We start from the raw sequence: 57,671 nt of genomic DNA on the forward strand, positions 1-57,671 counted from the left end.
TTTGCATTAGGCATTAGGCATTAGGCATTAGGCATTAGGCATTAGGCATTAGGCATTAGGCATTAGGCATTAGGCATTAGGCATTAGGCATTAGGCATTAGGCATTAGGCATTAGGCATTAGGCATTAGTAATTAGTAATTACCCTTTTTGTGGTATTGGAATATGTCAGATTAGACTTCATCTTTGTTATTTAGAATTATTCTACATAGTATGAATCTGTATCTTGATAGCCGAAACCAATTAATTAGCCTTGGGTTCAAGGAGTTAGTCCGGACCATTTTCGGAGACCTGCATGTGGAATGGCACTCTGGAATTCCTCAAATTGCCCAGGGACTTTCCGCTAAAGACCAGGTGGTAGTCTACAATTTCACAGACAATTTCCAGGAACTGGAAAGCAACCTGAAACGCACTCCGGAAGATACTTTCATTAAAGTTGTACTGATTTTGAACGGAGATGTAGGACATCTCCCGAAACTGGTTTCCTATGGAGTTTCCGGATTCATCGATGTAAACTGCACGATCCCGGATTTGAAAGAAGCATTTCAAAAAATCCTGCACAACCAGAATTACTATTGCGAAGTGGTTTGGAGTAAAATCCTGAACCAGGACGACGAAGCGGCTTCTCCAACCAATTTCAGTTTGACCAAACGGGAGATTGAAATTGTGGATCGTTTGCTGCTCGGGAAATCAACGATGGAGATCAGCAAGGAACTCGGATTAAGTCCGCACACAGTACAAACGCACCGGAAAAATTGCTTTAAGAAATTAAAAGTGAAATCCTTGTCAGAATTGCTCCTTTTTGAAATGGAGAACCAGGTATTCAAAAAGCAGTAGATAGATACCCTGGTAAAGGTAGTTTTTTCCGCTGATTGTAGTGATTGCCCCAAAAAGTGAAATGGACTACATTTGCGGAGTTAATTTAGACTTAATATAAATAAAGTAAATAAATCAAACATGAAAAAAGGATTACTTCTATCATTCTTGGCTCTGGCTGGATTTTCAAACGCGCAGCTGGTGAGCGATTCAGTGACTATGGGTGCTGGATATGCAAACAATATTTGGTACAGTTTGGCAAACGATGAGCAAGGTACTGCTCAGCCTGCAAACAACTGGGATATCGGTATGGCTACAACGATCAGCCCGTCTAATCCGCTTGCTGCATCTATCATTTTCAACAATAAAATCGGTACAGTATACGCAGTTCCTGGATCAAACGGAACAGATTTGGCTACTGCAGATACAGCAGGTATTGCAGGGTGGACAACACTTTACAATTCTGAAATCACATGGACTGAAGGAGCTTTGAACGCAGCAAGTGCAGGTGGAGTAGATTACGGTTGGGGAAATTACGATGCTGTAAACCACACTGGAATCGTTGCTAACCGTGTTTTTGCTATTAAATACACCAACGGATCTTGCAAATTGTTTACAGTTTCTCTTCCGTTCAGCTCAATGGCTTACGAAATCAACTACTCTGATGCAGATCATTCAAACTCAGGAACAATCTCTGTTCCGTTTGCTGCAAGTGCAGCTAAAAACTACATCTACTACAGCTTCACAAGTGCTGCTATCGTAGATCGTGAGCCTGCTTCTGCAAGCTGGGATTTGTATTTCACTCAGTACTGTGCAAACATCGGAGCACCATACCCTTATAACCTGGTAACAGGAGTATTGCACAATGTTGGAGTAGAAGTTGCTGAAGTTCACCCGGTAAACAACCCTGAAACGGATATGTCTTTCGAAACAGCTGCATACTCTGAGGATATCAACACAATCGGTTATGACTGGAAAACATACGCAGGAACATACACGATCGAAGATTCTACTGTTTACTTCGTGAAAGATAAATCAGGAGATTACTGGAGATTGGTAATGACTGCATTCTCAGGATCTGCATTGGGTAAGACCGTTTTCAAAAAAGAGAAAGTAGCTACATTGAGCGTATCTGAAAACAACGAATTGATTTCAGGAATTTTCCCGAACCCTGCTTCTGATAAAGTAACTGTAATGGTGGATTCCAAAGCAGGTGCAACATTGAAAGTAGTGAGCCTGACAGGAGCTGTAGTATACGAATCAGCTGCTTCAAACGGATTGGAAGCAATGAGCATTTCAACAGCAGATTTCACAAACGGAATTTACCTGGTTCAGGTATCTAACGGTTCTGCAACTACAACACAACGTTTGGTTGTTCAGCACTAATCTTTGATTCAAAGAAAGATGAAAAAAATTGGTTTTTTGTTTCTGGGACTTGTATTTGCAATTGCTTCATGTAATTCAGGTGCAAAATCAGAAGAGAAAAAAGAAGAAGTTGCAGAGAAACGTATCGTTTCTTTAAACGGATCAATAACAGAAATCATCTACGCAGTGGGTTCCCAAAAGGAACTCATTGGCGTTGATGTGACCAGCACTTATCCTGCGGCGACTGAGAAGCTTTCGAACCTGGGACATGTGCGCAAACTGGCGGTAGAAAGCTTACTGGCTTTGAACCCGACACACGTATTGATGCTGGAAGATGAAGTGTCTCCGGACCTGAAATCGAAATTGAAGCAAGCGAAAATCGAGTTGGTAACATTCAAACACCCGAACAGCGCTGATGAAGCGAAAGGATTGGTGAAAGACGTTGCAAACTGGTTGGGTAAAGCAGCTGCTTCAAAAGAAATTACGGCGAAGATTGACACAGAGATGAAGAATCTCCCGAAATTGGCTAAAAAGCCGAAAGTATTGTTTGTGTATGCACGCGGTGCCGGAACACTGATGGTAGCCGGAGAAAATACCCCGCTGGAAAAAATGATCGTTTTGGCAGGTGGTGAAAATGCAGGAAAAGGATTCACGGATTTCAAACCTTTGACGAGTGAATCAGTGATTGCTGCAAATCCGGATGTGATTCTGATGTTTACATCAGGAGCGCAAAGCCTCGGGCCTGACGGAATCTTCCATGTTCCGGGGGTAGCTGCAACCAATGCAGGTAAAAACAAAGCTTTGATTCAAATGGACGGTCAGTTACTCAGTGGATTCGGTCCGCGTGTAGCTGAAGCGCTTGTTGAATTGAATCACGAGTTTGCAAAAATAAAATAGTTCGAAAAGCTCAAGGTTCAAAAGTTGAACCTTGAGCTTTTTCAGAAGAAAAAGTGATATGTCGAGACAGGGGATTATAGGTCTTTTATTGGTGGTTTTATTGTTAGTTTGCTTCGTTGTCAATCTATCAGTAGGAAATGTACACGTTCCGGTTTCCCACGTCTTTGGCAGTATCTTTGAAAAAATTGGTTTCCATACCGATTTGAAAATAACGGAAATCGAATACAATGTTGTTTACAACATCCGGTTTCCGCGGGCGGTTTATTCTTGTCTTATTGGTGCGGGGTTAGCCGTCTCGGGTGCAGCACTGCAAGGCATTTTCAGAAATCCGCTGGTTGATTCCGCCTTAATCGGGATCTCTACGGGAGCCTCGCTGTTTGCATCCTTATTCATTTTGTTCAATGGTTTAGTCCCTTGGTTGATCTTTTTCAACGAGGGACTTTCCCTTTCTATCGTAGCCTTCTTCGGGGCAACATGCATTGCATTTATTGTTTACCGTTTGTCGCTGAGTAACGGTGAGATCAATTCATTGACATTGATCCTTGCAGGAATTGCACTGAATGCCTTAACGGCTTCGCTGACAGGGCTTCTGAGCTTTTTGGCCACAGACGACCAGTTGCGGGATTTAACTTTCTGGACACTGGGAAGTTTGGGGTCCGCAAACAACGATTCGCTCTTGCTGCTCCTGGTATTTACCGTAATTCCGCTCGTGGTGATCCTGCGTCAGGCAAAAAGTCTGAACGTACTTTCGCTCGGTGAAAGCAATGCGCAATACATGGGCTACAAGGTAAAGACCATCAAAATTGTTGTGATCGTGTGTTCAACCTGTATGGTTGGAGCAGCCGTATCCATGTCAGGTGTAATTGGCTTTATCGGCTTGGTTGTACCTCACATTATCCGCATTCTGTCTGGACCCGATCACCGTTTGTTGCTTCCTTTCAGTGCTTTTTTCGGCGCAATTCTTCTTTCGTGTGCAGATATGATCTCCCGAACGATTTTGCCTCCGACAGAAGTTCCGATCGGAATTATTACCGCCTTGATGGGAACTCCGGTATTTATAGCCATTATTTTTAAACATAAGCGTAAATTCTCGGTGTGATTGAAGCGAAAAACATATCATTTGCAGTAAAAGGAAGACACATCCTTCATCCGGTTGATTTCAAAACGGACAAGGAAGAGTTTATCGTGATTCTCGGCCCGAACGGAGCCGGAAAAAGTACGCTGGTAAAAATGCTTTCAAGCGGAGCAAACCGGAGTTCAGGAAGCATTTCCTATTACGGAAAAGAGCTGAAAGACTGGACGCTGGAGGGGTTGTCGCGTTACAGGGCATACATGCACCAGGAAAGTATGATCGCGTCCAATTTTACGGTGCGTGAAGTACTGGAAATGGCACGTTACCGCCATCCGGAATCCAAAGCGGGTTTCAATCAGCAAGTGATTGAACGGATTGTTTCCGAATTGAATTTGGAAAACCTGCTGGATCAGGAATTCAATTTTCTTTCCGGTGGAGAAAAGCAGCGCGTTCAATTCGGGCGTGTGTTGCTGCAATTGGAAAGCGAGGGGGAAATTCAGCCGATCAAATACCTGTTCCTGGACGAACCGCTGAATAACCTGGATGTCCGTTACCAGATCGAACTGCTGAGATATGCACGTAAATTTGTAGATGACAAGCGTGGAAGCGTGATAATAGTGATGCACGACATCAACCTGTGTTACCAATATGCAGACCGCGTGCTGTTAATGCAGAAGGGAAAACTCATCCTGGACGGAACGGTGGATGAAGTGATGACTCCGCAAGTATTGAGTGAAACCTACCAGATTGAACTGGAGCAGGTGCGCTCGCTCGACGGAGAAATATTTTACAGACACTTATCCTACTCATCGAGCTTGTTAGATAAGAGTCCGCACGGCGGATAATATAGAATCTGAATGAACAGATCAATAAAGAATTAAATAGAAATAAAAATGGAAACAACTTTGTCCCTAAAAGAGGCATTCGCTCAGTTGAAAGAAAGCGAACCGAAATTGAGAATCAGAGAGTACGCGAAGCGTTTGAATGCTTCCGAAGCTGAATTGGTTGCTTTGGGTGTAGGAACAACTGCTGTTCGTCTGCGTCCGGAGTTTGTAGCTATTCTTGGAGAAATTGAGTCGCTGGGTTATGTGATGGCCCTGACACGAAACGATGAGGTTGTGCACGAGCGCAAAGGAGTTTACGAAAACTTCAGTACCACTCCGCATGCTTCCCTGTTTGTAGGAAAAGACATCGACCTGCGTATTTTTCCGGGCTCCTGGGCTTCTGTATTTGCAGTAACCGAAGGAGGTGAGAAACCACGTCACAGCTTGCAGTTCTTCACAACAGATGGTGTTGCAACACACAAAATCTATCTGGAGTCGAAAAGCAACATGGAAGCATACGAAGCATTGGTAGCGAAATACAAAGATGAGAATCAGTCTTCTGAACTGGAAATCGGAGCATTGCTGCCGTTGGAAGGGGAAGAGTTACCGGATAGCGAAATCGATGTGAAAGCATTCCAAGAATCCTGGGTAAACCTGAAAGACACGCACGAATTCTTTGGATTGCTGAAGCGTCACAAATTGACACGTACGCAGGCCTTGCGCATGGCTCCGGATGAGACTTACGCCAAACAGATCGACAACAAAGCATTGAGAAGAGCATTGGAACTGGCTGCGAAAGACCAGGTTTCCATCATGGTATTCGTTGGAAATGCGGGAATGATTCAAATCCACACCGGAGAGGTGAAAAACATTGTAGAGCACGGTCCGTGGATCAATGTGTTAGACCCGATGTTCAACCTGCACGCAAAAGAAGACGGAATTGCTCAATCCTGGATCGTTCGAAAACCGACAGAAGACGGAATCGTGACTTCCCTGGAGTTATTCAACGAGAAAAAAGAATTGATTTGTACGCTTTTCGGAGCACGCAAACCGGGAATTCCTGAATTGGAATCCTGGAGAACATTGGTAGAACAATTGTAATATCATGATACAAAAAGCATATTTGCTTCTGATGATGAGTGTACTGGGCGGGGTTGCTTCCGCCCAGGATACGCTTTACATCAGTGATGAAACAGGGGTTGCTGTGCCTTTCGCACAAATAGCTTTGCAAGACATCAGCGCAAAAAAAACAAGCTATGTTCAGTCAAATGACATGGGAATCCTGGTTGTTCCCACAGCATTGTACCAGGACGGACAACAACTGATCGTAAAGATCAATACGAATGGCTTTCACCAGGAAATCGATACCATTTCGAAAGGAGCAAGCCACCGCATTCAGTTGAAAGCGAATGCCAAAGACATTGAAGAAGTTGTCATTACCGGACAGCTCGGTGCAGGATCCGTTTCGGGTTCCACCAACAAGGTAAAACTGATCGATCGTGCTACGATTGATGCCAAAGGAGCAGTAAACCTGCGCGATTTACTTCAGAATGAAATGAATATCCGCGTGAGCCAGGACCAAATTCTCGGAAGCGGGATGTCGATGCTGGGAATCAGCGGAGAAGGAGTGAAGATTCTGATTGATGGTGTGCCGATCATCGGACGCCAAAACGGAAACATTGATTTGAGCCAGATCAATCTCGCGAACATCGAGCGCGTGGAGATTGTGGAAGGACCTTTAAGTACGAACTATGGGAGCAATGCCATGGCCGGAACCATTAACCTGATTACCAAGAAGCCGAAGAACAAAGGCTACGATATAAACCTGGGAACGTATTACGAAACGGTAGGAAACTACAACCTGAACCTCGGAATCACTTCCCGCATCAAGAACCATTCGATTTCGGCTTATGGAGCACGGAATTTCTTTGATGGCTGGAATCCGGGCGATAAATGGATTCAATTCCCGAAAGTGGAAGTAGCCGATTCGGGTCGCTACCAGCAATGGAAAGCGAAAGAACAGTACATGGGAGGAGTAAAGTATTCCTACAAATTGAAAAAGATCGAGTTCATTCCTTCGGTAGACTTGTTCCGCGAAAAGATCGTCAACCGCGGTTACCCGAGAGCTCCATTCCAGATTTCTGCTTTCGATGATGAGTACATCACGAGCCGCCAGAACGGAGGGTTGGAAGTGATCGGCTGGTTGAAATCGAACCTGAAACTGGATGTACAACTGAATTACTCGAACTACAAACGCACCAAGAATTCGTATATTACGGATTTAACAACGTTGGATCGCAAACTGCTGGCAAATACCGAACAGGATACTTCCCGCTTTGTATTGTACTTCAACCGCGTAACACTGACGAGAAACAGCATGGACAAGAAATTCAATTACGAAGTCGGTTACGACATCAATTATGAATTGGGTTACGGTCCGCGTATCGAGAACCGTAAAAAAGAAATCGGGGATTACGCTGTTTTCGGAACCTTTAACTGGGCTCCGTGGAACTGGCTGAATGTGAAGCCGGGATTGCGTTTTACCTACAATACCTTGTACAAAGAAGCATTGATGCCGGCTTTGAATGTGAAAGTAGGGAAGAAGAAACACATTTTCCGGGGAAGTGTTGCCTCCGGATTCCGCTCTCCTTCCATCAAGGAATTGTACATGGAATTTGTGGATATCAACCACAACATTCACGGAAACCCGGATTTGAAGCCCGAAGTGGCCAATCATGTTCAGGGGTGGTACAATTTCAACTGGGAGCCGAAAAAATGGAACCTTGGTTTTGAATTATCTGCTTATTACCAGGACATTCACAACCGGATCAGTTTGGCGCAGTCTCCAAATGGAGTTGACTACAGCTATTTCAACATCGATCAGTTCTATGCAAAAGGAATTCAGTCTTTGGTGAAAGCAGGCAGAAAGCAGTGGAACGCCACTATCGGATTCAACTATATCGGTACGGCATCCAATTATTCGGACAACCGTTTTGCGTATTCTCCTGAATTGGTTTCAAACGTTTCCTGCCAGTTGAAAAACGGGACAACGAAGTTCAGTGCATTTTACAAATACACGGGGAGAGTAGTGACGTACTTTGTTGGAGAAGATGCTTCGATTACGCAGCAGTTCATCGCTGATTACCAGTTGCTGGATCTCCAGGTGCAGCAGTGGTTCCTGAAGAAAACCCTGAGTGTTTCCCTGGGAGGTAAAAACTTGTTGAACGTAACGAATATCACTGCCGGAAGCGGTACAACCGGCGGAGCGCACACTTCCAGTTCAGGAACCGCTCCGATTGCATGGGGAAGAAGCTTCTACCTCACGATTACTTACCTGATAAAATCAAAACAATGAGAAAGTGGATGTTTTTAGCCTTACTTCCGTTGGTAAGTGCCTGCTTTAAAAAAGAACTTCCGGTTCAAAAACCTGTTTCGGATGCAACGACTTCCCAGGTCGAAATGGGAGGAAACTACGCAAACCAGATTTACTATGATTTGGAAACGAATACGATTATCCGCCAAAACAACCGCGAAGTATGGGATTTGGCATTTGAAGCCGGAGAAACCGGTTTTCATGTGCTTTTGAACGAATCGCGCCTGATGGCAGCGGCCGTTTCTTCCGAAACGGATATTACAGCATTGACTTCGGATGCTGGATTGACATATACCTGGGATTACCAGACCGGGAACCTCGATTCAACGGCAATCGGTGACTGGCAGAGTTTAGGAAAAGTGTATGCCATCGATTTGGGAGCCAATCTTTCGGGGACGAATATGGGGAAGAAAAAACTCAAAATCGTTTCTGTTAATAACACCGAATACCAAATCCAGTTTGGCGATTTGGCGAGTAGTTCGATTCAGACATACACCGTTCCGAAATCAGCTACTGCCGGATTCACCTATGTTTCCCTGACGGGAAGCGGTTCGCTCCTGGATATCGAGCCCAATAAAGAAACCTGGGATTTGCTGTTCACCAGCTACTGCCACGTGTTTGATGCACACACACCATATTCCGTTGTAGGAGTTTTATCCAACCGCTACGGTGTGAAAGTGCAGGAAGTGAGTATTCCGTTTGCAGATTTGAAGTATTCGGATATCCAGGATGCTAATTTCCCGACCCGGATCAATGTGATCGGTTACGACTGGAAAACCTATGATTTCGATAATGGAAATTACACCGTAAACAGCAACCGCACCTTTGTTGTCAAAACAGTCAATGGGCGCTATTTCAAAATGCGGTTCATCGATTTCTATGACGACGGTGGCATCAAAGGAGCTCCGAAATTCGAATTGCAGGAGTTGATTCCGTAAAATGGAAAAATAAAAATTGAGCATTGAAAAGGTAGAAGGATATTTCTACCTTTTTAGTTCCGCACGTTTTTAGCGTTGATAGTGGTAATGCTTTTGATTTTATGATTGGCTATCTCGATGATGGAACAGCCTTTTTTCAGATTCAGTTTTTGAAACTCATTTTTGGGGTCGAGAATCAGGTTGGGTGAGCTTTTATCCACATAAGCTGAAATATCAACCATTGTTCCATAGCCTGAAACAATAAATAGCACAGAATCTTTAGACAGGTTTTCAGCCTGGTTTCGGGCAAAGAGGTTATTGCAGTTAATACAAGTTCCTTCTTCGTTGATGACAATAATCCGGCTGAAGCGTTCAAAATTTCCTTCTTTGAACCGATGATAAAACGACTCGATTTGCTCATAGGTACTCAGCTGAGGTTCAGAGCAACTGTTGAGTAATAAAAGCAGCAGCAAAATAACACTAGTTTTCATACGTCAATAAGTCAAATGATTTTTGATTGGGAGTTTTGTCGTAATTCCGGAGCAGATACAATCCTTTTTTGCCGATAAATCCGTTTGGATGATGCTGGGTTCCGTCAAACTGGAATTCATCTCGTTTTTTGAAGGCCTGATCGTAAACCAATACGTTGAAAGGAAAGTGTTCGCCTACCTGCGGCTTTCGTACCAATACGTAAATCAGGTTTCTCCTATTGTCAAACAATAAAGACGTGATAAATGCCTGTTTGAGATAAGCCTCGTTGATACAATTGGTGTTTTTCACGTATTCTGAACGGGTCGAAGGTTTCAGAAAGATTTTTCCGATTTCGGATTGAACCTTGAACAGGGGGCGAATCTGGTCTTTTGTAATGGAATAAATGGTATCGGAGTAAGCCGAGTGATAATATATTTTCGACTGGTTCAGGTAGAAATGAACACCATCAGCAAGAATTTCGTTGCGTTTTATAAAACGGTTGAAGAGGTTTTGTCCGATGTATTCCGGAGTTTGGGATTCATCTTTCAGACTAGTTTGGGCGATGCAGTTTTTTCCGAAGGATTCCAGTTCCCAATTTAGTTGTTCTTCTTGCGTTGTGAGTTGTTTCACAGGGTAATTATTGAACGCATGAAAAACGGTGTTTCCCTGAACATAAATGGGAGGAACAAACTCAATTCCTTCCATCAGGAGCCGGGAGTAATCCAGTTTTTTCAAAACCTCCGCTTTTTGATTGATGAGGTAAATCCGGTTACTGTATTTGGAGAGCAGTAAAATAGAATCCGGTGAAACAACGTGATAATAAATAAATTTCTCTTTTTCTGAATCCATCAATTGTTTCAGGTCGATAGACCATTTTTGTTTCCCATCTATTGTATGGAAATGAATCTTTTTTGCAGTGACGAAATCTGCAAAGGAGATGAACTCGTTTTTAAGCGAATCTGTGAAATAATTCAGGTTGTATGCCGTAAAATCATTCCTGAAATGAAGTGCTTTCTGTTGCAGGTTCGGGACCTTCTTACTTTGATTCTCTTGACAGCCAGTCTGGGAAACGAAGAATACGATAGAAAAGAAAAGGATGTGTTTCATAAAGGGAAAAGAAGCGGGGGCAACGCCCCCGCCGGATTTTAATTTGTTTTAAATGGATATACAGCTTTTATGTCCTGATTATGAGCTGTAAAAGTCAAATATCCCGGAGCTGTAGCCGTGATACTTCCTCTGATAGAAACGACCAGTTCTCCACCGATTACACCATCCAAAACACTTGTACTGATAACAGATGATAATGTTGAATAATTAGCGCTCGCATACCCGGCCTGACTGGAACTGAATGCAAAAGCAGTCAGACTTTGAGACAGTTTTGGAGTAACAATCACATCCGGAAGACAATTTCCACCTGTACTCCAGCAACCGTAATCGACACCGTCAACACCTGGCTGTTTACCGTTATCATGCCATACACGCAGGTTGTTTACCTGAGCTTTGGTTGTAAACGAATGGTTTGATGAGGCAGAAGGAGTGATGTTTTCTTTTTGACACCCAACTGCGATCAATAACAAAAGAGCGGGACTTAAACCCAACAGAATTGATTTTTTCATGATTCAATGTTTAAATGTGGTATTTACGCTTAACGCGGTAAATGAATAGCGGTGTTAATTTCATTCAGGCCTGATTTCATCTTAACGCTTCAAAACAACTAAAAAAAAATTGAAAAAACAAATGAATGAAACAGAGAGTGTTAGAAGTAAGAAGGATTAGTTAGATACCCCTTGATTCAAATCAGATACCTCTTTTCATTCAGGGAGTTATCAGAACTCAATTTTCAATTTTTACTGCTCACTTCTCACTTTCTGTTAACTTTGTTCCAAATTCAGATTTCATGGCACAAAAACCGGCAATTCCAAAAGGAACAAGAGATTTTTTACCCAGTGAGGTAGCCCGCCGTACGTATATTTTTGACACAATCAGATCCGTTTTCAAAACCTACGGATTTGCACCGATAGAAACGCCTTCTTTCGAACTTTCCACCACCTTGCTGGGGAAATATGGGGAAGAGGGAGACCGTTTGATTTTCCGGATTTTGAATTCGGGAGAGAAAATGAAAAAAGCAGATATTGACGCGTTACAAGCAGATAACCTGCCGCGTTTTGCTAATTCATTGGCGGAGAAAGCATTGCGTTACGACTTGACAGTGCCGTTTGCGCGTTTTGTGGTGCAACATCAGAATGAATTATCCTTTCCGTTCAAACGCTACCAGATTCAGCCGGTTTGGAGAGCGGATCGTCCGCAGCATGGTCGTTACCAGGAGTTTTACCAGTGTGATGCCGATGTGGTAGGTTCGGATTCCCTGTTATACGAAGTAGATTTCGTGCAGATTTTCGACCAGGTATTGACGAAATTGCAGATTCCCGGATTTACCATTAAGATCAACAACCGTAAAATTCTTTCCGGAATCGCGGAAGTTTCCGGTGAATCGGAGCGCCTGGTGGATATCACTGTGGCAATCGATAAACTCGACAAGATCGGGGAAGAAGGTGTGATCAAGGAATTGAAAGAAAAAGGCGTTTCCGATCAGGCAATCGAAATCATTTCTCCGTTGTTTGCTGTTTCGGGTAGTAATGATGAGCGCCTGGATCAAATGAAAGCATTTTTGAGTACTTCGACAACCGGATTGAAGGGAATCGAAGAACTGGAATACGTGTTGAACCAGACCAAAGCACTTGGTTTGGAGCGTGCGGAGGTGGAATTTGATGTGACGCTTGCCCGTGGATTGAACTATTATACCGGAGCTATTTTCGAAGTGAAAGTACACGATGTAAAAATGGGATCGATTTGTGGTGGTGGCCGTTACGATGATTTGACCGGTTTATTCGGACTTTCAGGACTTTCAGGAGTTGGAATTTCGTTTGGAGCAGACCGCATTTACGACGTACTGAACGAACTGAACCTGTACCCGGCTGATACCGATGCAGCGCTGACAATCCTGTTTGCCAATTTCGGAGAGAATGAAGCAGCATACTGTATGAAGTTGTCGAAGGAACTGCGCCAGGCCGGAGTAGATTGTGAAGTGTATCCGGCTGCTGCCAAAATGCAGAAACAGTTTAAATATGCCGACAACCGGAATGTGAAATTCGTTGCCATTATTGGCGAAAGCGAATTGGAAAAAGGAACGATACAATTAAAAAATATGGAAAGCGGAGAACAGGAAGAGCTGACAGCCTCAGCCTTGCTTCAACGCTTTACGAAATAAGCCCACATACACCCCATGAATACTTTTACGATTACGAATGAATGGGTTTCTCTGGAAAAACTGGACGAAATCCTGGCTTCAGATACGAAACTGGCTCTGAGCGAAGAAGCCAAAAATGCCATTTTGAAATGCCGCGCCTACCTCGATGAAAAGGTGGCAACAAGCAACAGTTTGATTTACGGAATCAATACCGGTTTCGGAAGTTTGTGCGACACGGCGATTTCTCCGGAGGATTTGGAACAGTTGCAGCGCAACCTGGTACTTTCTCATGCTTGTGGTATGGGAGAGCGCGTTCCGGAAGAGATCGTGAGACGTTTGCTGATTTTGAAAATCATGGGACTTTCTCACGGGGCATCCGGAGTACAGCTGGAAACGGTAGAGCGCCTGGTATTCTTCTTCAATCATCACATTCACCCGGTGGTTTTCCAGCAGGGAAGTCTGGGAGCATCCGGAGATTTGGCTCCGTTGGCCCACCTGGTATTGCCGCTGTTGGGCGAAGGAACAGTCTTATTTGAAGGAAAAGAATACGCAAGCCGTGAAATCAACCAGCGCTTCGGACTGGAACCGATTGTTTTGCGCTCCAAAGAAGGATTGGCATTGCTGAACGGAACGCAGTTCATGTCGGGATATGCTTCCTATGCCATTTCACATGCACGCAAATTGTGGAACCAATTCAACGAAATTGCTGCAATTTCCCTGGACGGTTACGACGGACGAAAAGAGCCATTCGGCGTTCAGGTAAACGGAATCCGCAACCAGGTCGGGCAGATCAAAACAGCTGAAGTATTCCGCGTTTTATTAGCAGACAGCGAACTGGCGAACCGTGAAAAAGCACACGTTCAGGATCCGTATTCCTTCCGTTGCATTCCGCAGGTTCATGGAGCATCATACGATACCATTGAACATTGTGCAATGATCGTAGAACGTGAAATCAATGCCGTAACAGATAACCCGACGGTTTTCCCGGACGATGATATCGTGGTTTCGGCAGGAAATTTCCACGGACAGCCTTTGGCACTGGCAATGGACTTTTTGGCAATTGCTCTGGCGGAACTGGGAAGTATCAGCGAACGCAGAATCTATAAATCCATTTCCGGAACACGAAGCCTGCCGGCATTCCTGGTGGCCAAGCCTGGGCTGAATTCCGGGTTCATGATTACGCAGTATACTTGTGCATCCATCGTGAGTCAGAACAAGCAGTTGTGTACGCCGGCAAGTATCGATACGATTGATTCCAGCAACGGGCAGGAAGACCACGTATCGATGGGAGCAAATGCTGCAACAAAACTCTTCCGTGTGATCGACAACTGTTATTCCATCCAGGGAATTGAGTTGCTGCACGCTTGTCAGTCGCTCGAATTCAGAAGACCGGCAAAATCAAGCCCGAGACTGGAAGGAATTTTCGAAGCATTCCGGAAACAAGTGCCTTTCGTAACGGAAGACAGATACATGCATCCGTTGATGCAGACCAGTAAAGAATTTGTAAAAACAGGAATATAATATGAGCGACTACTTTTCACCCGTAAACGAAACCCCGGAAAAACCAGTTAAAAGACCGGTTTTACTGACCGTTTTGTGTATTTTATCATTCATTGTTGTCGGATTTGGCGTTTTGGGCGTCTTGTTCTCCCTGATCGGTGGACAACCGGGCGCGGAAGATATTGAAAAAGCCTACAACCTGACGATGCAGATGGCTTCCGACTACCGGGACCAGAATGTAATCTTCCTGGCAGAATTATTCGAACAGGTTGCTGAAATGAGTGCCTACCAGCAGCACCATTACTGGTCTGTATTGCTGGTGAATGCAGTAACCATGGGAACCGGCCTCGCAGGAGTACTCATGATGTTCAAAGGAAAAAAACTGGGATTCCATTTGTATATTATTTACAACCTGCTGAGTGTCGGTGGAAGTTTCCTCATTATTCCATCGCACATGATCCCGATGGTTTCAGTGATCATGAACCTGATTCTTGCGGGAGTTTTCGTTTTCCTGTACAGTTTGAACCTGAAATGGATGAATAAATAAAGTATTATCAACGATAAAAGGAATGGTCAGGGAGGAAACTCTTTGACCATTTTTGTTTGTATGTAAAACCACCTGTCAGATTACTTTTAAATAAAGCATCTGGTTAATAATTAGTTGGAATGAATAGTTCACTACCATTCACCGTTTTTCAGAACACGTTTAATCGTCATCAGGTACACACAGCTAAATAGATTTGCATCCGCTAACATGTTCAAACAACATCATTTACATTTGCTTCATGTGAGTTTTGAGACCGTTGGAGCGCGTCATTGATCCGGATTAAAACATGTAATACTACTGCTCTCCGATTCGAACGAATCACATAACCAATAGATGTTAAATCTTAAAACTATTCAACATGCGCAAAAGATTACTTTTAAATGTATTTTCGGTGATGACGATGGTTTCCGTCGGAAATTCCTTCGCACAGCAAACGCCTTATTCGTGCGGGAACGATGAGCAGCTTCGGAAAATGTATGCGGAAAACCCCGGATTGGAAGAAGACTATAAAAAACTGGTGAACCGGTACAAGGAAAACCGCCTGATTCGCGGAAAATCAACTACCGTTCGCGTGATCCCGATTGTGTTTCATATTGTTCACGAGTATGGAGAAGAGAACGTGAGTGATGAGCAAATCCAGGATCAAATGCGGATTCTGAATGAAGATTTCCTGAAAATGAATGCGGATACGGCTATTGTAGTGCCTCCTTTCGACAGCATTATCGGAGATGCATTTATCGAATACCGGCTGGCAACGCTGGATCCTTACGGGAACTGCACCAACGGAATCGAACACATTTACAATCACAACACCAACATGGCGGACGATTATTCGAAACTCCATCAGTGGGACAGAGACAAATACCTGAATATCTGGCTGGTGAAAACCATCGGTTCCGGTGCGGCAGGATATGCGTATCATCCCACAGATGTCACCGGAACCTTCTTCTGGAGTGACGGTGTGGTGATTCTGCACGATTACGTAGGAAGTATCGGAACAAGTAGCGTGCTGCACTCGCGTGCATTGACGCATGAGATCGGGCACTACCTCGGATTGGCTCATACCTGGGGAAATACGAATACTCCGGATCTGCCCGGTAACTGTAATCTCGATGACGGGATTGAAGATACACCGAATTGTATCGGGATGAAAAGCTGTAAACTGACCCAAAACTCATGTGTCGACGGAGCAACTCCTGATAATTATTGGTACCCGAATGATGTGATTGACAATGCTCAGAACTTCATGGATTATTCCTATTGTTCGACCATGTTTACGGTAGGTCAGGCCGATTTCATGAACAATGTACTGGATCAGGAAACCAGCGGACGAAACAACTTGTATACCGACGGTAACCTGGTGGAAACGGGAACCAATTCATTGACCCCGGTAACCTGTATCCCGGTGGCGGATTTCTATATGGATGCAAACGGAAGTCAGCCGAATACCGGGCCGAATGCCAACGTCATGACCGCTTGTGTGGGCGATCCGATTGCTTTCAGGGACGCTTCCTGGAAAGCTGGTGTCACTTCCTGGTCGTGGAGTTTTCCGGGCGGATCTCCGGCAGCGTCAACTTCTCAGAATCCAAGTGTCACGTACAATGCACCCGGCTGGTACAATGTCACGCTGACGGTAGCAAATAGTGCCGGAACGGATGTGAAAACAGTGAATAATATGATTTACATCCAGGGAGACTGGGCAGAGTACACAGGTCCGCGAACCGAAGATTTCAATCAGCATGCAAACTTCTGGATTTCATTCAACCCCGAAGACAATGAATCCTCATTCAACCGTGTGGCAACCGGGGGGAGAGGAAACACCGGCTGTTTTAAGCTGAACAACTACAAAGATGTGGGAGCGGCAATGGCCTTTACGGAAGATTGGTACTACAACAACCGTCTGGGGTATGCCAAAGACTATTTAACTTCTCCGGCGATTGATTTGAGAAGTACTTCTAACGTAAGCATCTCTTTTGACTATGCGTACGGCACCAAAGCAACTACAAGTGCTGATATTACGGAGAAATTGGTCGTGTATTCTTCTAGAGATTGCGGAAAAACGTGGATTCAACGGCTTTCTTTGACCGGAGCAGATTTGGTAACCGCAGGATATGTCGGAAATACGGATTTTACTCCGAATAATGATCTTCAGTGGAAAACAGCCAGCTTCAGTTATGTTTCGAATGCTTCGGACAACAAAACCAAATTCCGTTTTGAATACACTTCTTCGGATTTCTCTTCCAACCTGTACATCGACAACTTCAATATTTCGGGAACATTGGGAATCGAAGACAATGGTCTGGCTTCTGCCGTATCGATTGCTCCGAACCCGGTTTCTTCCGGATCGGATCTGACCATTGAGGTTCCGAACAGTGAAAAAGGCATGCAGCTGATCGTGATGGACTTGAAAGGAGCGGTTATTTCCACAACGGAAGTTCCGGCTTCTCCGGGAACGCAAACCATCCTTATCCCAATGAACGTGGCGAAGGGATGCTACATTTTGAATGCTGTTCAGGGTGCTGCGAAATCTACGCACCGGGTGGTGGTTTACTAAATTATCAATGATGAATTATCAAGGGTGGTGAGCCCTTGATAATTACCTCATTTATCCTTGATAATTAAATATTTATGATGGAATTCGGAGTTTTCGCTTTTTAAAAGCTTGAATTAGTGTTATCTTTGCGCCAAAATTCCAAGTATTTCTCATGATTTCAGTAAATAATTTATCTCTTCAATTCGGTAAGCGCGTTCTTTTCGATGATGTCAATCTCAAATTCGCCCAGGGAAACTGTTACGGGGTGATTGGTGCCAATGGTGCCGGTAAATCCACGTTTTTGAAGATTTTGACTGGTGAACAGGATCCGACTTCCGGACGTGTTGAATTGGAGCCGGGTAAACGAATGGCCGTATTGAGCCAGAACCACTTTGCATTCGATGAATTCGAAGTGTTGCAGACTGTGATCATGGGGCATAAGCGTTTGTTCCAAATCATGACTGAGAAAGACGCGTTGTACGCAAAACCGGATTTTTCGGATGAAGACGGAATGAAAGCATCGGAACTGGAAGGAGAATTTGCAGACCTGGAAGGATGGAATGCTGAAACGGATGCTGCGTCTTTGCTGAGCAACCTCGGAATCGATGAGAGCAAGCACTACCTGAAAATGGCAGATGTTCCTTCCGAATACAAAGTACGCATCTTGTTGGCTCAGGCTTTGTTCGGAAACCCGGATGTACTGGTACTCGATGAGCCTACCAACGACCTGGATTTGAAAACGATTAACTGGCTGGAAGATTTCTTGCTGGATTTCAAAAACACGGTAATCGTTGTATCTCACGACCGTCACTTCCTCGATACGGTTTGTACGCACATTTGCGATATTGATTTCAGCAAAATCAACCTGTTTACAGGAAACTATACCTTCTGGTACCAATCTTCACAGTTGGCGGCTCGTCAGCGTGCAGACAAGAACAAGAAAGCAGAAGACAAGAAAAAAGAATTGCAGGACTTCATTGCGCGTTTCTCTGCAAACGCTTCGAAATCCAAGCAGGCAACCAGCCGTCGCAAATTGATCGATAAACTGGATCTGGAAGAAATTCAGCCGTCATCCCGCCGTTACCCGGGAATTACATTCCATCAGGAACGCGAAGCCGGAAACCAGATTTTGACTGTGAGTGGTTTGACAAAAATGCACGAAGGTGAATACCTGTTCAAAGACCTTTCTTTTACTCTGAATAAAGGAGACAAAGTGGCTGTTATTTCCAAAAATTCCCTGGCAATGACACATTTCTTCGAAGTATTGAACGGAAATGTACAACCTGACAAAGGAGAGTTTTCCTATGGAACAACCATCACAACGGCTTACCTGCCGAATGATAACTCCGAATTCTTCCAGGATAAACTGTCTTTGATCGACTGGCTGCGTCAGTATGCACAAACAGACGAAGAAAAAGAAGAAGTGAACCTGCGCGGATTCCTCGGACGTATGTTGTTCTCCGGAGAAGAAGCTTTGAAAAGTGCTACGGTACTTTCCGGAGGTGAAAAAGTACGTTGTATGTTATCCCGTATGATGTTGGCGAAAGCAAACTTCCTGATGATGGACGAACCGACAAACCACCTCGATTTGGAGTCTATTACGGCTTTGAACAACGGAATGTCCGACTTCCAGGGAACGATGATGTTTACTTCTCATGACCACGAGTTGGTCTCTACAGTTGCAAACCGCATTATCGAAATCACTCCGAACGGTTTCATCGACAAGATGATGCCTTACGATGAGTACCTGCAGGATGCGAAAATTGCAAGCTTGCAAGATGAGCTTTACGCGTAATTTCGAGACAAATTGATCATATTGTACTGAAAAAAGGCATTTGTCGGTTGACAGGTGCCTTTTTTATTGAACCAAAAGCCATTCGATCTTATTTAAATCCGGTTCAACTCCTGGCTTAAAGTAGTAGGCATGTGTATTACCGAAAAAATCACCTTCCAGAAAGCCTGTTTTTACTAATACCTGCAGATGTTGATGTACCGTTGCTTCCGATAATGAAAGAATAGGAAGCAGTTCTTTATTGGTTGTTGCTGTATGCCTGTAAACATGTTGTAGAATTGCAATTCGCGCGGCAGAGGCGATGGCTTTTCCGATTCTTGCAGAATCCAGTTGACTTTCTGAAAATTGCTGTTTTTTAGAAGCACCCATAATGGATTGAAATTTGATGTTTCTTCTTTAATTTAATAAAAAAGATCATTTCTTTCAACTAGTTTGAGCACTTTTTTATGAAGCTTCAAATTCGTCAATTCGTAATATGGCGAAATTCAAATGTCTAGTTACTTATTTGGTAATGAGATTGTTGTGTTTATTTTGACTTCGTGTGATTTTGCCAATTCGTAATATTGCGAATTGCCAATTTGTAAAAAAAGGAATTTGACTGATGTAAATTCCGGGTATTCTCTTTCCAAAATCTCCTTACATTCGTGCATGAGCATTCCCGAACGATCATATGCCTTCAGACACAAACTCATTTCCGCACTCCGCGATTGGGATATCAAAGGAATTCGCAGGTTGTCGGTGAGTTTACCAAAAATGCTGCTTCCCGCTCCGGAATCGGTGGGAAAACATGTGTTGAAAACCATTCATGGAGTAAAAATGCTCATCGACCCCTCTATAGATCAGGGAGTCGAATTGTCGCTTTTTGAGACGGGAACCTATGAAAAAGGAACGATCCAGCTGCTGCGAAAACACCTCAGTAAAGGAAGCGCTTTCCTCGACATTGGTGCCAATATCGGGTTGATGTCTGTGATCGCTTCGGAATATGTCGGAGAAAAGGGAGTGGTGTATGCCGTGGAAGCAAACCCGAATACGGTACCGATTCTGCAGGCAAATATCGATTTGAATGACCGTAAAAACGTCGAAGTGATTCCCGTAGCACTTTCAGATACTTCCGGAACAGCCGTTTTATTCGAAAACTGGGAAGTAAACCGCGGAGGAGCATCGCTGATTTCCCAGGGAACCGAAGAAAAAGGAATTGAAGTGAAAGTAGAACGCCTCGACGATCTGTTTGATGAAAACACACCAATTCGCCTGGTGAAAATCGACGTGGAGGGCTTCGAACCACAAGTGATTCGCGGGGGAATGAACTGGTTTCGCAAACAACAGCCGGTTTTTATCATTGAAGTTTCTGAAAAGCGTGAAAAAGAAACCGGGCCGAGTCCGGCAGAAGTGATGGCGCTTGTTCAGACAATCGGTGAATACCGTTTTTACAAGCAAAAAGGGAGCAAAGAGCGTCGCGGGAAATTGATTGAGATCAAAACACCTGCAGACCTTCCACATCACGACAATATGATCTGTATTCCGCAGAAAGAGGCGGATCAGAAATAATACCCGATTGACAAAAAAGCCGTAGGCTTGCTGAAGCTGCTTACCTTGGAGACATTGAGGTTGATTGGTCCGAGGATCGTTTTGAAGCGGATGTTAATCCCATAACCGATCGAATTGGTATAGCCCGGTGTTGCATTCGGATCCTTCTTCGAAAAGTCAAAAGCATGTTTGATGTTGTTCCCGAAATCAACTACCTCGTCTCCGCTGTATAGCATATTCAGGTAAGGCGTCACAAACAATTTGCGGACACATTCCCACTGAATCCCGATCCGCACAGAATAAAAAGCCTTCGTACTGATTTCTCCGTTCCGGTAGCCCCACAAATCAACTGCTCCGTTGCGGGAAGTGGTATTGATGCCTCCCACACTGAAATATTCCGCAAAGGACGTGCTACTTTCCAGAACCGGGTATTTCTCCGTACTGATAATATGATACAGGTTGTTGAATACGAAACCGGTTTTGAAAGAGATTGGAATGCTGATCTTCCGGTGTAACTTGAAATACTTGTCATAAGTCAGCGCAACCCGGTAACTCGGATTAAACTTGTATTTCCCGCGAATGGTCAGTGTTGAAATACCGCTCGAGCTGGTAGAGTCTTCAAAAGAAGTTTCTCCGCTCAGATCTTCGTAGGTGAACAAAGCAAAGCGGTTCTCGAAGAAAAGATTGCTTCCTTTGACCGGGTAAAAGAGGTTGTTCAGGTTATTTCGCTGGTAGTTCATGAAAATGCTGAATACATTTCCAACGACCTTTTTAATCTTCAGCTGGTTGAGTGATAAATCTTCAAACATCGGCTTGAGTGAGGAAACCTCGTACATTACACCCAGGTAGGCGGAAGACTGCACATTGATGTTGTAAGACAAAGCGGTGGAGAGCATGTTGTATTTGTTCCGGTACGTGTCCTGCAGCCCGCCGTTGGAGGTGAAATAATTCTGCTTGATGCTTTCGTTGTAGAACGAAGTAAAGGTACTGAAGCGCGATGCGCGGATGTATTTCCGGTAGTTCGCCCGGAACTTAAGCGATTCCGCCAGGTCGATAGACACAACTACACGCGAGTTTTTCCCGAGTAAATTTCGCGCGGTAAAATTCAGAAAGATCCCGGCTCCGTATTCATTGTCGTAGTGAATAGAACCTTTGAACGCGATCTTGAAATCTTCGATCACCTGTAGTTTCACATCCGCATGATTGGTGGAATCTTGCAGAACCGTGTAATATACCTTGGAAAAATAGCGGTTGGAATACGCATCGATCACCGACTTGTCGATCTCTTCAAACGTCGTGGTATCGCCGGGTTTGAGCCGTAAACGCTTGAGGATGAATTCTTCGGTTTCATAGGAGGAAACACCTTCGATGAAAATCGATTTGACAATGAACTTCGGATTCGTATCAATCAGATCCGGTTTTCGGTACTTGCCGTAATACGCATGGAACTGACCGGCCAGTTTGGTCAGCTGAGGTCGTACCAGTTTGGCGACGTCAACTCCTTTATCGATAATCCGCTGGGCATATTTGAAATCCCCGGCACCGTATTCCAACATGTTTTTGGTGAGGTTGTTAAAGATATTACAAGCTTCGATGTCGTCTTTAGCCTCTTTAATGCCGTAAAAACTACTCGATTGGATCAGTAATTTGTTGATCGTGTTTAATTCGTCTTCTTCCATCAAACGCCCGCCGGTATAACTCCCGATGATGAAATCTGCCCCCATTGCCTTGAGTTGTTTAACGGGGAAGTTCACCATGATTCCGCCGTCGACCAGTAAATAGTCGTTCCATTTGATTGGCCTGAAAACCGTCGGAATGGCCATACTTGAACGCATAGCAAGTGCCAGGTTCCCGGAATCCAGTTCAATTGGTTTCATTGTGAGAATATCCACCGCCATACACTTGTATGGAATCGGGAGTTTGTTGAAATCCGTAATGTGATTGACATGCCGGGTGAGACGTGTAAACAATTCCTGCAAACTTTGTCCATCGATTACACCGGTAAAATTGAACTTTCCGTTGGAAAAAGGGATTTCTGCAATGTATTTGGAATACTCGTCCTTTTCATCCATGTTAATATTGTCTGCCGGAACGTATTGATTGAGAATCAGCTCCCAGTCAGCAGTGCGCGCCAGGCTGTCGATTTGTTTTCCGGTGTAGCCTGCAGCATACAATCCGCCGATCACGCTTCCCATACTGGTTCCGGTAATGTAGTCGATTTTGATTCCAAGCGAATCGATCAGCTTTAGAATCCCGATGTGAGCCAGTCCTTTTGCGCCGCCTCCGCTCAAACACAATCCAATTTTGTCACCGGGTTTGAAATTGGTTTCTTTTTGTCCATAAGTGAAAAATGAACAGCATAGAAGGAAAGCGATGACGAGCGTTTTCACGGTTGGAATTATTGGTTATACTAAAAATAAAATCTGCCTGCGGGTAGAGTAAATATACGTTTTGTTCCTGAATATGCGTGATTCGGACGTTTTTTGATTCAAAAGTTCAACATTGAAATTAAACACCTTGAATCGTTTCAACTTTTTCTCCTTTTTTGACTACTCTTTCGCAAGGCATGGTTCAAACGGCTGTCATTTTGTCACAAAAAAGTGCTTGGCACAAAGCTTGCCGGAGTGAAGCAAATTTCAAATAAGTATGAAAACAGGACAAATTCATGTATCAACGGAAAATATCTTTCCGATCATCAAAAAATTCTTGTATTCCGATCACGAGATTTTCTTGCGGGAATTGGTTTCAAATGCCGTAGATGCCAGTCAGAAGCTGAAAGTACTTTCCTCAACAGGAGAATACAAAGGCGAACTGGGCGATTTGAAAGTAGAAGTACTGTTGGATAAAGAGGCTAAAACACTGACCATCCGTGACAATGGAATCGGGATGACTGCTGAGGAAATTGATAAATACATCAACCAGATTGCCTTTTCCGGAGCAGAAGAGTTCGTGAAGCAGTATGAAGGAAAAGACGGTGCGGAAAATATCATCGGGCATTTTGGATTGGGATTCTATTCCGCGTTCATGGTTGCTGAGAAAGTACAGATCAGAACCTTATCACGCCACGAAGGATCACAAGCTGTTCAGTGGGAAAGCAACGGTTCTCCGGAGTTTACCCTGACAGAAATTGACAAAGAAACACGCGGAACGGATATCGTTTTGTTCATCAACGACGAATCACTGGAGTTTTTAGAGAAACCGCGCATTCAGGGAATCCTGGATAAATACTGTAAATTCCTTCCGATCCCGGTATTTTTCGGAACAAAAGTAGAATACGTTGATTCACCGGAAGGCGAAACGGACGAAGACGGAAAAGTAAAACGCGTTTCCATCGATGTGCCGAACCAGGTGAACAACCCGAAACCGGCATGGACAGTTGCTCCGGTTGATTTGAAAGACGAAGATTATGCGTCATTCTACCGCGAGTTATACCCGATGTCGTTCGAAGATCCCTTGTTCCACATCCACTTGAATGTAGATTACCCGTTCAACCTGACAGGAATTCTGTACTTCCCGAAAATCAAGGAAAACGTAGAAGTACAACGCAATAAAATCAACTTGTATTCAAACCAGGTGTTCATTACGGATTCCGTTGCGGAAATCGTTCCTGAATTCCTGACCTTGCTTCACGGGGTGATTGATTCTCCGGACATTCCACTGAACGTTTCCAGATCGTATCTGCAAAGCGACGGAAATGTGAAGAAAATTTCGGCTCACATTACTAAAAAAGTAGCGGATAAACTGGCTGAAATGTTCAAAAAAGACCGTGCGGATTTTGAAGCGAAATGGGATGACCTGAAAATCTTCGTGGAATACGGAATGCTTTCGGATGACAAATTTGCAGAGAAAGCGAAAAACTTCGCCCTGATCAAAAATACAGACGGGAAGTATTATACCATTGAAGAAATGAAAGAGCAGATTGCTCCGCTTCAAACAGATAAGAATGACAAGGTGGTAGCGCTTTACACGCACAGCAAAGAAGAACATTTCTCTTTCGTGAAGCAGGCAAAAGACCGCGGTTACCAGGTTGCGTTGATCGACGGACCGCTTGCATCGCACTGGATTTCGAAAATCGAACAAACTTTTGAAAATCTTTCCTTTGCACGTGTAGATGCCGATGCCTTGGATCAACTGATTCAGAAAGAAGGAGAACTTCCTTCCAAACTGACAGAAGAACAGCAAACAGCTTTGAAACCATTGTTCGAATCGGCAGTAGACAACCAAAAATTCAAAGTGGAATTCAAGTCTATGAGCGAAACGGATGCTCCAATCATCGTTACACAGCCGGAGTTTATCCGTCGAATGATGGAACAGCAGAAATACGGGGGCGGCGGTTTCTTTGGAGCTTTCCCGGAAACGTATAACCTGGTTGTGAACGCGAACCACCAAAAAGTAGAATCCTTGTTAAACCTCGGGGAAACGGAGAAATCCGGTAAGGTGAAACAGCTCACAGACCTGGCACTGCTTGCCCAGGGAATGTTGAAGGGAGAAGAATTGAACCAGTTTATTGAGAGAAGCATCTCATTTATTTAATCATCGCAGTTCCGTTCGCCCGGCGGACGGAACTTTATTTTTTTAGGCGTGTACAGTATCATTTTGGCAGTAGTTGCATTTGCGATTTCCGGTGGGAAGATTTTACCGACAGTAATTGCATTGGTAGTAGGAGGGATTATCGACCAGGCAGCCCGGGCGAGAAGAAATCCGGGGGCTGAAAACGGGGGAGGTTCCCGTCAGTCGTTCCAGGACATTTTCGATTATTACACCCAGCAGACTCAGCGCTACGATTTCCCGACTCAATTACTGGCACTTTCTGCCTACATGATGAAAAGCGACGGAAAAGTCGTGAAATCTGAGTTGAATTTTGTGAAGGCTTTCCTGGCACAACAATTCGGAAATCAGTTCAATACATCGCATTTACAAACGTTGAAACACTTTTTGGATGCGCCATCCATTCCGATCGATCAGATTTGTGCGGATATCCGCATGCGTGCACAGGTTGAAATCCGCATTCAGTTGTTGCATTATCTGTTCGGTATTGCACAGTCCGACGGACAGGTTTCGGATCAGGAAATCAGGACTTTGCAGCAACTGGCAAATTTACTCCAGGTTCCGCCGATGGATTTCCGTTCCGTTCAGGGAATGTTCAAACAAAACCTCAATGCCGATTACGAAATCCTGGGAATCGATGAATCCGCTTCAGATGAAGAGGTGAAAAAAGCTTATCGCCAGATGGCTGTGCGTTACCATCCTGATAAAGTGGCTTCTTTGGGAGAAGAATACCAAAAAGGAGCAAAGGAAAAATTCCAGCGCATCCAGGAAGCATATGATAACGTCAAAAAGGCGAGAGGACTTTAACAAAAGCAGTGTATGTAAATCGTATAAAGAGTGGAAAAGTTCAAATGGAACCTTTTAAACTTTTGAACGCATCCAATTCATTTGAAAGAACGAAAACCTCAATGACCAGAATTCTCCTGACGACATCAAAAAGTTCCAGCTATAACGTTGTAGTTTTGTTGAACTTATGGATATATTAATTCAGTATTAAAAAAAATAAAAACCTGCGCCACCATGTGAGATTATTTACGTCTATTTGTATATAGCGTTAAATAATTTTAGGTTCATGCTAACAACAAACTACTCCGGAAACCGTGTTTTCTTACTCTTATTTTTTGTAATGGGTATTACCCCTCTATTTGGCCAGGAGAAACAAGCCCGGGCCGGTATGGTTGCAAAAGAAAAGAATCTGACTACCTTTCCCGTTTCTGAAATAAATCACGTGGACGAATGGAAAAAATACAATCGTCCGGAGAATTACAATCACCCTGAATTCGGAATGCTTCCTGATAATGCTCCATGCACCAATTGCATCGAAGTATTGGATAAACGAACCATCGATGAGCGTTATTTTATCAATCTTTCCAACACCAGTGAATTTTACACCCAGAAAGCACTCGGAGATTTACACCAACAGGTAAACGGACAATGGCTTTCCATCAAACACGAACTGCATCCGGTTTCGGGAACGCGCTATGAATCCGGTTATTTGCTGGATCAGCCGGCGATCGATTTTGCCGTGAAACGAACAGAACTGAAGACCTTGAATGGAACGTTGCAATTCAACAACTGGAAACTGATCGTGGTTCAAAACGGTGCGGAATCCCAGGTTCTGTCAGCAGACTGGTCTGATTATACCGTAGGAGCAGACGGAACTTTGATCCACAACATTTTCCCGGGAATTGATGCCGAAATGATCGTTTTGCGCGGAGCCATTAAAACAAGTTTTGTGATTAAAACCAATGCATTCGGGATATTTGACCGCTTGTTGTTTCGCGAAGAGCTGGAAGGACTCAGCGGGCTTCATGCGGCATTTGAGAATGGAAGCCAAACACAGGGAGTGGGAAGTTTGAAACTACTTTCCGGGTCGACAGAATTGGCATTGATGGACGAAGGAAGACTGTATGCAAAAAATGGACCGAAAAGCCTGGCGCATTCGGCAGTTTATGCAATCCAGGCGAATAAAATCGATCTGATAGTGGAGTATGCATGGATCAGTCAAAATATTGGTTCCTACCAATTGGTTGTAGACCCGCTTGTAACGGGAACAGCCACCCTGGCTCAGGCGTCGATTACCGGTTCCAGATACAATGCAAGTTGTAACTTCACCAATTCCTGCGATTATAACTTGTCTGTTCCTTGTCCGGCAGGAGCTACATTTACAGATGCAACATTCTCATTTACATATACTGCTACCGGAAGTTGCTGGCTCCAGGATGGAGCAATGCGCATCGCAACAGGTTCTTGCGTGAGTCCGTCAGCAACAGGATATTACTGGTTCTGCAATGGAATCGGAACCGGAAACTGCTCGGCAACAAACCAATCGGTTTATTCGGATCTGGCTTCGTGTATGCCGAGTCCGAGTTGTGCTGTTCAAAACGTGACATTTACCTTGAAATTCTATCGTTCCTGCTGGGGAACAACCGGTACAACGTGTTCCAATACCTGTATTGGGGCGGGGGCTCCGTGGATCATGAACGTGACGGGAAGAACGCTGGAATATACGAACCAGACTACACCGATTACGCTTTCCGGAACAACGGTTTGTCAGGGAGGAACGCTCACGGCGTCGACTTCTGCCGTATACGGAGCACCGGGATATACTTATAACTGGAGTTTCAGTCCGACCGGAACGCCGAGTGTGGGAACTGGAACAAGTGCCAGTATTTCATTTCCGACTTCCGGAACTGTGACGCTTTATTCCATCGTAACCGATATCTGTGGAAACCAGGTTACCAGTAACCGAACTGTAACGGTTACTCCGGGAACTCCACCAACGATTACGGCGGGTGGTCCAACGACATTTTGTGCAGGAAGTAATGTGGTTTTAACGTCTTCATCCGCGAGTGGGAACACCTGGTCAACAGGAGCAACGACGCAATCGATTACCGTAACAGCAAGTGGTTCGTATACCGTAACAGCTGTATCGGGTAGTTGTTCTGCCACTTCTGCAGCTACGGTGGTGACAGTGAACCCGATTCCTGCTACACCGACGATTACAGCGGGTGGCCCAACGACATTTTGTGCAGGAGGTTCTGTAACATTGACTTCGTCTTCGGCAACCGGGAATACCTGGTCGACCGGAGCGACAACCCAATCTATTACGGTTTCAGCGAGTGGAACGTATTCCGTGACAGTTACTGCCAATGGGTGTACTTCTGCAGCAGCGTCAACTACGGTAATTGTGAACCCGCTTCCTGCAACGCCAACGATTACAGCGGGTGGCCCGACGACATTTTGCAGCGGAGGTGCTGTTACTTTGACGTCATCTTCAGCAACCGGAAACGTTTGGTCTACCGGAGCAACCACCCAATCCATCACCGTTTCAACCGGTGGATCATACAGTGTTACGGTTACGGATGGAAACGGCTGTTCTTCAGCATCTGCTGCTACGACAGTAACGGTGAATCCGCTTCCGGCTGCGCCAACCATTACAGCTGGCGGATCGACAACATTTTGTAGTGGAGGTTCCGTTACATTGACTTCATCTGCTGCAACCGGAAATGTTTGGTCGACCGGAGCAACCACACAAGCGATCACGGTTTCGGCAAGTGGATCCTATACCGTTACGTTTACAGATGGAAACGGGTGTTCTTCAACATCTGCCGCAACGACCGTTACGGTGAACCCGCTTCCGACGACGCCGACCATTACAGCAGGAGGTCCAACGACTTTCTGTGCCGGAAATAATGTGGTTTTAACTTCGTCTTCTACGACTGGAAATACCTGGTCAACCGGAGCGACGACACAGTCGATTACTGTTTCAGCCAGCGGATCATACTCGGTAACGGTGACGAACGGAAACAATTGTTCTGCAACTTCAGCAGCGACTGCGGTTACGGTGAATCCACTTCCGGCCACACCAACGATTACAGCCGGCGGCCCGACTACCTTTTGTTCCGGAGGTTCCGTTATTCTGACTTCGTCTTCCACAACGGGAAATGCCTGGTCAACGGGAGCAACTACGCAGTCCATTACGGTTTCTACCAGTGGGTCTTATACAGTAACCGTTACGAACGGAAACGGTTGTTCGGCAACTTCTGCAGCGACTACAGTAACGGTAAATACCACTCCGACTGCACCGACAATTACAGCCGGTGGCCCAACGACATTTTGTGCCGGGGGAAATGTGGTTTTGACTTCATCTTCGACAGCAGGAAATACCTGGTCTACGGGAGCAACTACAGCATCTATTACGGTTTCTGCCAGTGGTTCTTATACCGTAACGGTAGTAGGAACAGGAGGTTGTACATCCACTTCTGCGGCAACAACCGTGACTGTGAATCCACTTCCGGCTACACCGACGATTACTGCTTCCAGTCCGACTACTTTCTGCGCGGGAGGTTCGGTAACGCTTACTTCGTCTTCTGCAACCGGGAATACCTGGTCGACCGGAGCAACGACGCAATCGATTACGGTTTTAGCAAGTGGATCTTATACTGTAACAGTAACTAATGGATCAGGTTGTTCAGCAACATCTGCCGCAACGACTGTCACCGTGAATCCACTTCCAACTGCGCCGACTATTACAGCCGGTGGCCCAACGACATTTTGTGCAGGAGGAAATGTGACTTTAACGTCCTCTTCTGCCAGTGGAAACCTGTGGTCAACAGGAGCAACCACGCAATCGATTACACTTACAACAGCAGGTTCCTATACGGTAACGGTTACCAACGGCTCCGGTTGTTCTGCTACTTCTGCAGGAACAACGGTTACGGTCAATCCGCTTCCAACTGTTTCTGCATCGAATAACGGACCTTTGTGCGTGGGAGATGCACTGAATTTAACGGCTACCGGAACCGGAGGAGGAAACTATAGCTGGACGGGGCCTAATAGTTTCAGTTCGACGCTTCAAAATCCAAGTATCGCTTCGGTAACGTCTGCTGACTTTGGAACCTATACTGTCACACTGACTGTGAATTCCTGTTCGTCTTCAGCAACCACTACTGTGACTGTAAATCCGGGTAATTCTACAGCGATCAATGCATCCGGCCCATACTGTGTAAACGGAACGGCGGTTTTGCTGACGCCTGTTACACCGGGTGGAAACTGGTCGGGAACGGGGATTACGAATACCACTACCGGATTATTCGATCCTGCTGTAGCGGGAGTAGGATCACATGTGATTACGTATGATATTCCGGGCTCGTGTGCCGGGCCTTCTACCACAACGATTGTGGTAAATGCTGCCCCGGTTGTTGATTTTTTACCGAGCGTGGCGCAGGGATGTCCGCCATTAAGTGTCACTTTTACCAATATCACTCCCGGAGTAAGTGCTTCGTGGAATTTTGGTAATGGGCAAACATCCGGTGCACAAAACGGAACTGCGAATTTCCTCTCGCAAGGTTGTTATGATATTTCGCTTACAGTGACAGATAATAATGGCTGTTCAACATCCAGAACAAAAACAGGTTTGGTATGCGTAAATCCACAGGCAACGGCTGCATTTACTGCATCTCCGCAAGATGCTACGGTGACCAGTCCGGAAATTCAGTTTATCAATCATTCGACCAATGCGACTTCTTATATTTGGATGTTTGGTGACGGAGGAACCTCTGCTGCTTTCTCACCGGTGCATGCATATGACCCGGTAGTAGGGAATTACCTGGTGAAGCTGATTGCCACGAATTCATTCGGTTGTTCGGATACGAGCAGCGTGATTGTGCGTATTTTGGACGAACTGGTGTATTATGTTCCGAATTGTTTTACTCCGAACGGTGATGAGCATAACAATACCTTCCAGCCGGTGTTTACCTCCGGGTTTGATGCATATAGCTTCACGATGAACATCTTTAACCGCTGGGGAGAATTGATCTGGGAAAGCCATGATCCGAAAGCTTCCTGGGACGGAACCTACAACGGCGTGATTGTTCCGGAAGGGACCTATACCTGGACGGTTAAATTCAGAGCTTCCGATAACGATAAGAAGTATGCTGCACAGGGAAGCCTTACGGTGATAAGGTAAGCCGTTTTGTGGAAAGCGGTGGCGAGAATATAGCTGTGGTGCATTTTATTTACACAGAGCTGGAATGAAAGTCTGGGGATTGAAAAAGTTTCAAGGGTTCAAAAGTTCAATTGCATGTCCTTGAAACTTTTGAACTTTTCACTTTTTGAACTTATGTGGAATCATCAACAAGTCCATATTTCCTGAATACCCGTATAAGACCTTTTTGAGTATATCTGCCCAAACGGAACAAATACGATGATTAGAGTTTTCCGACAGCGAACATCACAGGCTGTTTGCTGATGTCATATGCGTTTTCTCTCCAATCGGCAATGGTACGGGTCTGAATGCGTTCATTATGAAGTGTCAGGTTGGATGCAACACATAATAAGGTGTCATCTGCCAGTTCATTCAGCAAATCTTCGAAAACGTGCATTGTTCTGAACGGAGTGTCCATAAACAATTGCGTTTCGCCGGATCTCTTAACGCGCTGTTCGAGGTCTTTCAGCCTGCGGATACGTTCTTTCTGATCTTTTGGTAAATAGCCGTGAAAAGCAAAGTTCTGACCGTTGAATCCACTTCCGATCAGGGTTAACAGGATGGAACTCGGGCCAACGGTAGGGCAGACCTGGATTTCATTTTCATGAGCCAGGGAAACCAGTACAGCCCCCGGATCTGCAATTCCTGCACAACCTGCTTCGCTGATAATCCCGATATCTTTTCCGGATTTCAGCGCTTTGATGAGGTGATACACATCGGAAGGGGCAGTTGCTTTATTCAAAACAAAGAATTCCGAATCATCGATCGGGAAGGTGCGGTCAATTTTACGCAGCAACCGTCGTGCAGACTTGATGTCTTCTACGGCAAATACTCTCAGTTGAGCTGCAATTTGTGCCACTCCCTGCGGAATGATATCTTCGGTTGTTTCCCCTCCCAGGGTATTCGGAATCAGGTATAATTTTCCTGCACTCATTGTTTTGCTATTAATTGGTTGTTGATAAGGAATGCTTCCGTTGCTTCATCGAGCAGCTCGATCACTTCTCTGAAATTGGCTTCAGTTCCATAATATGGATCCGGAACTTCGAGGTCTTTTCCCGGGTGAAGTTCGTTCAGGAGCAGACGCACTTTTTGTCTGTCTGCTTCATGCCGCGCCAGGCGCAGGATGTTCTTCTGATTGCTCTGATCCATTGCAAAAATGATGTCGTAGCGGTCAAAGTCATCTACGGAAAACTGGCGGGCTCTCAATTCATCAATAGAGACACCGTATTCGAGTGAAAGTTTCCGCATGCGGTGATCCGGTTTTTCCCCGACATGATAATTGGCTGTTCCCGCAGAATCAATTTCAAGCGACAGGCCGAGCTTTTTGTTTTTGTGTCTCAGCCAGCCGTCAGCCATCGGAGAACGGCAGATATTGCCCAAACAAACCATTAAAATGCGCATAGAATCATTCATTATCGGGGGCAAAGTTACTTTTTTATCCGGGTTAAACGAAATTTTCAGTCATTCACACAATTTGGTAGCTTAAACAAACCATTTATTCATTTAACATTTTTTGATTCCAACGAACACAACTAACCGTATCTTATAATCGTTATATTCATGTAAATCAATTGTAAAGGCCATGAGACAGTTAAAGATTGTAAAGCAGGTTACCAATCGGGAAACAGCCTCCCTTGATAAGTATCTTCAGGAAATTGGTCGTGTTGAATTAATCAGTGCGGATGAGGAAGTGGAGCTGGCAAAACGAATCAAAGAAGGGGACAAAAAAGCCCTGGAACGTTTGACCAAAGCAAACCTTCGCTTTGTGGTTTCAGTATCGAAGCAATATCAAAACCAGGGGTTGTCACTTCCGGATTTGATCAATGAGGGAAATCTGGGCTTGATTAAAGCAGCAGAACGTTTCGATGAGACACGCGGTTTCAAATTCATTTCATACGCAGTTTGGTGGATTCGTCAATCGATATTACAAGCTTTGGCGGAACAGGCACGTATTGTGCGCCTGCCGTTGAACAAGATCGGTACGATCAACAAAATCAACAGAGCATACAGTGAGTTGGAACAGTTGTATGAACGCCCTCCTTCTGCAGATGAACTGGCAGAATACCTGGAATGTTCTGTAGATGATGTACGTCAGTCGCTGGCGAATACGGCGCGTCACCTGTCAATGGATGCTCCTTTGGTAGACGGAGATGAAAGTTCTTCCAGCATGTATGACGTGCTTCCGAACGATTCATTGCCAAGCCCTGAAAATGAGCTGACCAAAGAATCCCTGAGAAAGGAAATTGAACGCTCCCTGTCTTCATTATCCGGAAGAGAAGGAGATGTCGTCAGACTTTACTACGGTTTGAACGGAAAACACCCCCTGACATTGGAAGAGATCGGAGATTTATTCGATCTGACCAGAGAACGGGTAAGACAAATAAAAGAAAAAGCAATTCGACGCTTAAAGCATACATCCCGAAGCCGGATGCTTAAATCATACCTGGGTTAAGCGGGATCGACGTCTGTTATCAGTCGAATGGGTTTGAAATGGGGAACGCTGAAAAATTGATCCGTCAGCTCGTGTAAGCGTTCCTTTACTTTCTTCTGAGGAGCTTCGTGCTCAATTTTTAAAACAATTTCTTTCAAATAAAAGTTCTGAATCCTCGCAATAACCGGGGATTCAGGGCCTAAAACACGCTCGTGAAATTGCTCTTTGAGTAATTTACTGAAATGCAGTGCGCCGGCTTCGACCAGATCCCGGTCGCGGTGCTTGAGCGTAAAACGAATCAGTTTATAGAACGGCGGGTAGTGATAGTTTCGTCTTTCTACTACTTCATTGATTGCGAAGGCATCGTAATCGTGTTCCATCACTTTCTGAATGACCCAGTGATCCGGATTCCCGGTTTGGACGATTACCTTTCCGCGCTTGTTTCTGCGTCCCGATCTCCCTGCAACCTGTGTCATTAATTGAAATGCCCGCTCAAATGCTCTGAAATCCGTTTTATTGAGCATTAAATCTGCATCCAGGATTCCAACCAGACCGACGTGGTCAAAATCCAGCCCTTTCGCAACCATTTGGGTTCCGATCAGGATATCAATTTCCCGTTTTTCAAAGGCCTGGATCAATTCCAAATGGCTGTTTTTGTTACGGGTAGTATCTAAATCCATTCGCCCGATTCGCACGTCCGGAAGGAGCAGCGATAAATCATCTTCAATCTTTTCTGTTCCGAATCCCAGCATTTTCAAGCGGTTACTTCCACACGCCGGGCAAGTCCCGATCGGTTTTGTCTGGTAGCTGCAGTGGTGGCATTTCAGGATATTGGAATGTTTGTGGTAATTCAGCGTCGTGTCACAGTTGATACAGTTCGGGCTGAATCCACAGATTTCACAGGTCCAGATCGGCGTGTAACCTCTCCTGTTCTGAAAGAGGATGATCTGTTCCTGGCTTTTGAGTGTTTCCTGAATATGATCGAGCAGGAACTTAGAAAAGTGTCCGTTCAGGCTTTTCTGACGGCGTTCTTCCTTCATGTCTGCACAGAGAATTTCCGGAAGTTGTACCTGCGAAAAACGTTCTGTCAGCAGTACATGCCCGTATTTGCGATCCCGGGTGTTTTGGAAACTTTCAATAGAAGGTGTTGCCGAACCCAGAAGTGTTTTGGTTTTGAAAAAATGAGCCAATACGATGGCCATGTCCCGGGCATTGTAGCGAGGAGATGGTTCCTGTTGTTTGTAGGATGATTCATGCTCTTCATCCACGATTACCAGACCCAGGTCGCGGAAAGGCAGAAAGACGGATGAGCGCGCACCTACAACCAAACGGAATTGGTTCGGATCGTTGCTCAGGACTTTGTTCCAGATTTCGACCCGTTCGTTGGAATTGAATTTGGAGTGGTAGACTCCGATTTTTTCCCCGAAATAGGCAGATAAACGCTGAATGAGCTGTGTTGTTAATGCAATCTCCGGAACAAGGAATAACACTTGTTTTCCCAGGTCAAGAACCTTGCGGATCAACTCGATATAGATTTCCGTTTTTCCGGATCCGGTGATTCCCTGGAGTAGTACGGTGTCTTTTTCCAGGAATGCCGTTTCGATCTGTTCCAACGCAGTTGTTTGTGCCGCACTCAGTTTCGGGAACTCAAATTTGGTTTGGTCGATTCCCTGAATTCGGGAAATTTCGAGTCGTTCGGTCCGCAAAACGCCTTGTTTTTCAAGCGTATTGATGGCTGAAAGCGAACACCCCTGATCTTCCAGTGATTTGCGTAGGAGAGGAGTGACCTGACCCTCGTGGAAACCACCCAGTTGTAAGATTTTCAGTAGCACCTGTTCCTGCTTTTGCGTCGATTTTTTCTGAGCCAGTTGCTCGAATAATTCATTGAGAACAGTATCTGAGCGATAGTCTTCCTGCAAAACGACGAATAAACCTGTCTTGGGGGTAAATTTATTGGAAACTTCTTCGAGCGTGAGTACAATCCGTTTTTCCAGCAGGGTTTTAATCAGCGGCTGGATTGTTTTGATCCCAATGATTTCTGAAATTTCTTTCAGGTCGAGCGTTTCCTTGATTTCCAGAGCTTCTACCACGAGGTATTCGCGGTCGGAGAGTGGAGTTGTGTTGCTGTCGAAATCGGGATGAATGACGATTTTGGTTTCGCTGGCCAGTTTGAAATTGGATGGAAGTGCTGCGTTCATGACATCCCCGATCGGAGCCATGTAGTATTCCGACATCCATTTCCAGAAGGTATATTGTCTTTTGGTAATCAGCGGAGTTTCATCCAGGATGTGTTCTACATATTTTGCCTGGTAGATTTTGGGAGCTTCCTGGTGGATTTTCGTCACAATCCCGGTGTAGAGCTTTCCTTTTCCGAACGGAACGATGACCCGCAGGTATTCTTGTATGAAATCATTCATTTCGAACGGAACCCGGTAAGTAAATTCCTGGCTCAACGGAATGGGTAAGATGACATCAACGAAAAGGGTAATGCGTTCGCTCATGAAACAAAGTTAGTGAACTAAAAAGAAAAAAGGACTGTTTACCGAATCTAAAGTAAATCCGGCAATTTGTTTACTTACCCGGGTAGGTGGTGGATAAGTGTGCACTTATCCACATACCACGATTCCCCGGTTTTTTTTACGAAAGAAAAAATCCCGCTTATCTGAGAGATTAAACGGGATTTAAGATATCATTTGCTTGTTTTATCTTATTGGCAAGCCCAGGATTCACTGTTGTTAATATCCACCGGGTTGCTGCTGCAGAACAACAATAATCCTGTAATCGGACCGGAACACAGTTCTTTTGTCGATAAGTAATCCATGGCACGCTGATTTGGTAGCGACGGATTGAATACCGCTTTGTCCTGCTTGGTTGTCATTCTGGAACTGAAAAGCCCAATCACCGGACCACCGTCAGTTCGCGTCAGATTCGTAAAGGTCGGCTTGTTCTGCGCCAGTGATGAACTTGGCTGGTTTACCAGGATATACTTGTTTAAATCTTCCGAACCACCTGTCATAATCAAACGTATGGAAGTCATTTGACGTTTGGTAATGGTTGGGTCATTCGTGCAATTCTGACTGACCAATTGGTAGAATGTTTCCCCGTTTGCAGAGAAATTGGAGGTAGTTCCCTGAACTGCATCTCCATTGTATTCACCCACTTTCCAGGTAAAGGATTTTTCTACAGGAGTACTTCCGTAGTATTCGTTGAAGAAGAATTGAATTCGGGCATCGATCACCTGTGCATTTCCGTTGTTGCATTTCAGGGATGCTCCGTTGTATTCTTTGACTCCGTTTACTGTTTTCACAAACGAATAGTTTCCGTTACTGCTTGGGGAAGCGATAGACATACCCGTCACCAGTTTTGTTTCACCGTTCACTACGATTTGTCCGCCGTTAATGTTAGCAATAATCTTGTACGTTGCTTCGTCTTTCAGAGCAACCAATGGGTTTTGATCACCAATAGCAGGCTGATTGAGTGCATTGTATGCCTGAGTTTGGAAATAATATACTTTCTGATTCGGACTGTAGAATGCTCCGGCAACTTTATTCGTTAATACCGTATCTTTCAGAATCCAGGATCTCACTTTCGTAAACACATTGTTCGGAGGAAGTGAAGCCCATTCTTCCACGACGATCTCAGCATTTTGAAAATAGCTGGAGTCTGCGATTAAAGCAACGTCTATGGAGTTGTTTGACCCCCCGAATGTACGGGTCAGTTTCACATAATGCAACGAATCATTTTTATCCAGCAGTCCGAATAATACCGGCGTTTCAACATGATCTCCGGCAAAGTCGATATCGTCTTTACAGGAAGTGACCAAAGCCGTTGAAGCCAGAATGATCGCATAAAGTGAAAATTGGAGAAATCTCATAAGTACACAATTTGACCCAAAGGTACAATTAAATATAAAACGATAACGGAATTAAAATCAATAGAAACTACGTTTAAATCAATTTTTAACGCGGTTAAAACGCATCGCTTTCAACATCCAGTTCGGAAGGAATGCTCCCGGTTTTTTGTTTTTGAGGTGGATGTACCAGCCCAGTTTTTTCATCACGGGAACTTTGTGTGTCTCCACAAACTCGATCCATGTTCCATCCGGATCTTCGATGTAGCTGAATCTTCCGCCTGCTTCTCCCATGTCGAATGTTTTCCCGGAGTCTACTGTGAAAGGGAACCCGAGTTTTTCGCATTCGGCTTGTAAATCGTCCATTCCCTGAACGTCGAAACACAAGTGGATGAAGCCCCAATCGCCCCAGAAACGATCCTTGAAAATGGACTTGGAATCGGTGCGATCAACTGCCTGGATCAACTCAATTTGAGTAGGACCGAGCAATTTAGCAAACGGACCTTTACGGTCTTCTGAGTGTTGTAGCAATACGCGTCTTACGCGGTGATTTCCATTCGGAACCTGGTTGAATGCATCGAACGTGTCGGTGATATCGTAAACGATTTTGTCGTAACCCAGGATGGTTTGGTATAAAGGCAATGCTTTCTCAATGGAGCTGACTCCAATCATACTTCCTGCCACACCACCAGTTCTTCCTTCGAATTTGGTATCCATGAACCAGCCCGATCCTTCCACGATGTCAAAGAGGTTTCCGTTCGGATCTTCTACCAGGAAGTGGAAACTCCCGTTTGGTAACTGTTGTGGTTCAGACAATACCTTCGCTCCTTTTTTAGTCAGGAAAGCATGGGTTGCCTTTACATCGTGGGATTTGATACGGCAGGCATACAAACCGAAATCACCGAAAATTACCGGTTCTTTGCTTTTTTCTGTCGGGCGGGAAGTAAACTGCCAAATTTCGAAACCACCGCCACTTTCCATTGAAAGGGCCAATGTTGCGGTTCTGGAGTGAATCACACCTCCGGTATATCTTGTCATCAGAGGGGCTTCAGCAGCTTCTTCAAAAATTCGCACGTCTACACCAAAGTGCTCACGATACCACTTCCATATTGATTGTACATCGGGAACGCCGATCCCCATTTGCTGAATGCCACAGATGATTTTTGTCATTTTTTGCTTTTTTGCATCCTGACATGTATTGTCAGAGATTGAATTGGATGCGAAGATACTAGGAATCTCGAAAGTTGGAAAGTTCAATAGTTCAAAAGTTCAAACTATCATGTGTCAAACGTTGAACTTTTTCACCCCTTTGGACTTGTGAGTTTCTTTCCTAACGGAAAGCCCGCTCGTGGAAAATGATAAATCCGTAAGTAAACTGGAGGGCAAAAGGCGATTTTTGTTTCGGGAAATAGTTGAGTGAAGCGCGAAGCGGCCCAAGTGGAGAATGGTAAATGGCGGAAAGCGACACTACCTGCGATTCTCCCTTAAACGGCTTGGAATAGCCGAAAGTTCCGTCGTCATTCTTGAGAATGGAAATGAACGGCTGGTACCAGTAACCGTCGGCACGGATGTCGAGATTCTTTCGGGGCGAAAAGATGATGTTGATTCCTCCGGCCACATATTGAGGCGAACGGTAATCCGAGAAGAAATAGGTTTGCAAATCCGGCAAAGGCTGGAACGCATTCATGTTGAGCAGGGTAGCCGTGTAGTTTTTCAGCAATGAGAGGTTGGTGATACTCGCAAGTCCGTGCAGACCAAAGGAAAAGTACTTGGTGCTGAGCGGGAAATTCTGTACTTCACCGCGGATGTTGAACCAGTGGTGTCCGTTCCGGTAATCGTAATCCTGCGGAGAAGTGGATCCCGACAAACTGTGCTCCATCGCTCCACTGTAGATCACCTTGAACAAAGCAAGCGTTCCGGAAGAAGCCCACTGTTTCCGGTTGAGGGAATTGTGTTCGAGGGTTGCTATGAGTGAATTTCCGTAGAGAATCGTCCGGTCTGTCGTGTCTTTGTTGGTAAATTCTGCCGATTGATAGTAACGGTCCTGGGTTTCGAAATGCCGGTATTCAACACTGAACTTGGAGTTGTTGAATAAGGGAAGTTTGACTCCGCCGCCAATGTAAGCCTCATTTTGAACCAGGAAAGATGGTTTTTCGTCATCAAAAAAGGTCGTAAAGCTTTTGAAATAATCCCAGCGGTTGATGACCCCGTAAACACTTGCAGAAATGGGATAGTAGGACGGGAAATGCAGATCCACGTTCACTCTTCCGGAGTTGTAGAACTTCCCGAAGTACCCTCCGACCTGGTAGGTGCTTGCAAAACGATCCAAACGCATGTAATTAAGCTGTACGAAACCGGTATTGATAGCCCGCGTACTCAAAATTCCCCCGATATCCAGTCTGAAAGGCTTCGATTCCGTTACTTTGATATTCAGGGTGTAGCTGGAATCATCGTGCAGATTCAGTGTCGGGTAGAGGTATTTGATCTGTGGAGTGGCGTAAGTTCTGAAGTACCGGCGTTTGAAGCGGAGTCCGGAAATACTTTCTCCTTTGTTGTTTTTCAGGATGGATTTACGGACATAACTTTCGTCCAGTCCTTTTTTATTCACGGTATTGACCTGTGAAATAACCAGCGGTTTGAGTTTATCGCGGAAGTGCTCGCGCCGTTTGTTTAGTTCCTCGGTCGAAATCCGGTTATCCAGTAAGCTTTTCAGGCTGTCCATCATCGCAATGGTGGCATTGTACCCCGCATCTATGGCTTCATCTACATCTTCGAAATCAAAGGTGCTGATGTTGGCTTTGGGAGTAATGATCATCCCGTGTTCACACGGAATTTCAAAGGTCGTATGCGATACCAGCATGTTGGTGACCTGGCTGATCAAATCGTCTTCTTTCGGTTCGGCGGCATTGTACGACACATTGCTCCCGATAATGAAATCTGCCGGAAAGCTTTTGTACATCACATCTGCCGGAAAGTTGTTGTATAAACCGCCGTCAAAATACAAAACTCCCTTAATCCTGATCGGGTTTACGTAAAATGGAAAAGTCATGGAAGCTCTGACAGCTTCATTCAGGTAACCATTTGAGAAAACAACACTTTTTTTGGCCACAATATCGCTGGCAACGCAGCGGTAGGGAACGAAAAGACTGTCGAAATTATAGTTGGCAGATGCTCCCGTTGTTCCAAATAGGCGGAGCATTTCAAAATCGAGTAATTCCGGCCGGATGAAATTTGTAGGAAGCGATTTAATGAACAAACTGTCGAGTGAAAAGGAAAAACTCATTCCCGAAGCATTTTCATTGTCTTCCCGGAGCAAAAATTCATAACGCTGTTCGATCTTGCCACTCGTCATGAGCTGGAATTTGTTGCTCATCACATACTCTTCGATCTCCTGCGGAGAATAACCACAGGCATACATGGCTCCCACGAGTGCTCCAGCCGACGTTCCGGTGATGTAATTAATCGGGATATTGTTTTCTTCCAGTGCCTTGAGTACACCGATATGTGCAAAACCGGATGCGCCACCTCCACTTAAAACAAGCCCCACTCCCTGAGCTTTGGTGACGAAAGGGAGGGCGCTTAGGATTACTATCAGAGCTATTTGCTTCGCGGAACGCATGAAAATCAAAATTAAATTTTTTTTACCTAAAAGCGTAGTGTTTTGGCTTATTTCTGCGCTATTTAGAAAAGCTCTTAGCTTTTAGCTACTTTTGTGGCTCAAATAATAGAAAGCTTTATGAAGATCGTACTCAAAACGTTTTACGGACTGGAAGATGTACTTGCGGAAGAACTGAATGAACTGGGCTATCCCGAGTGCACCAAACTCAACAGAGCAGTTCAGGTAGAAGGAGAGTGGAAAGATGTTTACTTTCTGAACCTGCATGTGCGTTGTGCCATTTCTGTGTTGGTTGAGTTGCGAAGATTTTCCGTTAAAACAGAGAAAGATCTGTATCATGAAGCAATGAAGATCAATTGGTCTGCTCTTTTTGATGTGAAGAAAACCTTTGCCGTGAAAGGTGCAGTCAATTCTACGATCTTCAAACATTCCCAGTTCCCGTTCTTGTTGATCAAGGATGCGGTTGTGGATCATTTCAGAGACCTGAAGGGCGAACGTCCGGATATCAATGTGAAATCGCCACAAGTGGTGATTGACCTGTATGTAAGAGAAAATGAAGGCGTAATTTCCGTCAACACAAGTGGTTTGCCGCTTTTCCAGCGCGGTTACAGACAATCGACCGGAGATGCTCCGCTGAACGAAGTGGTAGCTGCTGCACTTCTGCGTCTTTCTAACTGGGACAAGAAAACGACATTGGTAGATCCTTTCTGTGGTTCCGGAACACTATTGATTGAAGCAGCATTGCTGGCGGCTGGAATTCCTTCCAATATCGAACGAACACATTACGCATTCAAGAACATGTCGAACTTCGATGCCAAGTTGTGGGATGAGATTTATTCGAAGGCCGTGAAAGTGGTGAAAGAACTTCCCTGTACACTCATCGGCGGGGATATTGATCCGCAGATGGTGATGAAAACGCGCCGAAACCTGAGAGGATTCTCCTTCGAAAGATTCATCGATGTGCACAATGCAGCAGTAACTGAATTTCCATTCCCGGAAGGACCGGCAGTTTTGATCTCGAATCCGCCATACGGCGAACGCCTGGAAACAGATGTGGAAGACTTGTACGGAACGCTGGGAAGTATCATGAAACACCGCCTGATGGGGTATTCCTGTTTCATTATTTCATCCAGTGAAGCCGGATTCAAGTACCTGGCTTTGAAACCGGATAAGAAATACAAACTGTTTAACGGTGACCTGGAATGTTCTTTCCGCAAGTATTCGATCTATGAAGGCTCGAAGAAAGGGGCAGAGCAGGAGGCAACTGCTTAAGGAGTTACCACGATTCGTTCGGAAATCGTTTTTTCATTGTCAAAATACACCAGTGTATACACTCCTGTCGGAAGGGAAGAAACCGTAACGGAAGTACTTTCCGAAGCTGTATACAGTGCAATTTCTCTTCCTGAAAGGTCAAACAGGCGGGAAGCCTGCAATGTTTTGGAATCTCCGGAGATTTGAACCGTTCCGTTTGACGGATTCGGGAAAATAGTGAGATTACTGATTTTCTTCGGCTTCACGGATTTGATCTGGTGTTGGCGTGTTGTGCCGTCCAGATCTGTTTGCGATAGGCGGTAATAACTCACCACATCCAGGTACGGATCGTAATCGTAGATTTTGTAGTGCAGCGGGTTGAAGCTGTTTCCGCTACCTTTCATGGATGCGAGGTATTCGAAATGGATTCCGTCAATGCTGCGCTCGATGGTGAAGTAATCGTTGTTGATTTCCGTTTCCGTCCACCAGTCGCAGGCAACTGCGTTGTTTTCCAGGGTCACTTGAAATTCGGTCAATTCGATCGGGAGGGTACTCATACAGCTCACACAGGTTGCCCCGCTTGAAGTGGTTGTGTAGGTGATAATCTCATCCGCTCTGTTTGCTGTTCCTGAAACGACGATTGTTCCCGGGCCTGTAAGTGTGTAACTGTCGCTGATTGAAGCATTGCCGGCTCCCGTTTGAAAACTTTTTGATCCACCGGATATGTCCACTTTTAACTGGTCTCCTCCGTCGGCACCGGAAGCCGTACACGAACCTGCACGGTTTTGCATAGCTGCAGATACGGTGAATGTACATCCTGCAGGAACAGTAATGTTTACAGACATCGGAAGCTCTCCGCCGCTGCAATTTCCCGTTACGGCAGGAGAGCAATTCGGCCCGCCGTAGGATGTCAGGTTGCACCCGCTCATACATCCGCACCCGGATCCTGTTACACCGATTGCCCCGGAAGGACATTGTGCAGCAACCAATTGCGCACCGGCTAAAATGCTTACGAGTACCAGGGGCAGGTGTTTGAAGAAAGTATGAATTTGTTTCATAACGCAAGAGGAATAAGAAGTCGTGGATTGAACAGAACAAAGCTAGGTTGAAACTTTAGGATGTTGTTTATGAGTAAGTTATGATTCGGATAAGTTTGGAGTTTGACTAAATGGTTTTTGTTTAAGCGGGATTTAACGGAATGTTGCTGCAGGTTAAATCCGTGTGTACAATCAAATAATATGGGGTGGAGGTTTGAAACCAAAGAATTCGGGTTACATTTGCACTGCGATTCGGTTCCTTACGCTTCAGGCGTAGGATTAAAAGGGAATCCGGTGTAAATCCGGAGCTGTTCCCGCAACTGTGAGAGTCCATATTTAATTCGGTAATACCACTGTGCAGACGATCTTGTCAGCATGGGAAGGTGAATTGAAGGACTGAGTCAGGAGACCTGCCAATTTGCATGTACTGTAACTTTCGGTGAAAAAGTGAAGGGATAAATTGTCAAGTCATGAATTGGCCTTGCCATTCCTTTTTCATCGTTAATAATAAATACACACACGATGAAAAAAATCAAATTAGTACTTGGCTTTTTAATCCTGACTACTTCACTTCACGCTCAAACAACCTTTCGACTGGAATTAATCGCCGAAGGGAACTACGGAACCCCTAACGGAGACATTTTTGTCCGCAATACCACCGTTAGTCCGGCAACAACTTCCACAGGAAGATATCAATCCGCAAACGGAACCACCGGCTTCGATGTCTTACAAGATTATGTCATTGCGGGAAACAAAGCTATTTTGGCCGAAAAACCAACCGGAGCAGGACGGATCACGATTGTGAATTATCCTTCCATGACCGAAATCCATACGTTTGCGCAATCTGCCCAAACATTGGGTGTAGCAAGCGCTACCAAAGCGTATGCCTGCTACCCTCAGGGAGGAACGGTTTCGTTGGTAGATCTTCAAAACAATACCCTGACTCCCGTTATCGAACCAAACAATGAAATTTCGACTTATTGCACGAACATGCAGTTTGCAGAGGGGTTCATGTACCTGGACCAGGGAAGCCAATTGGTGAAAATCGATACGGCTACCAATACCGTTGTTGCGAAGTTCAACCCGGGGGTGGGTTCCATTAAGGGAATTGCATACGACCACCAGGGGAAATTGTGGGTGATCGGAGGTACTTCCATCAATTCCATTGAAGTATTGAATAACGATGCGCTTGGAACAGTTGTAAATGTCGGTTTGAGCGGTGTATTGCTACGCTACTATAATAACAAGTTGTATTTCTGGACACTTGGGGACAAGAAATTGTATCAATACGATATTCAGACACCGCCTGCACTTCCGCTGACATCCGTTTACACCAGTACCTTGCCCGGGAACAGCTGGTCGTTTGGTTACGGAAGATCATTTGATATCGATCAGTCGACTGGAGATTTTGCGATTGCTTCTGCCAACACCTATGTAGCACCCGGATATTATGAAGTAGTAGACGGAACCACGTTTACCCTGATCGAATCTTCTTCTATCCCGGGATGCGCCATTCCAAATAAGTGTTTTCTGAAAACATACCCGGCAACCAGCGGCCCGATCCCGGTTCCGGATGTGGCTTCTCTTCCTGCGGTGTCTGATCCGTGCAGCGCTACATTGACTGTTCCGACAGCTGATAATGGGACTGTAACAGCAACAACGAACGATCCGGTTACCTACACGACTCAGGGGACATTTACCGTAACCTGGACGTATACGAATGCAAACGGAACTTTGACGCAGACACAAACGGTAACGATCCAGGATAGCGAAGATCCGGTTATACCGACTTTGAGTAATGTAACGGGTTCTTGTAGTGTGACACCGGTTGCTCCTACAACGACAGATAACTGTGCTGGAATCATTACCGGAACGACCACAACGGTCTTTCCAATTACAACGATGGGAATGACTACTGTGACCTGGACCTTTGATGACGGAAATGGAAACATAGTTACTGCAGACCAGCACATTTTGGTAGAAGATACCGAGACTCCGGTAACGCCATCGCTTTCTCCATTGAATATTGCGTGTAACGATACCATCTCCAAACCGGAAGCAACCGATAACTGTGCCGGAGTGGTGGAAGGAACAACTGCAGATCCGCTTTCATATTCCGTACCGGGAACCTATACGATCAACTGGTTGTTTGACGACGGCAATGGAAACCAGGTAACCGCACAGCAAATGGTCGTGGTGTCGTGTTCCAGTGCAGGATTGGAAAATTTGACGGTATCTTCTGTCAACGTTTACCCGAACCCGGCATCTGGTTTTGTTACGGTAATGCTTTCTTCTGAAATGCAGGGAAGCGAACTGGAACTGATCAATGCGCAGGGCGCAACAGTGAAACGATTGACGGTTACCTCCGCAGAAATGAAACTGGATCTTTCCGGGTTGCAGTCCGGGATGTATTACGTAAAACTGAATACGATGCGATCGAAGCTGATCGTAGAATAAGAGCTAACACCTAAACACTATTCGCAGTGGGAGCCATTCGTCAAGTGACGGATGGCTTTTTTATTTTCCGTTCCGTTCTTTTTCTTTTTTGTTGGGACGAGATGCATCGCGTCCCAACAAAAAAGCGGGTGATTCCAAATCACCCGCTCTTCTTTTAATATGATCAGAAAATTATTTTCTATCTGCAATCGCAACGTAATCTCTGGTAGTTGATCCCGTGTAGATTTGTCTTGGACGACCGATCGGCTCTCCGCCTTCTGCCATCTCTTTCCACTGTGCAATCCATCCCGGAAGACGACCCAATGCGAACATTACTGTAAACATTTCGGAAGGAATTCCCAATGCTTTGTAAATGATTCCGGAGTAGAAGTCTACGTTCGGGTACAAGTTTCTGGATTTGAAGTAATCGTCTTCCAAAGCAACTTTTTCCAGTTTCTTAGCGATTTCCAATAATGGATCGTTGATTTTCAATTTCTCCAATACGTCGTCTGCTGCTTTCTTGATGATTGTAGCACGCGGGTCGAAGTTTTTGTAAACGCGGTGACCGAATCCCATCAAACGGAATGGATCGTCTTTGTCTTTTGCTTTCAATACCCATTTGTCTACATCTCCACCGTCGTTGTGGATTTTCTCCAGCATTTCGATTACAGCCTGGTTTGCACCACCGTGAAGTGGTCCCCACAGAGCAGAAATACCTGCGGAAATAGAAGCGTAAAGGTTTGCCTGGGAAGAACCAACGATACGAACTGTTGATGTAGAACAGTTTTGTTCGTGGTCAGCATGCAGGATCAACAATTTGTTCAATGCATCTACTACTACCGGATCTACTTTGTAATCTTCGGTAGGCATAGCGAACATCATGTACAGGAAGTTTTTCACGTAGTCAAACTCATTCTTAGGGTACATGAACGGATGACGCATGGAGTTTTTGTAAGACCATGCAGCCAATGTTGGTAATTTTGCTAACAAACGCAGGATTGTTCTGTTCTTTTTCTCAGCACTTCTGTTCGGATCCAATGATTCCGGGTAGAACGTAGAAAGCGAACAAACCATTGCAGATAAAACTCCCATTGGGTGAGCCTGAGCAGGGTACGCTTCGAAGAATTGCTTCATATCCTCGTGAACCAATGTGTGTTTGGTGATACTGGAAGCAAACTCATCCAATTGTGTTTGTGTTGGAAGATCTCCGTAGATCAGCAAATAAGCCACTTCCAGGAAGCTTGCTTTTTCTGCTAATTGCTCAATCGGGTAACCACGGTAGCGGAGAATTCCTTCTTCACCATCGAGAAAAGTAATGGCGCTCATAGTAGCACCTGTATTCTTATAACCCGTATCCAGGGTAACGTATCCAGTCTCCTGGCGCAATTTTGAAATGTCAATAGCCAGTTCATTTTCTGTACCTTGTACAACCGGGAATTCATATACTTTCCCGTCTAATTCGATTTTCGCAACTTTGCTCATGATGATCTATAAGAGTATTATCTAACAATTTTATTAGCCGCACTAAATTAATAAAGAAATAAATACAATAATCCTCTCTTTGCAATCTTTTTTTGCAAAATAGCTATAGTTTGTTAATACCCTAAAATGGTAGAATACTGGCTTTTATGTAACGAATTGAAAGTGTACGATTTAGATTTTATTCGACTTTGCGTCAGCTGGTCATGGATCCGTTAAATTTTGCAAATGGTTCCAAGTAAAGAAGAAATAAGCGGTGTTCCCGATTCCGAACAGGAAATAGGTGAATTGTTCTTTAGAGGGGGGGGCGCAGGCGGTAAAAGGAGTAGGTGAAAAGCGCGCAGTTGATCAGTCTCACCGGAATCATTGGCAGTAATCATGTAAGCTCATTCCCACCGGAACCATCGTCGTGTTTTACCACTTGAATAGCCCCGGTGTTAATGCCTGTCCGGATGAAAGCCTGAATAAACGATTACAAGTTTTTCAGAGTGTAATCCAGCATCATGGTGAATAAATGATTGCGGGTGTTTCCGCCGTAAATTCCGTGATTTTTATTCGGGTAAATAAACAGGTCGAACTGCTTGTTTGCCTTCACCAGTGCCGTAATGAATTCCATGGTGTTCTGGTAGTGTACGTTGTCATCGGCAGAACCGTGAATCAGCAAGAATTTTCCTTTCAGTTTGTCTGCGTGGTTCACCGGGGAGTTGTCATCATATCCGCTTGCATTTTCCTGCGGAGTTTGCATGAAACGCTCGGTGTAGATGTTGTCGTAATTGCGCCAGTTGGTAACCGGGGCAACAGCAATTCCCATTTTGAATACGTCAGCACCCTTCGTCATGGCAAGTGATGTCATGAAACCTCCGTAGCTCCATCCCATGATCCCGATTCTGTTTGGATCCACGTAGGATTCTTTCTGCAGGTTTTTGGCAACAGCAATCAAATCTTCCGTTTCCAATTTACCAAGCTGCAGGTAAGTCGACTTTTTGAATGCCGCGCCCTGGAATTGTGTTCCCCTGGTGTCCACACAGAACACGATGTATCCTTTTTGGGTTAGTAACTGGTGGTACAGGTAGTTTGCACCGTCGTAATCGTTGGTAACCATGTTACTTCCCGGTCCGCAATATACGTTAAAGTAAACCGGGTATTTTTTGTTCGGGTCAAAATCTGCCGGCTTCATGATCCAGGCATTCAGTTTTCCGGCTGCTCCGTCAACTTGCAAAAATTCCTTTTTGCTCAGTTTCATGCCGTCCAGTTTTTGCTGGAGCGCTTTGTTGGTCTCCAATACCTGGAATTCTTTTCCGGTGCGGTCGCACAAGGTGTAGGTCGGAACTGTATTTGCCGTAGAACTGGTGCGGATAAAGTAATTGAATCCCGGTGCAAATTCCGCATCGTGGTATCCGGTCGGTGAAGAGATCAATGTTTTTCCCGTTCCTTTCCATTGGATAGAGTAGAGAGACTTATTCATCGCCCCGTTTTCAGAAGAAGAATAGAAAACCGTTCCTTTTTTCTCGTCGATTCCGTACAAATCCATCACATCCCAGTTTCCTTTGGTTACCTGGGTCAGGGTTCCGGAGAATGTCAGGTGGTAAATGTGGTTGTAGCCGTCTTTTTCTGAAGTACGTAACATGGAATTTCCGTCTTTCAGCAAAATCACGTTGTCTGCATCCAGGTAAGTAGTGGATTGCTCTTCGTAGAAAATGCGGTCGGAAGGATTTTCAGGGTTGCTCACCAAATGGTACTTCACGTGGCTTTGGTGGCGGTTCAGCGTAGAAACAAATACTTCATTTTTGATCGGTGACCACTGGAAGCGAGGCAGGTATTCGTATTCTCCCAGGGAAACAGCTTTGATTCCTGCCGTTTCAACATTTGCAATGTGGAACGTTACTTTGGAGTTCGCTTCACCCGCTTTCGGGTATTTAAAGGTGTATTCATCCGGATACAACTTTCCGTATATCGCCATTTGAAACTGTTTTACATCTGTTTCATCAAAACGCATGAAAGCGAGGTATTTTGAATCCGGCGACCATTCGAAGCCTTGAGTAATCGCAAATTCCTCTTCGTATACCCAGTCCGTAGTACCGTTAATGATACTGTTTTGCTTCCCGTCGAACGTAATTTGCTTCGAGGTATTCGTGTTCAGGTTGTATACGAACAGGTTGTTCCCGGAAACATATCCCAGTTTCGTTTCGTCCGGAGAGAATGTTCCGAGTGTTTGCGGTACATCTGCAGCGTGGATTTTGTAAGTTTCCTTGCTCTGGACATTATAAATATAATATACCGTTGAGTAGCTGTGGCGGTAAATAGATGCCGTATTTGTTTGGATCAACAGCCATTTGCCGCTTTTGCTCAGTTTTCCGTCGTCAAATTCGAGTGGTTTTCCGTTAAACTGGATCGCCGAAAGATTGATCAGAGTCGTTCCGGCACCTTTATAATCTTTGAACTGATATTTTTTCATCAGGTATTTTCCATCTTCCTCCACGATTTTAGTGAAAGATTGTCCATCGCTCAGCGCGGTGAATCCTTCTATTCTGTTCGGATAAAACTCTCCGGATTTCCAAATGCTCTCAACCGTAAGGTTTTGTGCAAACGAAAAGGAGACGATGCAAACAAATAAAAGGGCTAACTTATATCTCATATAGTTTGTGTTTTGAGCAAAAATAACCAAAAAGCGTTCCGAATGAAGTGAATTATTGATGAGTGGTGTAAAATAGTTAACAGCTTGTGTAATATGCCTTTGATTCAAAGGGATTCAGCGTTCATAACCTTAGTTGATTGTTAACAATTAAGTAATGTAGGAATAGAATATTTGGTGTAACTTTGTCCCGAAAATTTCCGGGTGTTCTCCTTGATGCTGCGTTTTGGCAGACTGAAACCATCTGGAAATAAAACGATTGGTATAATGAAATAGAAATGAAACTTTTCCATAATAGCAAAGACTTCACCCGAAGAATTTGGTGTTATTGTTCGGCAGCCATGCTGAGTACATTTCTTATATCTCAACGAAGCACTTTATCTACAATTCAAATAATCAGTAAGTTATGAAAAAAACATTACTCTTTTTAGGTATGTTATCTTCTGTTGCATACGCACAGGATTGCTCGAAAATCTTCATCTCGGAGTACGTTGAGGGTTGGTCAAACAACAAAGCTTTGGAAATTTACAACCCTACAAGTTCACCGGTAGATTTGAGCCAGTATTTTGTTGCTCGTTATTCCAACGGGTCTTCTTCTGCAACAAACGCAAACGCAGTACAGTTATCCGGAACAATTGCTCCGCATGATGTATTTGTAGCTGTTTTGGACAAACGCGATCCAAACGGTACAGGTCAGGAAGCTCCGATCTGGGACTCTCTGCAAGTAAGAGGAGACGGATTCTTCTCTCCTGTATACAACACCAGCAACGCATTCTACTGGAATGGAAACGATGCGGTATTGTTGGCAAAAGGAACATTGACAAGCACTCCGACAGCTTCTATTACAACTGCTACAGGATTTGCGATTATTGATGTATTCGGTAAAATTGGTGAGAACCCTGCAAATGCTACAGGTTCTACAGCAAACAATGACGGTGCATGGTCTACTACTTTCCCTTACAGTACAGGACAGGGAGTATTGGTAACAATGGATCACTCCATGATTCGTAAGGCAAGCGTGAAAAAAGGAGTTACTGCTAACCCTTCTTTCTTCAATCCGCTTGGAGAGTGGGATACTATTCCTGCAGTAACATACGTATACGATCAAAACGGAAACCCTATTTCCGGTGCTAACGGACCGATCCTTTTCGGGAACTGGTTCTCTTTAGGAAAACACGATTGTGACTGTAACCCGCTTTCAGTTGGTGAAAACAAAATGGACGAAGTAGCGGTTTATCCAAACCCTACAACTGACGGTATTGTTTACGTGAAAAACACACAGGAAGTGAAAGAAATCACGGTGTTGAACGCACTTGGGCAAAACGTAAACCGTTTCGCAAACAACGCTTCTCCGGTGATGTCTGTGAGGTTGGGTAACGATAAAGGTGTTTACCTGATTCGCATTACTCAGAATAACGGAACCGTTTTAACAAAACGAGTAGTACTTAAATAAGAAATGTTATAATGAGGTCGGATAGTTTTATTCGACCTTCTTTATTTTATCAATATGTTGCGATTTATTACAACACTGGTATTGCTATTTCCAATTTTGGGCTTTGCACAGACTTCTTTGGTGAGAGGAACTGTGAGAGACAAAGTGTCTGAAGACGTTGTTCCCGGAGCACTTGTAAGCCTTGGAGGAAACTACAAAGTCCTTGCTGACGATAACGGAGCGTTCTCTTTCAAAGATGTACCGTATGGTAAGTATAACATGGTTGTTGCTGCTTATGATTTCGATACCGTGAGAATGGAGATTACCGTGAAAAGCAAAGAAACGGTAGTGAACCCGGAATTAGGAGGAAGTACAGAAATCGAAGAGATCAAGGTGATTGCCAACATCTCGATGGACCGTAAAACACCGATCGCGATTACAAAGATTTCTGCGGAACAAATCGCAGAAGAATTGGGATCACGCGACCTGCCGATGTTGTTGAACGCAACTCCGGGGGTGTACGCAACTCAAACCGGTGGTGGTGATGGTGATGCCCGTATTACAGTTCGTGGTTTCGACCAGCGTAACGTAGGGGTATTGATCGACGGGGTTCCGGTGAACGATATGGAAAACGGCGCGGTGTATTGGTCAAACTGGTTCGGTTTGGATGCAATCACTAACCAGGTACAGGTTCAAAGAGGTTTGGGAGCTACCAAATTGTCGATGCCTTCCGTCGGTGGTTCCATGAATATCGTAACGAACGGGATGCACAACCGCAAAGGATTCTCTTTCAAACAGGAATACGGAACAGGAGACTTCCTGAGAACGTCGCTTTCCTACAACTCCGGAAGAACGAAAAAAGGATGGGGATTCAACTTCTCCGGTTCTTACAAACAAGGAAACGGATGGGTAGAAGGAACGAATACTCAAGGAGCTTTCTACTATGGAAAAATCCAGAAATCAATCAAAAAACACCTGATCAGTTTGTCTGCTTTCGGTGCACCTCAAAAGCACGGACAGCGTTCATACTACCAGCCAATTCAATACTGGGATTCTAAAATTGCGGAGCAAATGGGAGTGACCGTTAATCCGAATGCAATTATGGATCGCGGGATCCGCTTCAACCAGCATTGGGGATATATCACCAATGAAGATGGAAAGCAGGAAATCAAAAATGAACGTTTGAACTACTACCACAAGCCACAGATTACGCTGAAAGACTTCTGGCAGGTAAATAAAAAATTGTCGATCTCAAATATTGCTTACATGTCTATCGGACGTGGAGGGGGTACGCGTCTGGCAAACTCCGGTGGAATTCTCTACACGGAAGACGGACATGTAGATTGGAATGCGATTGTAAAAGCAAACCAGGTAGATCAGTTGTTCGGAGGACCAAACATCGACCCGGCATATTCTTCCACCGAATTGAAATCCACGCAGGTTTTGATCTCTTCTGTGAACAACCACTTCTGGGTAGGTTACCTGGGGCAGTTCCAGTATGAGTTGAATCCGCACTGGACAGTTTCCGGGGGGATCGATTACCGTTACTACAAAGGAAGCCACTACCAGCAAATCGTGGATATGCTTGGAGGTGATTACTACATCAACACGGCAAACTTCAACGATGCGAACCCGATGAAACGCAAAGGAGACAAGATCGCTTTGAATTCATATAACAGCGACCGCGATGCATTTGTACAGTGGGGAGGGGTATTCGGATCTGCTGAGTATTCCGGAAACAGATGGACGGCATTTATCAACGCATCTGCTGTGGTGAATACTTACAAAGGAGTGGATTACTTCCAAAAGAAAATGCTGGATTTGGGAGATACGGTTTTGAGAATCGGAGCAAAAGATACGATTCAATATCACGGAAACACGTATACGGCTTCTTCACCAGGCTTGAAAGATTACGCTACCAAATGGAAAGCCATTCCGGGAGCAACAATCAAAGGAGGGGTGAGCTACACGCTGAACGAAGAATCCAAAATTTTTGCGAACCTGGGGTACTTGTCGAGAACTCCGCAGTTCAGCAACGTAATTGACAACAACACGAACACTTTCTTCCGTGAAATCAAGAATGAGATCATCCAGGCCATTGAATTGGGATACAGCTTCTCCAACAAATATGTCGGAGTAAGTGTGAACGGATATTTCACGAACTGGAAAAACAAACCGTTCCCATACGGAGTTGCAATTCCTGACCCGAACGATCCGAATGCTTCCATTTACCTGAACATTAACGGGATGGATGCGATTCACTACGGAGGTGAGATGGATGTAGCATACAATATCTTTAAAAACTTGCAGGCAGAAGTGATGTTGTCCGTAGGAAACTGGACATGGAACTCTGCTGAAACATTCTACGTTCCGGAATTGAACTACAGCTTTACATTCGACGCGAAAGGGGTACACGTAGGAGATGCGGCACAAACAATGGCTAACTTCTCATTGCGTTACGAACCGATCAAGCGATTGTACTTCAAAGTACAGTACCAGTGGTTCGACAGATACTACGCGGCATTTAACCCGTTCTACTTACAGGGAGCAAATGCTCGCCGTGAAGCATGGAAACTGCCTTCATACGGATTGTTGAACGCGTTTGCAGGATACTCCATGAAAGTGAAAAAAGTAAATATTTTCTTCAATGCGATGGTTTCTAATATTTTAAATTCGAAATTTATTGCAGATGCTACGGATAGTTACTATGCTCCTTACAACTCTGATGCACAATCTGCATCTGTAGTATTCGGACAAGGACTTCGATTTAACCTGACCCTGGGAGTTAATTTTTAATTTCGAAAAAGAACAACAATGAATAAATTATGGATTTTAGCTTGTGCAACATTGGCTTCACTATCGGTGAAGGCGCAGGCAACGATTGCAGATGCGCGTAACTACGCGATCGGGCAGACGGTTACAATCAAGGGCGTTGTAACAAACGGAAGTGAATTAGGACCTATTCGTTACGTACAAGATGCTACGGGTGGGCTTCCTGCATACGGAACAAACCTGAACAGTGTTTCCCGCGGGGATTCAATTACGGTAACGGGAGTTTTGTATGACTACCAGGGATTGTTGGAGTTGTCTCCTACAAACAGCTTTACAAACCACGGAGCGGTTACCTTACCAACTCCTCAAGTGGTTCCACTTTCTGTAATCAGCGAAAGCATCGAAGCGAAACTGGTACGTGTAGATAACGTAACTTTTACAACAACGGGTACATTTGCAACTGGTAACAGTACGGTGCAAATTACAGACGGAACAACAACCATGGACGTTCGTATCAACGGAACTACCAATATCGACGGAACAGCAATCCCTACAGGACCGGTTTCCATCATCGCTTTGGTTGGTCAGTTTAACGCAAACTACCAGTTGATCCCAAGATCATTGAGCGATATCTTCGCTTATGTCCCGCCTGCAAGAGAAATCAACGTGAAAATCGGTGGTACGGATTACCTGACAGGATCTCAGTACACCATCGGGACAACCGCTTCAACAGTTGTTACGATTGAGAACACAGGATCAGGAAACCTGACAGTTTCCGGAGCTGCTTTCTCCGGCGCTCAGGCTTCTGATTACAGCACAACGTTTACGAACGCAGTAATCGCAGGTGGATCTACAAGCACATTGACAGTCAACTTTGCTCCTGCAGGTACAGGATCCCGTTTGGCTGCTTTGACTATCTCTTCTGATGATTCGGATGAGTCTTCTTACGTGATCAACCTGTACGGTATCGGGACAAATAACCTGGCTACTGAGCCTGCTGCAAGTCCAACAAACCTGACTTTCCCTACAAATAAAGCATACACTTTCAGCGGATCTTTCACTCCAAGTGCAAACACGGAGAGCTACCTGGTAGTTTACACGAAAAACGGTGCTGCAGTTACTGGTGCACCGGTTGACGGTACAACTTACAAAAGAGGTGATGTTGTAGGAAACGGACAAGTTGCTTACGTTGGTCCTGCGGTGAACTTCTCACCACGCCACGTAATTGCAAATCAGAACAACCACATTGCAATTTTCGCTTTTAACGGTCCTGCAGGATACGAGAACTACAAAACAACTGCTCCTTTGACAGGAAATATCACTTCTCAGGGACAGCAGATCGGTAACTACTACAATGGAATCAACCACACAAGTGCTTCTTTCCTGACTTCTTTGAGCGCATTGATTAACCCGCACACAGTTATCTCTTACACAAACTACAAGCCTACAGTAATGGCTCAGTTTGAAGTGCGTGATACTGTTAACGGACAGTCTTATGTAGAGTGTTCTTACACCGGTGAGAGAAAATTATTCATGGATCCTTTTGACTGGACAGCTGTCGGTTACTCCCGTGAGCACTCTTACTGCCACTCCTGGATGCCGACTTACCCTGCAGATGGTACACCAGCTATGCCTGAATATTCAGATCAGCACAACTTGTACCCTGTAAACCAGACAAACGCGAACTCTCCAAGAAGTAACCTGCCTATGAACGTGGTTACAGGAAGTACGGTATTCTCTTACATGGAAGGAAAAGTAGGTTACAACGGATCTCAGTTGTGCTACGAGCCTAGAAACGCACAAAAAGGAAACTGCGCACGTGCGATGTTCTACATGGCTACTGCTTACAACGGAATTTCCGGAAACAACTGGGCATTGCCTACAAACCAGGATCAGGAAATCCTGAAAACATGGCACATGGCTGACCTTCCGGATAATTACGAAATCGCTCGTAACGAATACATCTTCTCTCAGCAGAATAACAGAAACCCTTATGTAGACAGCGTTCAGTTTGCTTGCTACGTAAACTTCTCCAACATGACGTACCAAAGTACAGGTTGTGGATCTTTGGGGGTAAACGAACAGTTGTTGAAGCAAAACCTGGTTGTTTTCCCAATCCCTGCGAAAGACGAGATGTATGTTCAGGTAAACGGAACTCAAATCCAAAACTACCGCATCATCACATTGGCAGGACAAGTTGTTGATACAAAATCAAACGTGACTCTGGATGTTTTGAAAGTGAACACAGCAGACTTCAAAGCAGGAACTTACCTGATTGAAGTTGAAACACCATACGGAAAAACGGAACGAACATTTATCGTTGAATAAGATGAATAAAATAGTTGTTTTTCTTTTTTTTCTAATAGGAGCAGGCGTAACAGCCTGCTCTTATCATTTGCAGGTAAAGGGATCACAGCAGGTTATTGACGGATCGGCGAAATCATCTGTCGAAATGGACTCGATGATCGCTCCTTACCGCAGGGAAATGATGAAAGAATTCGGGCAGGTGATTGGTGAAACAACTACCGACCTGGTGGTAGGAAGACCGAATTCGACGCTGGGTTTCTGGTTGTGCGACCACTTGATTGCACAGGCAAAAGACAGCGTGCTTTTCAGAAACGAACCGGTGGTGTCGTTTATCAATATCGGCGGGCTGCGTGCCGATTTACCGAAAGGTCTCATTACCATCGGAGATATCTACAAAGTCATGCCTTTTGACAACCGGATTGTATACCTGAAACTGTCGACGGATAAACTACCTGAAATGGAAGCTTACCTCAAAGAAAAAGGAGGAGAACCGATCGGAGGATTCAAGCTGGTGAAAGGAAAGCTGGAATTTCCGGATCAAGCTGCAAAAGAGAAAAAGTATTTTTGGGTGGTCACATCCGACTTTTTGGCCAACGGCGGAGACAATATGTTCTTCTTTAACAATCCATTGGAGCGTTTAAACACGAATATCCTATTCCGTGAATTTATCATTGAAGCTGTTAAAAAAGAGAAAAAAATTACTTTTTCTCCTGAAGAAAGAATAAATTGGTAATATGGAACGAAGATTATTTTTGCAGCAAACCGGTGTGGTTGCAGGAGCGGCTATGATTGCTCCGTCATTGATCAGTGCCAAGAAGAAACATGGTAAACTGGTGATTCTCCATACCAACGACACGCATTCGAATATAGACCCTTTCCCGGTAAACCATCCGAAGTTCCCGAACATGGGCGGAGTTTCCCGCAGAGCAGCTCTGATCCAGCAGATCAGGGAGCAGGAAGAGCATGTGCTACTGCTGGATGCCGGAGATATTTTCCAGGGAACACCGTATTT

39 protein-coding genes and 1 riboswitch (1 of these 40 running past the window's edge) are annotated in these 57,671 nt (G+C 44.8%); of the genes, 25 read left to right on the forward strand and 14 right to left on the reverse strand.

Annotation, left to right across the window (positions count from 1 at the left end):
• Nucleotides 1-211 precede the first annotated feature (211 nt).
• The 8 genes from ABDV94_RS00005 (at nt 212) to ABDV94_RS00040 (ending at nt 9,283) form a co-directional block, all read left to right on the forward strand.
• A complete protein-coding gene (locus ABDV94_RS00005) occupies nt 212-835 on the forward strand; it encodes a LuxR C-terminal-related transcriptional regulator (protein ID WP_343603689.1) in 624 nt (207 codons plus the stop codon).
• A 120-nt stretch (nt 836-955) separates the two neighbouring features.
• The gene (locus ABDV94_RS00010; protein ID WP_343603690.1) at nt 956-2,200 is read left to right on the forward strand and encodes a T9SS type A sorting domain-containing protein; all 1,245 of its coding nucleotides are present in this window, start codon (nt 956-958) and stop codon (nt 2,198-2,200) included.
• Nucleotides 2,201-2,218: 18 nt separating this feature from the next.
• Nucleotides 2,219-3,076, forward strand: coding sequence for an ABC transporter substrate-binding protein (locus tag ABDV94_RS00015; RefSeq protein WP_343603691.1), 858 nt, complete (start codon nt 2,219-2,221; stop codon nt 3,074-3,076).
• 58 nt (nt 3,077-3,134) lie between these two features.
• On the forward strand, nt 3,135-4,175 hold the full coding sequence (locus ABDV94_RS00020) for an iron ABC transporter permease (RefSeq protein WP_343603693.1): 1,041 nt from the start codon (nt 3,135-3,137) through the stop codon (nt 4,173-4,175).
• Nucleotides 4,172-4,993, forward strand: a complete 822-nt coding sequence (locus ABDV94_RS00025; RefSeq protein ID WP_343603696.1) for an ATP-binding cassette domain-containing protein — start codon at nt 4,172-4,174, stop codon at nt 4,991-4,993. The genes ABDV94_RS00020 and ABDV94_RS00025 overlap by 4 nt, the downstream gene beginning before the upstream one ends.
• Before the next feature lie 48 nt (nt 4,994-5,041).
• Nucleotides 5,042-6,073, forward strand: a complete 1,032-nt coding sequence (locus tag ABDV94_RS00030) for a ChuX/HutX family heme-like substrate-binding protein (RefSeq protein ID WP_343603698.1) — start codon at nt 5,042-5,044, stop codon at nt 6,071-6,073.
• Between the two features lie 4 nt (nt 6,074-6,077).
• Nucleotides 6,078-8,327, forward strand: a complete 2,250-nt coding sequence (locus ABDV94_RS00035; RefSeq protein WP_343603700.1) for a TonB-dependent receptor plug domain-containing protein — start codon at nt 6,078-6,080, stop codon at nt 8,325-8,327.
• Nucleotides 8,324-9,283 (forward strand): HmuY family protein, encoded by a 960-nt coding sequence (locus tag ABDV94_RS00040; RefSeq protein ID WP_343603701.1) that lies wholly within the window; start codon nt 8,324-8,326, stop codon nt 9,281-9,283. The genes ABDV94_RS00035 and ABDV94_RS00040 overlap by 4 nt, the downstream gene beginning before the upstream one ends.
• A gap of 53 nt (nt 9,284-9,336) precedes the next feature.
• On the opposite strand, the gene ABDV94_RS00045 is transcribed toward ABDV94_RS00040, so the two are convergent.
• From ABDV94_RS00045 to ABDV94_RS00055, 3 genes are read right to left on the reverse strand one after another with little or no spacing between them, the layout of a single operon-like run.
• Nucleotides 9,337-9,753: a hypothetical protein gene (locus tag ABDV94_RS00045; protein ID WP_343603703.1), complete on the reverse strand. Its 417-nt coding sequence runs from the start codon at nt 9,751-9,753 to the stop codon at nt 9,337-9,339.
• Entirely contained in the window at nt 9,743-10,840 is a 1,098-nt protein-coding gene (locus ABDV94_RS00050) for a hypothetical protein (protein ID WP_343603704.1), read from the reverse strand. The genes ABDV94_RS00045 and ABDV94_RS00050 overlap by 11 nt, the downstream gene beginning before the upstream one ends.
• A 38-nt stretch (nt 10,841-10,878) precedes the next feature.
• Entirely contained in the window at nt 10,879-11,349 is a 471-nt protein-coding gene (locus ABDV94_RS00055) for a hypothetical protein (RefSeq protein ID WP_343603705.1), read from the reverse strand.
• Between the two features lie 281 nt (nt 11,350-11,630).
• Here ABDV94_RS00055 and hisS point away from each other — a divergent pair, with 281 nt between their 5' ends.
• From hisS to ABDV94_RS00080, 5 genes are all read left to right on the forward strand, one after another.
• Nucleotides 11,631-13,001, forward strand: coding sequence for a histidine--tRNA ligase (hisS, locus tag ABDV94_RS00060; protein ID WP_343603707.1), 1,371 nt, complete (start codon nt 11,631-11,633; stop codon nt 12,999-13,001).
• Between the two features lie 15 nt (nt 13,002-13,016).
• Nucleotides 13,017-14,501, forward strand: a complete 1,485-nt coding sequence (gene hutH, locus ABDV94_RS00065; protein WP_343603708.1) for a histidine ammonia-lyase — start codon at nt 13,017-13,019, stop codon at nt 14,499-14,501.
• A 1-nt stretch (nt 14,502) separates the two neighbouring features.
• On the forward strand, nt 14,503-15,027 hold the full coding sequence (locus tag ABDV94_RS00070) for a hypothetical protein (protein WP_343603709.1): 525 nt from the start codon (nt 14,503-14,505) through the stop codon (nt 15,025-15,027).
• 358 nt (nt 15,028-15,385) lie between these two features.
• Complete coding sequence (locus tag ABDV94_RS00075) at nt 15,386-17,581, forward strand: M43 family zinc metalloprotease (RefSeq protein WP_343603711.1); 2,196 nt, start codon at nt 15,386-15,388, stop codon at nt 17,579-17,581.
• Between the two features lie 151 nt (nt 17,582-17,732).
• Complete coding sequence (locus ABDV94_RS00080; RefSeq protein WP_343603712.1) at nt 17,733-19,355, forward strand: ATP-binding cassette domain-containing protein; 1,623 nt, start codon at nt 17,733-17,735, stop codon at nt 19,353-19,355.
• Between the two features lie 63 nt (nt 19,356-19,418).
• Here the strand turns inward: ABDV94_RS00080 and ABDV94_RS00085 are convergent, their stop codons facing one another.
• On the reverse strand, nt 19,419-19,721 hold the full coding sequence (locus tag ABDV94_RS00085; protein ID WP_343603713.1) for a helix-turn-helix domain-containing protein: 303 nt from the start codon (nt 19,719-19,721) through the stop codon (nt 19,419-19,421).
• A 279-nt stretch (nt 19,722-20,000) separates the two neighbouring features.
• On the opposite strand from ABDV94_RS00085, the gene ABDV94_RS00090 reads away from it, so the two are divergent.
• Nucleotides 20,001-20,900 (forward strand): FkbM family methyltransferase, encoded by a 900-nt coding sequence (locus tag ABDV94_RS00090; protein WP_343603714.1) that lies wholly within the window; start codon nt 20,001-20,003, stop codon nt 20,898-20,900.
• Here ABDV94_RS00090 and ABDV94_RS00095 read toward each other — a convergent pair.
• Nucleotides 20,891-23,269, reverse strand: coding sequence for a patatin-like phospholipase family protein (locus ABDV94_RS00095; RefSeq protein WP_343603715.1), 2,379 nt, complete (start codon nt 23,267-23,269; stop codon nt 20,891-20,893). The two genes, ABDV94_RS00090 and ABDV94_RS00095, sit on opposite strands and share 10 nt — an antisense overlap.
• A 256-nt stretch (nt 23,270-23,525) precedes the next feature.
• On the opposite strand from ABDV94_RS00095, the gene htpG reads away from it, so the two are divergent.
• The 3 genes from htpG to ABDV94_RS00110 all read left to right on the forward strand — a co-directional run bounded on the left by htpG (nt 23,526) and on the right by ABDV94_RS00110 (nt 31,398).
• Nucleotides 23,526-25,412 carry a molecular chaperone HtpG gene (gene htpG / locus ABDV94_RS00100; protein ID WP_343603716.1) on the forward strand — a complete coding sequence of 629 codons (1,887 nt, stop codon included), beginning with the start codon at nt 23,526-23,528 and terminating at the stop codon, nt 25,410-25,412.
• Nucleotides 25,413-25,460: 48 nt separating this feature from the next.
• A complete protein-coding gene (locus ABDV94_RS00105; RefSeq protein WP_343603717.1) occupies nt 25,461-26,234 on the forward strand; it encodes a TerB family tellurite resistance protein in 774 nt (257 codons plus the stop codon).
• A gap of 265 nt (nt 26,235-26,499) precedes the next feature.
• Nucleotides 26,500-31,398 (forward strand): PKD domain-containing protein, encoded by a 4,899-nt coding sequence (locus tag ABDV94_RS00110; protein ID WP_343603718.1) that lies wholly within the window; start codon nt 26,500-26,502, stop codon nt 31,396-31,398.
• A 241-nt stretch (nt 31,399-31,639) separates the two neighbouring features.
• On the opposite strand, the gene ABDV94_RS00115 is transcribed toward ABDV94_RS00110, so the two are convergent.
• Nucleotides 31,640-32,350 carry an SAM-dependent methyltransferase gene (locus ABDV94_RS00115; RefSeq protein WP_343603719.1) on the reverse strand — a complete coding sequence of 237 codons (711 nt, stop codon included), beginning with the start codon at nt 32,348-32,350 and terminating at the stop codon, nt 31,640-31,642.
• The gene (locus ABDV94_RS00120; protein ID WP_343603720.1) at nt 32,347-32,817 is read right to left on the reverse strand and encodes a low molecular weight protein-tyrosine-phosphatase; all 471 of its coding nucleotides are present in this window, start codon (nt 32,815-32,817) and stop codon (nt 32,347-32,349) included. Before ABDV94_RS00120 ends, ABDV94_RS00115 begins: the two co-directional genes overlap by 4 nt.
• 181 nt (nt 32,818-32,998) lie before the next feature.
• Between ABDV94_RS00120 and ABDV94_RS00125 the strand changes: the two genes are divergently transcribed.
• The gene (locus tag ABDV94_RS00125; protein ID WP_343603721.1) at nt 32,999-33,868 is read left to right on the forward strand and encodes a sigma-70 family RNA polymerase sigma factor; all 870 of its coding nucleotides are present in this window, start codon (nt 32,999-33,001) and stop codon (nt 33,866-33,868) included.
• Here ABDV94_RS00125 and priA read toward each other — a convergent pair.
• From priA to ABDV94_RS00145, 4 genes are all read right to left on the reverse strand, one after another.
• On the reverse strand, nt 33,865-36,348 hold the full coding sequence (priA, locus tag ABDV94_RS00130) for a primosomal protein N' (RefSeq protein ID WP_343603722.1): 2,484 nt from the start codon (nt 36,346-36,348) through the stop codon (nt 33,865-33,867). The genes ABDV94_RS00125 and priA overlap by 4 nt on opposite strands.
• Nucleotides 36,349-36,554: 206 nt before the next feature.
• Nucleotides 36,555-37,721, reverse strand: a complete 1,167-nt coding sequence (locus ABDV94_RS00135; RefSeq protein WP_343603723.1) for a hypothetical protein — start codon at nt 37,719-37,721, stop codon at nt 36,555-36,557.
• A gap of 78 nt (nt 37,722-37,799) precedes the next feature.
• Nucleotides 37,800-38,867, reverse strand: a complete 1,068-nt coding sequence (locus ABDV94_RS00140) for a VOC family protein (protein WP_343603724.1) — start codon at nt 38,865-38,867, stop codon at nt 37,800-37,802.
• Between the two features lie 160 nt (nt 38,868-39,027).
• Complete coding sequence (locus tag ABDV94_RS00145) at nt 39,028-41,316, reverse strand: patatin-like phospholipase family protein (protein ID WP_343603725.1); 2,289 nt, start codon at nt 41,314-41,316, stop codon at nt 39,028-39,030.
• A 117-nt stretch (nt 41,317-41,433) separates the two neighbouring features.
• Here ABDV94_RS00145 and ABDV94_RS00150 point away from each other — a divergent pair, with 117 nt between their 5' ends.
• Complete coding sequence (locus ABDV94_RS00150) at nt 41,434-42,585, forward strand: THUMP domain-containing protein (RefSeq protein ID WP_343603727.1); 1,152 nt, start codon at nt 41,434-41,436, stop codon at nt 42,583-42,585.
• Here the strand turns inward: ABDV94_RS00150 and ABDV94_RS00155 are convergent.
• Nucleotides 42,582-43,622 carry a T9SS type A sorting domain-containing protein gene (locus ABDV94_RS00155; protein WP_343603729.1) on the reverse strand — a complete coding sequence of 347 codons (1,041 nt, stop codon included), beginning with the start codon at nt 43,620-43,622 and terminating at the stop codon, nt 42,582-42,584. The two genes, ABDV94_RS00150 and ABDV94_RS00155, sit on opposite strands and share 4 nt — an antisense overlap.
• A gap of 215 nt (nt 43,623-43,837) precedes the next feature.
• A riboswitch (cobalamin riboswitch) is annotated at nt 43,838-44,034 on the forward strand.
• A gap of 89 nt (nt 44,035-44,123) precedes the next feature.
• On the opposite strand from ABDV94_RS00155, the gene ABDV94_RS00160 reads away from it, so the two are divergent.
• A complete protein-coding gene (locus tag ABDV94_RS00160) occupies nt 44,124-46,058 on the forward strand; it encodes a T9SS type A sorting domain-containing protein (protein WP_343603730.1) in 1,935 nt (644 codons plus the stop codon).
• Between the two features lie 171 nt (nt 46,059-46,229).
• On the opposite strand, the gene ABDV94_RS00165 is transcribed toward ABDV94_RS00160, so the two are convergent.
• The gene (locus tag ABDV94_RS00165) at nt 46,230-47,519 is read right to left on the reverse strand and encodes a citrate synthase (protein WP_343603732.1); all 1,290 of its coding nucleotides are present in this window, start codon (nt 47,517-47,519) and stop codon (nt 46,230-46,232) included.
• A 469-nt stretch (nt 47,520-47,988) separates the two neighbouring features.
• Nucleotides 47,989-50,151 (reverse strand): S9 family peptidase, encoded by a 2,163-nt coding sequence (locus ABDV94_RS00170; RefSeq protein ID WP_343603733.1) that lies wholly within the window; start codon nt 50,149-50,151, stop codon nt 47,989-47,991.
• Between the two features lie 403 nt (nt 50,152-50,554).
• Between ABDV94_RS00170 and ABDV94_RS00175 the strand changes: the two genes are divergently transcribed.
• The 5 genes in view from ABDV94_RS00175 to ABDV94_RS00195 are tightly spaced (at most 54 nt apart) and all read left to right on the forward strand, a layout consistent with a single transcriptional unit that may run on beyond the window.
• On the forward strand, nt 50,555-51,601 hold the full coding sequence (locus ABDV94_RS00175; protein ID WP_343603735.1) for a lamin tail domain-containing protein: 1,047 nt from the start codon (nt 50,555-50,557) through the stop codon (nt 51,599-51,601).
• A gap of 54 nt (nt 51,602-51,655) precedes the next feature.
• On the forward strand, nt 51,656-54,376 hold the full coding sequence (locus ABDV94_RS00180) for a DUF2012 domain-containing protein (RefSeq protein ID WP_343603737.1): 2,721 nt from the start codon (nt 51,656-51,658) through the stop codon (nt 54,374-54,376).
• An 18-nt stretch (nt 54,377-54,394) separates the two neighbouring features.
• Complete coding sequence (locus ABDV94_RS00185; protein ID WP_343603738.1) at nt 54,395-56,680, forward strand: endonuclease; 2,286 nt, start codon at nt 54,395-54,397, stop codon at nt 56,678-56,680.
• 1 nt (nt 56,681) lies between these two features.
• A complete protein-coding gene (locus ABDV94_RS00190) occupies nt 56,682-57,392 on the forward strand; it encodes a 5'-nucleotidase (protein ID WP_343603740.1) in 711 nt (236 codons plus the stop codon).
• Between the two features lies 1 nt (nt 57,393).
• Nucleotides 57,394-57,671 carry the 5' end (the start) of a metallophosphatase gene (locus tag ABDV94_RS00195; RefSeq protein ID WP_343603742.1) on the forward strand. It continues 649 nt past the right edge of the window, so the window shows 278 of its 927 coding nt (coding positions 1-278); its start codon is at nt 57,394-57,396; its stop codon lies beyond the right edge, outside the window.

Origin of the sequence: Fluviicola sp. (assembly GCF_039596355.1) — a bacterium.
Lineage (GTDB): Bacteria > Bacteroidota > Bacteroidia > Flavobacteriales_D > Crocinitomicaceae > Fluviicola.

Coding starts and splice junctions, on each gene's coding strand:
- ABDV94_RS00120 (WP_343603720.1), bottom strand. CDS start 32,817: ATGCGCATTTTAATGGTTTGTTTGGGCAATATCTGCCGTTCTCCGATG.
- ABDV94_RS00035 (WP_343603700.1), top strand. CDS start 6,078: ATGATACAAAAAGCATATTTGCTTCTGATGATGAGTGTACTGGGCGGG.
- ABDV94_RS00125 (WP_343603721.1), top strand. CDS start 32,999: ATGAGACAGTTAAAGATTGTAAAGCAGGTTACCAATCGGGAAACAGCC.
- ABDV94_RS00080 (WP_343603712.1), top strand. CDS start 17,733: ATGATTTCAGTAAATAATTTATCTCTTCAATTCGGTAAGCGCGTTCTT.
- ABDV94_RS00145 (WP_343603725.1), bottom strand. CDS start 41,316: ATGCGTTCCGCGAAGCAAATAGCTCTGATAGTAATCCTAAGCGCCCTC.
- ABDV94_RS00140 (WP_343603724.1), bottom strand. CDS start 38,867: ATGACAAAAATCATCTGTGGCATTCAGCAAATGGGGATCGGCGTTCCC.
- ABDV94_RS00020 (WP_343603693.1), top strand. CDS start 3,135: ATGTCGAGACAGGGGATTATAGGTCTTTTATTGGTGGTTTTATTGTTA.
- ABDV94_RS00190 (WP_343603740.1), top strand. CDS start 56,682: ATGAATAAAATAGTTGTTTTTCTTTTTTTTCTAATAGGAGCAGGCGTA.
- ABDV94_RS00150 (WP_343603727.1), top strand. CDS start 41,434: ATGAAGATCGTACTCAAAACGTTTTACGGACTGGAAGATGTACTTGCG.
- ABDV94_RS00010 (WP_343603690.1), top strand. CDS start 956: ATGAAAAAAGGATTACTTCTATCATTCTTGGCTCTGGCTGGATTTTCA.
- ABDV94_RS00115 (WP_343603719.1), bottom strand. CDS start 32,350: ATGAGTGCAGGAAAATTATACCTGATTCCGAATACCCTGGGAGGGGAA.
- ABDV94_RS00030 (WP_343603698.1), top strand. CDS start 5,042: ATGGAAACAACTTTGTCCCTAAAAGAGGCATTCGCTCAGTTGAAAGAA.
- ABDV94_RS00165 (WP_343603732.1), bottom strand. CDS start 47,519: ATGAGCAAAGTTGCGAAAATCGAATTAGACGGGAAAGTATATGAATTC.
- ABDV94_RS00160 (WP_343603730.1), top strand. CDS start 44,124: ATGAAAAAAATCAAATTAGTACTTGGCTTTTTAATCCTGACTACTTCA.
- ABDV94_RS00045 (WP_343603703.1), bottom strand. CDS start 9,753: ATGAAAACTAGTGTTATTTTGCTGCTGCTTTTATTACTCAACAGTTGC.
- ABDV94_RS00075 (WP_343603711.1), top strand. CDS start 15,386: ATGCGCAAAAGATTACTTTTAAATGTATTTTCGGTGATGACGATGGTT.
- ABDV94_RS00015 (WP_343603691.1), top strand. CDS start 2,219: ATGAAAAAAATTGGTTTTTTGTTTCTGGGACTTGTATTTGCAATTGCT.
- priA (WP_343603722.1), bottom strand. CDS start 36,348: ATGAGCGAACGCATTACCCTTTTCGTTGATGTCATCTTACCCATTCCG.
- ABDV94_RS00085 (WP_343603713.1), bottom strand. CDS start 19,721: ATGGGTGCTTCTAAAAAACAGCAATTTTCAGAAAGTCAACTGGATTCT.
- ABDV94_RS00185 (WP_343603738.1), top strand. CDS start 54,395: ATGAATAAATTATGGATTTTAGCTTGTGCAACATTGGCTTCACTATCG.
- ABDV94_RS00110 (WP_343603718.1), top strand. CDS start 26,500: ATGCTAACAACAAACTACTCCGGAAACCGTGTTTTCTTACTCTTATTT.
- ABDV94_RS00135 (WP_343603723.1), bottom strand. CDS start 37,721: ATGAGATTTCTCCAATTTTCACTTTATGCGATCATTCTGGCTTCAACG.
- ABDV94_RS00090 (WP_343603714.1), top strand. CDS start 20,001: ATGAGCATTCCCGAACGATCATATGCCTTCAGACACAAACTCATTTCC.
- hisS (WP_343603707.1), top strand. CDS start 11,631: ATGGCACAAAAACCGGCAATTCCAAAAGGAACAAGAGATTTTTTACCC.
- hutH (WP_343603708.1), top strand. CDS start 13,017: ATGAATACTTTTACGATTACGAATGAATGGGTTTCTCTGGAAAAACTG.
- ABDV94_RS00175 (WP_343603735.1), top strand. CDS start 50,555: ATGAAAAAAACATTACTCTTTTTAGGTATGTTATCTTCTGTTGCATAC.
- ABDV94_RS00155 (WP_343603729.1), bottom strand. CDS start 43,622: ATGAAACAAATTCATACTTTCTTCAAACACCTGCCCCTGGTACTCGTA.
- ABDV94_RS00050 (WP_343603704.1), bottom strand. CDS start 10,840: ATGAAACACATCCTTTTCTTTTCTATCGTATTCTTCGTTTCCCAGACT.
- ABDV94_RS00040 (WP_343603701.1), top strand. CDS start 8,324: ATGAGAAAGTGGATGTTTTTAGCCTTACTTCCGTTGGTAAGTGCCTGC.
- ABDV94_RS00070 (WP_343603709.1), top strand. CDS start 14,503: ATGAGCGACTACTTTTCACCCGTAAACGAAACCCCGGAAAAACCAGTT.
- ABDV94_RS00005 (WP_343603689.1), top strand. CDS start 212: ATGAATCTGTATCTTGATAGCCGAAACCAATTAATTAGCCTTGGGTTC.
- htpG (WP_343603716.1), top strand. CDS start 23,526: ATGAAAACAGGACAAATTCATGTATCAACGGAAAATATCTTTCCGATC.
- ABDV94_RS00180 (WP_343603737.1), top strand. CDS start 51,656: ATGTTGCGATTTATTACAACACTGGTATTGCTATTTCCAATTTTGGGC.
- ABDV94_RS00055 (WP_343603705.1), bottom strand. CDS start 11,349: ATGAAAAAATCAATTCTGTTGGGTTTAAGTCCCGCTCTTTTGTTATTG.
- ABDV94_RS00170 (WP_343603733.1), bottom strand. CDS start 50,151: ATGAGATATAAGTTAGCCCTTTTATTTGTTTGCATCGTCTCCTTTTCG.